Below are 55,915 nucleotides of genomic sequence, written 5' to 3'. Positions count from 1 at the left end.
GAACAGCAGGCGCGCGCCGCTGTCGGCCAGCACGGCACCGACTTCGGCGCCCTTCATGCGCGTATTGAGCGGCACCAGGGCCGCGCCCACGCTGTGCGTGGCCAGCGCCGCAATGATCCATTCGGAGAAGTTTGGCGCCCACACGGCAACACGGTCGCCCGGCTGCACGCCGAGCGCCATCAGCGCCCGGCCTGCCTGCATGCGGCAGGCGTCGAGCGCGGCGTAGCTCAGGCGCAGCCCGTCTTCTTGGATGGCGATGCGCTCGCCGTGGCGCTGCGCCGCGCGCCGCACCAGTTCGGGAATGGTCGCGGCAATGTCCTCGTTTGCAGCGGCGTCGAGGATGGCCGATGCCGCAATGGCGTCGATGGTGTCAGATGGAGTCATGTCAATCCGGGAACTTCAGGTGGATCTCGCTGCTCGCAGGGCGCGCCTGGCAAGCCAGGGTCCAGCCCGCTTCCAGGTCGGCACGGTCGAGCACATGGTTTTCGCCGAGCGTCACGTCGCCCTGCGTCACCTGGCACATGCAGGCGCCGCACAGGCCCGCGCGGCAGGAGTTGGGGACGGCCACTCCGGCGCGCTGGAGGGCGTCGAGCACCGTTTCGTCCGGGGCCACGCCGACCTGGTGGGTCTCGCCGTCGAGCTGCACGTTCAGCGCCGCGCCGCGCATGGCGGGCGCGGAGGTGGCCGCCGCGGCTGGCTCCATGGCAACAGCCTTGGCCACCGACACATCGGGCAAGGAGACAAAGCGCTCCACATGCAGCTTCCCGCGCGGCACGCCAAGCCCCTGCAGCGCGGCCTGGGCAGCGTCCATGAACGGCCCGGGACCGCAGACGAAGCATTCCGCCAGGCTCCACGGCCGCACCAGTTCCTCGATCTGGCGCTGCGTCGGCGCCCCCTGCACGCTGTCCAGCCAGTGGATCACGCGCAGGCGGCCGGGATAACGCCGCGCCAGCTCCCCAAGCGCTTCGCGAAAGATGATGGAACGCTCGTCGCGGTTGGCATAGACCAGCGTCACCGCGCCGCGCCCGTGGCGCAACGCCGCCTTGGCGATCGACAGCACCGGCGTGATGCCGCTACCGCCGGCCAGCAGCAGGAAATCGCCATGCAACGTGGGCGGGGTGAAGACCCCGGCCGGCGGCATCACCTCTACCGTATCGCCCGCGCCCAGGTGGTCGCAGATCCAGTTGGACACGCGCCCGCTCTGCACCCGCTTGATCGTCACGCGCAAGGCGTAGTCGACCTCAGGCGTGCTCGACAGCGAATAGCAGCGCTGCAGCGGCACGCCGTCCACGGGCACGCGCAGGGTCAGGAACTGCCCGGGACGGTAGGCAAAGGTATCGTGCAGGCCGTCCGGCAGCGCGAATACCAGCGAATGCGCCTGGTCCGTTTCCGCGACGACTTCGGCGATCTGCAGCCGGTGGAATTGCACTGGCGCCATGATGTCCTTCTTCAGCTCTGGGTGGCGTCAGGCCACGCCCATGATGGTTTGCGCGTTGTCGATGCGCAGTTCGGCGCCGTTGATAAAGCGCGCTTCGTCGGAAGCCAGGAAAAGCACCAGATTGGCGACGTCGCGCGGATGGCACATGCGCTGCATCGGTTCGGCGCCGCCTACCTCCTCCGGCAGGGCCGTGGCGCCGCCGGGCAGGAAAGCGGCGGTCATCGGCGTGAGGATGCCGTCCGGATGGATCGAGTTGCAGCGCACGCGGTAGCCGTTCTGCTTGCAGTGCCCCGCCACGGCGCGCGTCAGCGCGGCCACCGCGCCCTTGCTGGCGCTGTAGGCGCAGAACGCGCCCATGCCGCCCAGCGCCGCCACCGACGACATATTGACGATGCTGCCGCCGCCCGCCTTCATCGCAGCCACGCCGTACTTGCAGCCGAGGAAGTAGCCGTCGGCGTTGATGCGCATCACGCGCTGCCATTGCTCCAGCGTGGTGTCCTCGACCGAGCCCAGCATCAGGATGGCGGCATTGTTGACCAGCACGTTCGGCGTGCCGAAGTGCTGCTCGGTGCGTGCCATCACCTGCTGCCAGCCGGCTTCGCTGGCGATGTCGTGCGGCACGAACAGCGCAGTCTCGCCGATCTCGCGCGCCAGGGCGTGGCCCCCTTCCTCGTTGAGGTCGGTCAGCACCACGCGCGCGCCTTCGCGCGCCAGCAGCAGTGCGTCTTCCTTGCCGACGCCGCTGGCGGCCCCGGTGACAACGGCGATCTTTCCTTCAGTACGTCGGCTCATGGGAGGTCTCCTGGTTGGTGTGTGCCTGCCGCTGGCCGGCAGGCTGTCGTGTTAGATGGCGGCCTGCGTTGCGCCCCGACCAGATGCAGTCGGCAAGCGACAGGCCGCTTACGTAGTGGTTGGAAGCAATGCCCACGGCGGTCCGGCCCACGGCGTAGAGGCCTGGAATGGGCGCGCCGCCGGCGGCGGCCAGCACCCGGCCGCTGGACTCTTCCACCGAGAGGCCGCCCAGCGTGATGGCCGGACAGGGGAAGACGCGGCTGTTGGCGGAGATGTCGACGGCGAGCCAGGGCCCCTGTTCCAGCGAAGCGCACATCTGCGCCGACTTGCCGGCCGGGTCCGCGATTTCGCCGCGAGCCGCGGCGTTGTAGGCATCCAGCGAAGCCCGCAGCGCAGCGCCAGGCATGCCCAGCTTGTCGGCAAGGGCTTCGAGGCTGCCCGCGCGCCGTGCACCGCCAAGCATCAGCAGCGCCGCGGGCAAGGCCTGGAATGCCCATAGCCGGCCGCCCAGGCATTCGCGCAAGGCGGCGCGCGCCAGGTCGCGGTTCAGAATCAGCCATGCCCGCCCGTCGTGCCGTTCGCAGATGGCGTGGCCCAGTGTAGCGCCGTAGGTTTCCTCGTTGCCGACGCGCGCGCCCTGCGCATCGACCACGCAGCCGCGCGCCCAGTCGAACGGCGGATTGATGAAGCGCCATGCCGATACGCGCTCCAGGTGCCGCGTGGCTGCGCCGGCCGACTCGCCGAGCCGGATGCCGCTGCCGTCGCAGCCGGTCGCGCCGAGGCGCCAGTTCTGCAGGTATTTGCCGGCGTGGCGCGCCACCATGGCGCGGTTGAAGATAAAGCCGCCCGTGGCCAGCACCACCGCGCCGGTGCGCACCGCGACCGGGCGCGCATGGCGCAGCTCCAGCTGCAGCACGCGCTGGCGCAGCAGGTCGGCCAGCCCCGGCATGGCGTTGTGCAGGCGCTCGGCCATGCGTGCCAGGCGGGCGTGGCGCTTCTGCTGCCGTCCCGGCGGCACCTGCCACAGCTCGACGCCAACGACCGTGCCGTCTTTGTCGACGATCAGCCGGCGCGCCGCGGTCTGGCGCATCACCGTCACTTCGGGCCGGGCCTGCACGGCACGGCGCAGCACGCCATACAGCGTGCGGCCGGACATGCCGGGGCCTTTCACGCGGTGACCGCGCGGCGCCGGCGCGGCATGCTGCGCATACGCGGCCACCGCTTCGTTGCCGGAGTAGTAGAGGTAATAGGGTTGCGCCGGATAAGAGGTCTTGCGCGGCGGCACGGTGGCGGCAAAGCGCACGCCCACGCTTTCCAGCCAGCCGATCATGTCGCGGCTGCGCTCGCAGAACGCCTGCAGCGTGGCCTCGCTGACGACTTCGCCGGTCTCCTGGCGCAGGTAATCCGCCATCGCCTGCGGGGTATCGGCATAGCCCGCCGCGGACTGGTACGGCGTGCCGCCGCCGGCATAGACCACCCCGCCGCTCTTCGCGCTGGCGCCACCGCCTTCAAAGCGTTCGGCAACGATCACCCGCGCGCCTCCCTGCGCCGCTTCCAGCGCGGCGCAGGCGCCGGCTGCGCCGAGGCCCACCACCACGGCATCGCAGGCTGCCTGCCACGGATGCGCGTCCGGATCATCGAGCCGCAGCGGTGCGTAGACCGGCGTCGCGGAGTCGGGCATGGCATGCATGCTTGCGCTCCCCGGCTTATGCCGAACACAGCGCGCGCAGCGGCGCTGACGTGGTATAGGCGCCGTCGACATAGACCAGCGGCGACACCTCTCCCGCCAGCCTCACCTCGCGCAAGCGCCCGATAAAGACCGCGTGCGTGCCGTAGTCGAAGCGGCCATCCTGCCGACACACCAGGTTGGCCTGGGCGTTGCGCAGGCACGGCACGCCGAGCAGCTCGTCCTCCCACTCGCCGCTGGTGAAGCGCTCTTCGCCCTTGAGGCGGCCGCTGCAATCCACCGCGATGTCGCGGTGGTCGGCGGCCAGCAGGTTGATGCAGAAGTCTGTACCGGCATCGAGCGGCGGATAGATCGACGAACTGCGGTTGATGCAGATCAGCAGCGAGGGCGGGTCGGCGGACAGCGAATCGACTGCCGTCACCGACATCGAATAGCGGCGCTCGCCATGGCGGCAGCTGATCACCGCCACCGAGCGCGCCATGCGGCGCATCGCCTTCAGCATGTCATCGCGCAGCGCGGTGCTGGTTTCGGGATTGGCGCTCATAGGGCCTCCTGTACGGTTTGAGCGTTGTGCGCGGCAGCGGGCTGACGCGCGTGCTGCGAGAGCACGTCGGCAGCGATAAAGCCGAAGGTCATGGCCGGGCCGAGGGTCGAGCCCGCGCCGGGATAGCTGGTGCCCATCACCGCGGCACTGGTGTTGCCGATGGCGAACAACCCGGCGATAGCGGTGCCGTCTTCGCGCAGCACCCGCGCGCTGGCATCGGTCACCAGCCCGCCCTTGGTGCCGATGTCGCCGGCGTCGAGCCGCACGGCGTAGAACGGTGCCTTGCCGATCGGCGCCAGGCAGGGGTTGGGCCGTACCGCCGGGTCGCTGTAGTAGGTATCGAACAGGTTGTCGCCCTTGCCGAACTCCTCGTCCACCCCGGTGGCCGCATAGCGGTTCATGCGGCCAACGCTGTCGGCGAGCCCGTCGGCGTCGACGCCGATCTGCTGGGCCAGCTCTGCCAGCGTGTCGGCGCGCACCAGGATGCCGGACAGGCTGGCCGGAATGCTGCGGTCCGGCATGACCGAGCCCGGCAGGATCGGCCCGCACGGGTATTTGTGGCGGAAGGTGGCGTCGAACACCATCCACGCCGGCACGCTGCAGCCGGTCTTTTCATGGTCGCGGTACATGGCCGGCACGAACTCGGAATACGGGGCGGCTTCGTTGACGAAGCGCCGGCCCTGCCCGTTCACCACCAGGCAGCCCGGCATGGCGCGCTCGATAAAGAGCGCACGCTGCTTTTCCTCGCCCTGCACATGCACGGTAGGCGCGCCCCAGACGTGCGACATCAGCGCCACGCCGGCGCCAGCAGCTTGCCCAGCCCGGATGGCGTCGCCGGTGTTGTTGGGCGGCGTGGCGCTCCAGGCGGCCTGCGTCGGTTGCGGCAGGTACTGCTCGCGCATGGCCTGGTTGCGTTCGAAGCCGCCGGCGGCCAGGATCACCCCGCGCAAGGCACGGATCTCCACCGCCCGCCCGTATTGCACGGCGCGCACACCGCGCACCGCGCCGTCTTCCACGATCAGGTCCTGCAGCGCGGTATCGAGCCACAGCGGGATCGCGCGATCCATCATCGCGCGGCGCAGGCCACCGGCCAGGCTGTTGCCGAGCGTGAGCCGGCGGTCGCGCCGGGTCTTGCGGCGCCAGCCAAGGTCCAGCCAGTAGCGGGCGAACTGGCGCACCGCCAGGCCCAGCCAGCCGGGCGAGCGGCACAGCAGCGCATGCGCCTCGCCCGAGGTCACGGCCACACGCCCGCCCACCAGCGTTCCCGGCGACGGTGGCCGCAGCCGGTCGAATTCCTCGCGCAGCCGCGCGCCGTCGAACGGCATCGGGTCGAGCGCACGGTAGCCGGGCATCGCGCCCGGCACCTTCTGGAAGTAGTCCGCGTAGCGCGGCAGCGTGTAATACCGCACGCCAGCCTGCTGCTCCAGGTACTGCAGCATGCGCGGTGCCTGTTCAAGGTAGGCGCGGATGCGCTGCGGATCGCCGTGCTCGCCGGTGCACGCAAGCACGTACTCCAGCGCCCTGGCGTAGTCGTCCTGCCCGCCTGCCGGCGCGATATGGTGGTTGAGCGGGACCCAGATGCCGCCGCCGGACACCGCCGAGGTGCCGCCGTACTGGCTGCTCTTCTCCAGCACCACCACCGACAGGCCGCGATCGGCGGCACGGCACGCGGCCAGCATGCCGCCGGCGCCCGAGCCGACCACCACCACGTCATACTCCTTCGCCTGCATGCGCGCTGTACTCTGGGTCATGATGGGTTCCCTTGCCGGTGCGCGGCTTCAGATAAAGAAGTCGGTATTGGCGCGCCCCATCATCACGCCGCCCAGGTTCTGGCCGAAGCGGTCCAGGTTGTTGGCGTAGTGGGCGCGTGCGGCGTGCAGGTCGAGGAAACGGCGCACCATCGGGTTGGTGCGGTAGATGCCGTTGCCGCCGGCGTAGCGCAGCAGGCTGTTGGCCAGCTGCGCGCAGCGCTCGGCCACCTGCGAGGACTGGTAGCGGAAATGCAGCCGGCGCGGCGTCTGCACCTGGCCGCCTTCACGCGCCACGGCGAGCAGCTCGTCGAAGTTGCGTTCAAGGATGGTCCGCATCTCGTCGATCGCCACCTGCGCATTGGCGCAAACCATCTGCGCGCCGCCGTCCTCGGCGGTCTTGCCGCCGCCGTTGCTGCTGACCCGTCCGTCGGCGTAGGCGACGAAATCGTCGAGGGTGCCTTCCAGCGCGCCGATGCACGCGGTGCACACGGCACGCACGAAGATCTGCGCGAACGGCAGGCGGTACAGCGGTACGTCATTCACGGCCAGGCCCGGGCTGGTGCCCATGGCGCCATCGACGGCGCGGTGGGTGCGGTAGTCGGGCACGAACACGTCATCGACCACGATATCGTGGCTGCCGGTCGCGCGCAGGCCCAGCACATCCCAGTTGCGCACGATCTTGTAGTCGGAGCGCGGCAGCAGGAAGGTGCGGTAGTCATAGGCGCCGCCCGGCTCGGCCGGCGGCACCAGCCCGCCCAGGAAGATCCAGTCGCACAGTTCGCTGCCGCTGGAGAACTTCCAGTGGCCGGAGAAGCGATAGCCGCCTTCGACCGGCGTGACCTTGCCCACGGGCATATAGGTCGAGGCGATCAGCGTGGTGGGGTCGTTGCCCCAGACCTCCTGCTGCGCGCGTTCGTCGAACAGAGCGAGCTGCCAGTTGTGCACGCCGACCACGCCGTAGACCCAGGCGGTGGACATGCAGCCTTTGGCCAGTGCCATCTGGATGCGGAAGAAGGTCTGGGGGTCGAGTTCATAGCCGCCGAAGCGGCGCGGCTGCAGCACCTTGAAAAAGCCGGCGGCCTGCATCTCGGCGATGGTTTCCGCGGGGATGCGCGCTTCGGCTTCGGCCTGGGTGGCGCGTTCTGCCAGCGAGGGGATCATCTGCGCGGCGCGCGCGATCAGGCGGGCTGCCAGGTCCTTGGGATTGTTGTCGTGAGGCACCGCGGTCTCCTTGTGGCTTTGTTTTGTGGCTGGCGTTGATGGTTGCACTGGTTGGGCGGGGCGCCATCGTCTGATGGGACTAGCTTTTTTTGATGCCACGGCGCGCCGCGAATCCCGACTGGGTTCTCCCTCTCCCGCTTGCGGGAGAGGGTTGGGGTGAGGGCGGGCGTGTCTGACGAAGTCAGGCCTGCGGTATGCCAGCGCCTGCCCTCACCCCCGGCCCCTCTCCCGCAAGCGGGAGAGGGGAGCAAACCGTCGGGTAGCGAACCCTCAGGCAGCGAGCTCTCAGGCCAACGCCCGCAGCTTCCTTCCCTGCTTGCGGAAATGCGGGATCACGTGCTCGCCGATATTGCGGATGGTCTCGAGCTGCGCCCACTGCGGCACCGTGCCCATCTGGCAGATGAACAGGATCTCGTCGGCGCCGGCATCGATCAGCCGTTGCACGTAGCCGATGCAGTCCTCCACCGTGCCGTAAGCGTGGTTGGGGTTGAGCATCATCATCGACGGATCGCTGAAATCCACCGAGACCTTCTCGGAGGCGAACTTCGTATTGATAACGGCCTTGCCCTGCGCATCCGTGGCCGTGACATGCTCATCGTCCCAGGCCGCCGGGTCAGGACGCTCACCGCCCGCATACCAGTACGACAGCGACTCCATGAAATAGCGCTGGCCCTTGATACCGATCTTGCGCGCCGCCAAGCCGTCCTCCAGCACGATGGTCGGACACAGCGCCGCCAGGTGCTGGTGCGGGCGGAAGCCGACCTGGTCTTCAGGCTTGCGGCTCTCCCATGCCGCGCGATAGATCGCATTCTTCTTGGCCACATCCTCGGGACCGCCGAAGCCGAGCACCAGCGCCCCCATGCCGCGCGCGCCGGCACGTTGCAGCGTGTCGGCATTGGTGCAGGCCAGGTACATCAGCGGGTGCGGGTCCTGGCGCGGCTTGGGGTGGATCGGGCGGCGCGGGATCTTGATGAACTCGCCGTCGTGCTCGATCTCGTCCTGCGTCATGATCTTCGGGATCAGGTACATCGACTCGTCGATCATCGGGTGCAGGGTGTTCAGGTCGTAGCCGAAGGTGCCGGCCTCCTGCTGGGTACCGCCCTTGCCCACGCCAAAGTGCACGCGGCCGCCGGAGAGGATGTCGAGCGTGGCGATGCGCTCGGCCACCTTGACCGGATGGTTCATCGCCGGCGGCAGGCACACCACGCCGTGGCCGATGCCGATGCGCTGGGTGCGCCCGGCGACGAAGGCCAGGAATGTTTCCGGCGCGCTCATGTGCGCGTAGTTGGTCAGCGCGGTGTGCTCGACCGCCCAGACCACGTCAAAGCCCATGTCCTCGGCCAGCACCACCTGTTCCATGATTTCATCGAACACCTTGTGGTCGCCGGCGCGCGAGGCATCGACGGTCTGTGCTTCATAGATCAGCGAAAAACGCATTGCAGTCCCCTTCCCTGGCATTGATGGTTCAGGACCGCCACCGTGGCGCCGCCGGTTGCCGCGCCTCGGGCCGGAAGCGGCCTGTGTGATCGCAGTGTGGGCGGCGCAAGGCGTTGCAACATCGTCTGATTGGATTATGAGCAGTGCATGGCGCATCCCTATCATTGGTCGCGGGCATCAACGCCCGCTTTCATCGAGAGGACCAGGACACCATGCAAGCCAGGCTGCTGCTTTACCCCGTCGCGGACATCGACACCGCGCTGCCGTTCTTTACCGAAGGGCTCGGATTACCCGTGAAGTTTCGCGACGGAAACCGCTATTGCGCGCTCGACGCGGGCGCGCTGACGCTGGCGCTGGTGGGCGGCGAAGAAAGGCTGGTGGACCAGCCCGCGCTCGCGTTCAAGGTGGATGAGGGTGACGATATCGCCGCGGCGATCGCGCGGCTGGTGGATGCGGGTGCCAGCGTGGCGCAGCCCGCGGCGCAGGGGCCGCACGAGACCCGTGCGGTACTGCAAACCCCGGAAGGCTTTGCGCTGGTGCTCAGCGCAAAGCCAGGACAACCGGGCTAGCCCAGCGAAATCACGCTGCTCAGCAGCATGCGGACCAGCGTGGCCTGCCGGGTCACGCCGGTCTTGGAGAAGATCGCGCGCAGGTGCGCGCGCGCCGTGTTCTTGCTGATGCCGAGTTCGTCCGCGGCTTCATCGAGCGTGAGCCCGTTGGCCAGCTGCAGCGCCAGCTGGGTCTCCGCCGGCGTGAGGTCGAACAGCTGGCGCACCACATCGTGCGACGCCTGCGAGCGGCGCTCCGGGTCGCGGATGAAGACCACGCAGGCGGGCCGCTTGCGATTGTCCTCGGACCACTCGCTGAGCGGGATCGTGCGGATCAGCACGCCCAGCTTGGCGCTTCCTGACGGGCGCGTGATCGACATCGCTTCCATCAGTGCCGGCGCGGTGCCGTGGTGGCCCATCATCGCCTGGCGCAGCAGGCGCTGGAACTTGCGGTTCTCCTGGCCGTATTCCACGTCCAGCCCGCCCTTGGCCATACGGATGCCGTCCTTGGCGCCCAGGATCTCGTCGGCGGCCGCGTTGGTCTTGATGATGGTGCCGGACTCGTCCAGGATCACCATTCCGACCAGCATGCGATCGATGGCGCTGGCATAGACGGTGCGCTCCGATTCCACCACGTCGAGGCGCGAGTGCAGGTCCACCGCGCGCTTCAGGTGCGGCAGCAGCGCCGTGCACAGCGCCTTGTCCGCGGCCGAGAAGTCGCGGCCGTCGTGCTTGCGGCACACGCGGAAGCGGCATTCCACGCCGTCGTCGGTACGCAGGTCCGCGCCCAGGATGTAGCGGATGCCGATGTCCTTGAGGAACTGCAGGTAGATTTCGCTCTGGCACCAGACGCCGGGCCCCAGGTGCTCGTCGATCGTCACCACGCGGTCCGACGGCAGGCCGATGAAGGGGTCGAGCGCGTAGTAGTAGTTGTTGTAGGAGGTCTCGCCCGGCAGGGTCGAGCCATGCTCGGATGCATTGACCATCAGCCCGGAACGATCCGTGGCCGGTGAACGCAGGATCAGCGTGACATAGTTGGCATTGAGCTGCCGGCGGATCTGTTCCAGCGCCTTGCCCCACGGCACCTGCTCCATCGGTCCCTGGTAGATATTGCCCAGCAACGCGCTGAAGTCCGACAGCGACACCGTCGTCTGCGCGAACAGGTGTGCGGCTGCCTGGTTGTGGCTAACCTCCATCAGCATTTCCTCTGTCTCCATTGTGGCGTGCGCAGCGCGTCGGACGTGCCGGACGGCTGGCCTTCTGCGAGCTCTGCGGCCCTTTTTTGTGCCCTGATGATAGGGACGGCAAAGGGGTCGCGGCTTGCCCCCCGCCTTCATGGTTTGCCCTAGGCCAGGCCGGCGCTGCAAGCGCGCCGGACTAGTCCTGCGGGACAGGCCAATCCTCACGCGCCGGCGGCCCGAACACATACTCCAAACAGACTAAGGACAGGCCCATCCCCGCCCGCTCGAGGGCAAACCCCTAGTCGCCATGTGACGCCGTCCCGCCCTACCCAAACAGACGATGCCACGCCGCGGTGCTGCGGCTACAAGTCAATCATGGGCGGCGATCCCCGCCGCCTCTTTTTCACGGAGAACACGACCATGGCGGCAAACCCGCGGCAGCAGGCCGCAGTGATCACCGGAGCGGGCAGCGGCATCGGCCGCGCGCTGGCAAAGGCCCTGGCGGCGCAAGGCTATGCGCTGGCGCTGGCGGATATCGACGCCACTGCGCTGGAAGCGACGCGTGCCGCGCTTGCCGGACAAGGTGTCACCGTCATCGCAATACCCACCGACGTATCGGACGCGGGGCAGATCGGACACCTGTGCGAGGAGAGCTTCCTGCGCCTGGGCCGTGTCGACCTGCTGGTCAACAACGCCGGCGTGCTCGCCACCGGCCGCTGCTGGGAGCTGGCGCCGGAGGTATTCGAGCGCGTGCTGCGCGTCAACCTGTGGAGCGTGCTGCACGCGCTGCGCTGCTTCGTGCCGCGCATGGCCGCGCAGGGCGCGGGCCATATCGTCAACGTCGCCTCGATGGCCGGCCTGGCGGTGGGGCCGTGGCTGGCGCCCTACACGCTGTCCAAGCAGGGCGTGGTGGCGCTGAGCGAAGGGCTGGCGCTGGAACTGCAGGCGGTGGGCCTGCCGATCAGGGTGTCGGTGGCCTGCCCCGGGCCGGTGGCGACCGGCATCGCGTCGGACCTGGATGGCGCCGGACCGCAGGAGGTGAACCAGATGAACGGCGCGCTGCGCAGCGGCATTGCCGCCGGCATGACGCCGGATGAGGTCGCGCGCGTGATCCTGGATGGCGTGTCGGCTGGCCAGTTCTGGATCTTGCCGCACGAGCAGGCCGTGCAAGCCGCGCTGGCGCGCGCGCAAGGCATTGCCGCCGGCAGCCAGCCGGCCTTCGCACTCTGAGCTTGATTCCTCAAAGGCAATCCAGGAGACACCATGCCGCTTGACCCCCAGGCCCGCGCCGTGCTTGACGCCATGGCCGCCATGCCCAGCCCCGATTTCTCCACGCTGCGCGCCGCCGACTACCGTGCCGCGCTGGCGGCCATGCCTCCATTCGCGCCCGGCGACCCCATCGCCGCGCAGCAAGACCTGGCCATCGACGGCGCGGCCGGCCCGCTGCCGGCGCGTCTGTACCGGCCCGACGACGGCACTTCACTGCCGCTCGTGGTTTACTTCCACGGCGGCGGCTTTGTCGTCTGCGGCCTCGATTCGCACGACAATATCTGCCGCGGCCTCGCGCGCCGCAGCGGCGCGCTGGTGCTGTCGGTCGATTACCGACTGGCGCCGGAGGCATGCTTCCCGGCCGCGGCAGACGACGCGGTCGCGGCCGTGCGCTGGGCCGCTGCGCATGCGGCGCAACTGGGTGCCGACCCGGCACGGATTGCCGTGGCCGGCGACAGCGCCGGCGGCAACCTCGCCGCCGTGGCCTGTCAGCAGTTGCGCGGCAGCGGCATTGCGCTGCAGCACCAGTTGCTGCTCTACCCCTACCTGGACTGCACCGACGCCGCGACCGGCAGCGCCAGCTATCGCGACTGCGCGGCTGGCTACTTCCTGAGCGCCGCGGAACTGGACTGGTATCGCGCCCAGTACCTGGCCAACCCCGCGCATGCCACCGATGTACGCGCCAGCCCGCTGTACCAGCGCGACCTGCACGGCCTGCCGCCGGCCACCATCATCACCGCGGAGTTCGACCCGCTGCGCGACCAGGGCGAAGCCTATGGCGAGGCCCTGCAGCGCGCGGGCGGAAACGTTACCGTGCGCCGCTGGCCCGGCCAGTTCCATGGTTTTATCAGCATGCAAGGGGTGATCGATGCCGCCAGCCATGCGCTGGATGCAGCCGCGGCGTCGTTGCGCCAGGCCTGGGGTGGCAACACCGGCGGCAGCGGCCGGCAGGAGGCAGCATGAGCGCCGCTACCGCCCTGCCGCCGATGGCCGACGTGCTCGCGGCGCTGGCCGCGGGCCAGTGTGTGGTAGTGATCGAAGACGAGACGGACGAGGCCACGGGCTGCGTACTGGTTGCCGCCGAGCGCGCCACCGAGGCCGACGTCAACTTCATGGCCGCCGAGGCGCGCGGCCTGGTCTGCATGGCGATCACCGAGGCGCGCCGCCATCGGCTGCAGCTGCCGCCGATGGCAGCCAACCAGCGCCAGCGCGAGCGCTACACCGTGTCGATCGAGGCGGCCACGGGCGTCAGCACCGGCATTTCCGCCGCGGACCGCGCGCTGACGCTGCGCGTGGCGGCGGCAGCGCGAGCGCAGCCGGCAGACCTGGTCCAGCCCGGCCACATCTTCCCGCTAGTGGCGCAGGCCGACGGCGTGCTGCGCCGCGCCGGCTTTGCCGAGGCCTGCTCCGACCTGCCGCGGCTTGCCGGACGCGTCGCAGCCGGCGCCTACGCGATGCTGCTCGATGACGATGGCGAACTGCTGCGCGGCCCCGCCCTGCTCGCTTTTGCACAGCGCCACGGGCTACCGGCGGTTTCGGTCAGCGCGCTGATCCACCACCGGCTGCTGACCGAAGGCGCGCTGCGCCGCACCCACTCGACCGAACTCGACACGCGCTTCGGGCGCTTCACCGTGCACGCCTACCACGACGCGCCGGTCGATGCGCTGCATCTGGCGCTGGTCATGGGCAAGCCCGATCCGCACAAACCCGTGCTGACGCGCGTGCAAGCCGTGGAGATGCAGCGCGACGTGCTGGCGTTCGGCACGCCGGACCAGCCCGCCTGGAACCTGGAACGCTCGCTCGCCCGCATCGGCGCCGAAGGCTGCGGCGTGCTGGTGCTGCTGGATGAGCGCGAATCGCCGCAGCAGCGGCTGGAACGGCTGGCGGCGCCGGCCTCCGCTGCGCCGGCGCCGGCCTTTGCGCAACGCGCGCTGGGGGTGGGGGCGCAGATCCTGCGCGATGTCTGCGCGCACAAGCTGCGCCTGCTCAGCCATCCGGTGCCGTATCGCGCCGTCACCGGATTCGACCTGGAGGTTATTGAGTTTGTCGCGCCGGGCTGACCCGCCCGCCGAAGCAGTCGGCAAAGCTGCGGGTGAAGCGATCGACCTCGGCATCGGGCAGGTGGTTGATGCCACCGGCCAGGTGCCGGCCACCGCCGGTCTCGAAGCCGCGGCAGAAGTCGGCCGCGCCGGTGGCGCTGTGCGCTGGCACCCGCACGCTGACGGCAAAGCCGCCGCCGGACTTTGGCGACAGCAGCCCGATGGCGTCGCCGGGGTGTCCGCGCACCAGCTCGTTGGCCAGCACGCCGATCGCGCGCCGCGCCCACGGCGCGTCGGGCAGCACCAGCAGCGCGGCGCCTGGCACTTCGTGGGCGGGAGACAGCTGGCGCGCCTGCGCCATGTCGTCCTCGTAGCCATCGCACAGCATCGCGAAGGCCTTGCATTGCGCCGCGAAATCCAGCGGGTCGGCGAACGGCAGCATATGCCGCGCCAGCTCGGCGGGATCGAAATGCAGGTCCGCCACGCACTCGCCATAGGCGTTGTAGTTCAGGCAGGTGCCCAGCCGTTCCAGCATCGCGGTCTCGCGCGTGTCCAGCCCCACCTGTGCCGCCATCGCGCGGGCGACGCCGGCCAGGTTGTCGCCGAAGGCAGCGGTGATCGCCCAGCGCCGGTGGCGCCCGTCCAGGTGCCGGTCGACCAGGATGCTGGTGCAGACCTCGGCGCCCTCGTCGATATTCGCGCGCAGGCCGGCATGCACGGGCAGCTCGCCGGCATGGTGGTGGTCGAAGTATTCAACCAGCGCACCGGCGGCGAGAAGCCGCAACAGGCCATCGCGGTTCTGCTCGAGCGAGATGTCCAGCGCGGTCACGGTATCGCCGGCGCCGGCGTCGATACGCTCGAGCAGCCGAATATCGCGCTTGACGCCGGTGACCAGCGTCGCGTCGCCGGACTGCGCGAGGCGCAGCTGCTGCAGCGCGCACAGGCCGTCGGCGTCGCCGTTGAAGGCAAAGTAGCGGGTCATGGCAGTAGCTCAGGATCAGGGCATGAAGTCGCCGCCGTTGGCGTCCAGCGAGGCCCCGGTGATCGCCCGGGCGTAGTCCGACACCAGGAACAGCGCCGCGCGCGCGCAGTCATCGTCGGTCGGCATGCGGCCCAGCGCGATCTGGGAAGCCACCGGAGCGATGATAGCGTCCTCGCTGACCCCCTGCCCGGCTGCGGCGTGGCGCACATAGCCCTGGACCGGCGCGCCCCACATCCAGCCCATGAAGATGCTGTTGGCACGGATGCCATGCGGCCCCAGCTCGCGCGCCAGGTACTTGACCGCCACCGCCAGCGCGCCCTTGGACGCGGCGTAGCCCGATTCGCCGGGCATCGGCTTGCGCGTGGCCTGGGTGTTGATCATGACGATGGCGCCGCCGCCCTGCGGCTTCATCAGCGCCGCCACTTCCTGCGTCAGCGTCATGGTGCCGAAGACGTTGGTGTCGAACACCTGGCGCCAGACATCCAGGTCGGCGGCTTCCACCGGCTCGGGGAAATTGCCGTGCTGGAAGGCGCTGTTGACCAGCGCGTCGATACAGCCGAAGCGGCGCATGGTTTCGCTGGCCAGGTGCCGGCACTGGGCGCGGTCAGTGATGTCGGTCACTACCTTGAGCACTTCGCAGTCGGCGCCCAGTTCGTCGATGCGGGCCTGGGCTTCGTCCAGTTTGGCCGCGGTGCGCGCGGCGATGGCAACGCCGCGTGCGCCTTCGCGCGCGGCCTCCACCGCGAGCTTGATCCCCAGGCCGGGGCCGATGCCGGATACGATGACGATCTTGTCTTTCAGCAGCATGATGTTGTCTCCTCGATGTTCCAGGTTCTAGTTCCGGTTCAGGATGTGCCGCTCACGATAGCCGGCAAAGTCGCGTTCGAGCTGCGCCTGGCTCAGGCCGAACTGCTCCAGCGTATAGGCGTGCGCCGCGCGCTGGCTGCGCGGGTTGCTCTCCATCCATGCCCACATGCCGGCGCGCGCGGCCTCGGTCAGCGGCATGCCGGCAAAGCGGTAGACCGCCTGCGCCACGCCGAAGGGGTCTCTCACCGTGTCCTCGAAACGCACGTCGAGGAAGCGATCGGCCGGCACGGTGTCGCGCACTGCCATGGCGTGTTTGGTGGCGCGCCGCATCTGCTCGCTCCATTGCCGGCCCACGGTGGCGGCATCCGGCGCATCGGCATACATCTTCCACAAGGTATGCGCCATGCTCGCCATCGACGGAATCGTCTGCGCCGGATCGCGATGGGTCAGCACGACCTGCGCGCCCGGGAAGACCCGGAACAGGATCTCCAGCGTGTGCAGATGCTGCGGCGTCTTCAGCACCCACCGCCGCGCCGGCGCCTCGCCGCGCTGGCGCTTCTGCCACTGCAGGAACTGCAGCATGGTCTTCAGGTAGGCATAGACCTCGGTGCGGTCCTGGCACGCCAGCCAGTCGGTGTAGCCGGGCACGTTGGCATAGGAATCCATCGCGCACAGGAAGGAATGCTCCATCAGCATGAATTCCTCGTCGGCCGCCATCGCATCGAGCGGATGGATGGCGAGGATGTCCGGGATGAACCGGATCATCTGCGCGACTTCCTCGCGCGCCAGCGCGATGCGCCTGCCGGCGTCGCGCACGTCCTCGCCGGGCAACGGCGCCGGGTAGCGGGTTTCCCACCATGCCGCCGAATGAAAGCGCGCGTCCGTGGCCAGCATGCGCTGCAGCAGCGTGGTGCCGGTGCGCGGCAGGCCGACGATCACCAGCGGGTCGTCCACGCGCTCTTGCAGGATCTCCGGATGGCGCCGGCAGTAGTCCTGGATCACCAGCCGGTTCACCAGTTGCGCCTGCAGCTTGACTTGCAATAGTTGCGCGCCCTGCGGCGACAGGCCGGCTTCGCGTGCGAGCGAATCGGACAACACGTCCAGCGCCTCGCGGTAGTTGCCTGGACCAAAGTCAGTCAGCCCGCCGGCCTGCTCGCTGGCTTGCGCGAGCAGGCGCTCCACGGCGAGTACTGCGGTGTCGTCGGATGCAATCGTGTTCATGTGTTCTCCCTGAGCGATTCAAGCTTGACCACGCGCGTGCGCGGATGCACCGGCTGCGCCGCCCCGACCCAGCGCCAGCACATGGTGCCGTTGCCGTGGCCGGCGGTTTCCAGCCAGTTGGGCAGGCCCGGATCGCGCGCGCTGAGGATGACGGTGACGCCACCGCGGGCATCGAGCCGGGCGCTGTGCTTGTTCAGGCAGATGTCGTGGTAGCGGTAGTCGAGCGACTCCATCCAGTAGTTGTTGATCTGGAAGTTCCAGAACTCGCACGCCGGCACCTGGTCGACCTCGACCACCAGCGCCTCGTCGTCCGCCAGCTGCCAGCAGGAGTGGTAGTAGAAGATGTTGGGATCGCCGCCAGCCGCCTGGCAGGCGGCCTGGTCCGCGGGCGGCAGTGCGTTGACATGGCCGCCGTAGCCCTGGGCCCAGTCGGCGAAGATGCGTGCGGTACTTTCGACAAATCCCGCGGCGCGCAGCAGGCCGCCATGCAGGCTCTCAGCGGCAAGCGCGGGCGGCTTCTTGCTGCCGTCGAGGCGCTCGATGTGCAGTTCGGCGGGCGTCTCAGCCTTGCGATCGAGGAACGTCTGCCGCACCACCAGCGCATTGGTGGCCGATTCCATGCGCACCCAGTTGCCGTCGTGCTGGCGTGCGCTGAGGATGATCTCGAAGCTGCCGTCCGGGTCCACAACCAGCTTATTGCTGTCGATAAAGCCAGTCTGGACCATGCGCCCGTCTGTTTCGTAACCGCCCTTCTGCGTGCCGAAGCTCAGATACGCCACCGTCCCGCGCCGGCCGCGGATGCGGTATGCAGCATTGCCGTCCAGGCGCGCGTAGCGATACAGGTTGTCCGGATTGTCCGCGCCGATCTTGGCGGTTTCGTGCGACGGAGAAAAGAAGCCGGGAAACGCCGGATCGGCAAATTCCAAGTGCATCTCCAGCGCGATGCGCAGCAAGCGGCTCAGGTAGCGGAAGCCCTCGGCGCGCGTGAGCGCGTCCGACGGTGCCTCCGGGCGCAGGATCTGCTGCCCGCTGCGCTTGAGCACTTCGCAAAACTCGGCCCAGGTCTGGCCGCTCAGCAATTGTTCTTCGGCGGAGGTCGCCATCTGCCTGCTCCCGTGGTTCGTCGGCGAAGCAACGATACCTAGTGCAGGGCAAGCGCCTCCTCGTCCGAGCGGACTAGGAAATGCAGGCAGCGGCCCGCCATTTCTTAGTCCGCCCGGACGAAGTGGCGCAAGGCCCCGGCTCGCTACCTTGTGTCCATGCCAGGCCCCTGCGAGATCCCCTGAACGGGGCCGGCAAAACCAAGAGGAGATCCCGATGTTGACCCACCTGGAGCAACTGGAGGCGGAGAGCATCCACATCATGCGGGAGGTGGTGGCGGAATGCGAAAACCCCGTCATGCTCTATTCCATCGGCAAGGACAGCTCCGTGATGCTGCACCTTGCGATGAAGGCCTTCTACCCCGCACCGCCGCCGTTCCCGCTGCTGCACGTCGATACCACGTGGAAGTTCCGCGAGATGATCGCGTTCCGCGACCAGACCATCGACCGGCTCGGCCTGGACCTGCGCGTGCATATCAATCCCGAAGGGCTGGAACGCAAGATCAGCCCGCACGAGCACGGCTCGGCCGTCCACACCGACGTGTGGAAGACCCAGGGCCTGAAGCAGGCGCTGGACCACTATGGCTTTGACGCCGCCTTCGGCGGCGCGCGCCGCGACGAGGAGAAGTCGCGCGCCAAGGAGCGCGTGTTCTCCGTCCGCACCGCGCAGCACCGCTGGGACCCGAAGATGCAACGCCCCGAACTCTGGCGCCAGTACAACACCCGCAAGCGCAAGGGCGAAAGCCTGCGCGTGTTCCCGCTGTCCAACTGGACCGAACTGGACATCTGGCAATACATCTACCTCAACGACATCCCCATCGTGCCGCTCTACTACGCCAGGGAACGCCCCGTGGTAGAGCGCGACGGCACGCTGATCATGGTCGACGACGAACGCCTGCCACTGCGCCCGGGCGAAACGCCGCGGATGCGCAACGTGCGCTTCCGCACGCTGGGCTGCTATCCGCTCACTGGCGCGATCGAGAGCGAGGCCGACACGCTCGGCGGCATCATCCAGGAAATGCTGCTGGCGACCACGTCAGAGCGCCAGGGACGGCTGATCGACAGCGACTCGGCCGGTTCGATGGAGAAGAAGAAGCAGGAGGGATACTTCTGATGGAAACCCTGATCGACACCGCGCCAGCCATGGCGCAAGGCGCGCAGCACGACATCGCGCAGTACCTGTGTGCCCAGCAAGGCAAGAGCCTGCTGCGCTTCATCACCTGCGGCAGCGTCGACGACGGCAAGAGCACGCTGATCGGCCGGCTGCTGTATGAGTCGAAGATGCTGTTCGAGGACCAGCTCGCCCAGCTCGAGGCCGACTCGAAGAAGATGGGCACGCAGGGCGACAATCTCGACTTCGCGCTGCTGGTGGATGGCCTGGCCGCCGAGCGCGAACAGGGCATCACCATCGACGTCGCGTACCGCTTCTTCGCCACCGACAAGCGCAAGTTCATCGTGGCCGACACGCCGGGGCATGAGCAGTACACCCGCAACATGGTCACCGGCGCGTCCACCGCCGACCTGGCCATCCTGCTCGTGGATGCGCGCCGCGGCGTGCAGACGCAGACGCGCCGGCACAGCTACCTGGTGGCGACGCTAGGGATCCGGCGCGTGGTGCTGGCGGTCAACAAGCTGGACATGGTGGACTACTCGCGCGAGGTCCATACACGCATCGAAAACGAGTATCGCGACTTTTCCCGGCAGATCGGCCTGACCGATATCGTCTGCATCCCGATGTCGGCGCTGCGCGGTGACAACATCACCGAGCCCAGCGCGAATACGCCGTGGTACCAGGGCCCGACGCTGATGCAACACCTGGAGACCGTGCCGATCGACAGTGCGCCCGTTAAGGACGAAGCGTTCCGGCTGCCGGTGCAGTGGGTCAACCGGCCCAACCTGGACTTCCGCGGCTTTGCCGGCACCGTCAGCGCGGGCGAGATCCGACGCGGCGACCGTGTGCGCGCGCTGCCCTCCGGCCGGGAAAGCCGCGTGGCCGGCATCGTCGGCGCCAATGGCGAATGCGCGCACGCCGTGCGCGGACAGGCGGTGACGCTGACGCTGGCGGACGAGATCGACATCAGCCGCGGCGACGTGCTGGCGTGCACGGAAGACCCGCCCGCGGTGGCCGACCAGTTCGAGGCCACGCTGGTGTGGATGAACGAGGACGCCATGCTGCCCGGGCGCCCTTACCTGCTCAAACTCGGCACGCGCACCGTGGGCGTGACCGTGGCGCAGCCCAAATACAAGGTCAACGTCAACACGCTCGAACACCTGGCGGCGCGCACGCTGGAGCTGAACGAGATCGGCGTGTGCAACCTGCACCTGGACCAGCCGGTGGCCTTCGACCCCTACGCGCGCAACCGCGAGCTGGGCGGCTTTATCCTCATCGACCGCCTCAGCAACAACACGGTCGGCGCCGGCATGCTGCACTTTGCGCTGCGCCGGGCGCAGAACGTGCACTGGCAGGCCATCGACGTCGACCGCCGCGCCCACGCCGCACTCAAGCACCAGTCGCCGCGCATCGTCTGGTTCACCGGGTTGTCCGGCGCGGGCAAATCCACCATCGCCAACCTGGTGGAGAAGCGCCTGCATGCGCTGGGTCACCATACCTACCTGCTCGACGGCGACAACGTGCGCCATGGGCTGAACAAGGACCTGGGCTTTGCCGAGGCCGACCGCGTCGAGAACATCCGGCGCGTGGCGGAAGTGGCAAGGCTGATGCTCGATGCGGGGCTGATCGTGCTGGTGTCATTTATCTCGCCTTTCCGCTCGGAGCGCGACATGGCCCGGGCGCTGGTCGGCGACGGGGAGTTCGTTGAAGTCTTCATCGATACGCCGCTGGCGGTGGCTGAGCAGCGCGACCCCAAGGGGCTGTATCGCAAGGCGCGGCGCGGCGAGCTGAAGAACTTTACCGGCATCGATTCGCCGTACGAGCCGCCCGAGCGGCCCGAGCTGCGCATCGACACTACGGCCGATACCGCGGAGCAGGCGGCGGAGCGGATCGTGGCGTGGCTGCGGGAAAGAGCCTAGGCCGAACGGACGATGAGGTTGCGGGGCGGGTCGGTACGATGGGAGCAAACCGCCGGTATGCGAAAGCATTGGTGCTTGCCACCGCCCCACGCATACGCTCCCCTCTCCCGCAAGCGGGAGAGGGGAGCAAACCGGTGGTACGCCGGCTTTGTCAGCAACCTGAGGCGAATCTTCCGTATTTCCTATCGCCCGAACCTGCCGCCATCATGCCGCCAGACCCCATGCCGGCCGCCGAACTCAGCGCCCTGCTCGCCAAGCTCTACCAGGGCCCGACCGAAGCCGTGCCCTGGTCCGCCTTCCTGGAAAGCGCGCGCCAGCGCCTTGACGCCGTCTTCGTCACGCTGGTGCTGCGCCACCCGGCCACCGACCGCCCGGGCCTGATCGTCAACGCTTCTACCTACGGCCCGCACCTGCCGGGCGAGCCGTCATACAGCGAGCAGTACTACGCGCTGTGCCCCTTCCTCGACCTGCATCCCGACCGCCTCTTCAGCGCTGACGAACTGTTCGGCGAGGCCGGCTGGCTCGCGCACCCGTTCTATACCCAGTACCTGGCACCGCTAGGCCTGCGCTATATCCTCGCGGCCAACCTGGTCACGCCGGACGGCGTCGAATGCGCGCTGTTCATCAGCCGCGGTCACGCGGGACAGGACTTCGGCGAGGCCGAGAAGGCGCTGCTGCACGGCCTGCTGCCGCACCTGAAGCGCGCAGTGGACCTGCATGCCGCGCTCGACGTGCTGCAATCCGAACGCGCGCTGTATGCGGAAGCCGTGGACCGGCTGCTGGTCGGCACCATCATCCTTGACGAGCACGGCAAGGCGATCCGGACCAACGCCGTCGCCGGCCGCCTGCTGCAGGCGCGCGACGGCCTTTACCTCGCGGACAACACGCTGCACGCTCATTGCCCGATGGAGAACCGCAGGTTCCGCAAGATCCTTGACGACGCCGCCCAGGCCCACGCGCTGGCATCGTCGCGCAGCGAAGTCACCACGCTGAGCCGCCCTGCGTCACCGACGCCGCTGAGCGTGCTAGTGCGGCCGATCCCGCTCAGCTACCGCACCGAGGACAAGGCGCGCCGACCCGCGGTGGTCGTGTTCATCCGCGACCCGGCCGGTTCGCCGCGCAACCCGCACGCCAGCCTGCGCAAGCTGTTCCACCTGACGCCGACCGAGATCGAACTGGCCCTGCTGATGGTCGACGGCCTGACGTTGGACGAAGCGGCGGTGCGGCTGGGGGTGAAGAAGAACACGGCGCGCGCGCACCTGCGCGGCATCTTTGCCAAGACCGGCGCGACGCGCCAGGCGGTGCTGGTGAAGATGTTGCTGTCCAGCGTGGTGGGAATGGGTTGAAAAAAAATGCCGGCCATCGCCACCGGCCGGCACCAAGCTCACAGCAGCTGGAGACTCGCGGAGCACGGTATCAATGTGCCGCGGCGATGCCTCGGCAGCTTCGTCCACCCGGACTCGTCCGTTCGGAGTATGCGCAAGCACGCGGCGCGGCTCTAGTGTTCTGGTTCCCAATGACCGATTTGAAGGAGGAGACAATGGCCAAGGCCGCAAACCTGGTGACCTCGATCGCAGTGGAGATCGATGCGCCCGCAGCACTGGTGTGGGAAGTCCTGACCGACTTTGCCCGCTACGCGGAGTGGAATACGTTTTGCCCGGGGCTGGAGACCACCGGCCGGCTCGGTGACATGGTGCACATGCAGGTGCGCATCCCCGGCACAGACCAGGTCATCCCGGTCAACGAATACCTGGTGGCCTGTGAGCCGGAACGCCTGCTGTCATGGGAGCAGCGCCCGACCGACGCCAACAAGGATGCCGCGCGGCGCGACCAGTACGTCGAACCCATCGGCCCCGGCCGCACGCGCTACTTCACCACTGACCTGTTCCTCGGGCTCAACGCCGATACCATCATGCGCGAGCACGGTGCCTGGGTGAAGCAGGGCTTCGACCAGGTGGCAAGGGATGTCAAGGCACGCGCGGAAGCGCTGCAGGCGCAGCGGCAGGCCGGCCAGCGCTGACTGCAGGCGCTGACTGTAGGCACACAGCCGGCTCAACCCGCATCCATGCCGGCCTGTACCGCAGGCCGGCCGGTCATTGCGGAGGGCGCTGGCTGAGCACCAGCAATGCCGCGGCGCCGCGGCTGCGTACGCAAGCGTCGTCACAACCATCGGCCGCCGCACCGGCGGCACGCATGCCGCCCTCACCGCCATGCGCCGCGGTAACACCGCCACCCACGGCAAGCACCCAGGCCGCTCCCACCGCGGCACCCGCCGCGGCCAGGCCGCCCGCCCAACGAAATCCGAGCCGCTTCATCGCTGTCTCCTCCGCACCCTGTCCGGGTTGTCAGGGCTTTGACAGCATCGTAGGCGGCGCCTGCCGCTTGCTCTTCGTCCGAGCAGACTAAGGGATATCCCGGAGCAGCGCTGCGTGGCCGGTGGAATCCACCCGGCGAACCGTCGCTGGCAGCGCATGTGCATCGGGTTGCATACCGGGGCCCACGTACAAGCGCGCCAGCGACGCCGCGCATCCGGGCAAACCGGATGGCGCAAGCTGCAACGCGCGGGCGCTCAGCAAGCCCCACAAGTGCGCGACCAGCAGGCCGGCCAGGCCGGGTTCGGGCAGCAGCGCCGCGAAGGTGTCGTGCAGTATCTCAACGGCCCGCAGCACGCGCGCGCGCAACGGGCACAGTTCACAGGCGGCGCCGCACTTGTGCTGCAGCAGGAAGCCCACCAGGCTGACATGGCGCGCGATGTCGTCGCCATGGAGCAAGGCAGCCAGCAACCGCTCCAGCGCGCCCGGCCCGGCGTTGGCGCGGGCCTGCGAGAGCGGCGCGAGCCGTGCGGCGAAGTCGGCTTCGGCGCACGACAGCAGCGCGCCCAGCAGCGCAGTGCGGGAGCGGAAATGGGCATAGACTGCCCCGCGCGTCATGCCGATGGCACGGGCCACATCGTCCAGCGTGACGCAATGCAGGCCGCGCTGCCGGATCAGTTTCTGCGCGCTGGCCAGGATGCGCGCACGCGTATCGGCGGCATCGTCGCGGGTACGCCGGACCATGGGCGCAGCGGGCCTACAGGAAATGCACGTCGTCCGGCCCCCAGTGGGCGCGCATGCTCTCGATGCGCCCGTCCGAGCCGAACGTCATGATGTCCGTCACGTCGATGCGGGCGGGCCGCCCTTCAAGGCGCGCATGCACCGCGAAGGTCAGTGCGGCGGCGTTGCCGTGCGAACCGCGCGGCGGCGTCACCACCTCCAGGCGCGCGCCGAGCGAAGTGGCTTGCTGGTAGAAGGCGAGGATGGCCGGCTTGCCGGCGCGTGGCTGCGCGCCGACCGGGTCCTCCACGGTGGCATCGTCGGCGTAGAGCGCGGCAACGCCGTGCGCGTCGCCAGCAGTGAAGCGCTCGACATAAGCGAGCAGCGTGGCCTTCATCGCGGCGCTGTCTGGCATTGGTTTCTCCTTGTGTCCGTCAGCGTGCGGTGTAGCCACCGTCGATCACCAGCTCGGCGCCGGTCACATAGCGCCCCGCATCGGACACCAGGTAGAGGATGCCCGCCGCGATATCGCGCGGCTGGCCTACCTTGCCCATCGGAGTCTGCCCGCCGAGGTAGTCGAACAGCGCCTCGCCCTGGCCCGACGCCTGGGCCACGTGCTCGAGCATCGGCGTGCGGATATAGCCGGGATGGATGGAATTGGCGCGGATGCCCCTGGCTGCGTAGACCATGGCGTCGGTCTTGGCCATCATCCGCACCGCCGCCTTCGACGCATGGTAGGGCGGCACATCCGGCCCCGCCGCGATGCCGTACATCGACGACACGTTGACGATGGCACCGCCACCGGCGCGCTCCATATGCGCGATGGCGTGCTTGGTGCACAGGAAGGTGCCGGTGACATTCACCGCCATCACCTGCTGCCATTGCTCCAGCGTCACCTGGTGGGTCGGCTCGTTGGGACCTTCGATGCCGGCGTTGTTCACCAGGATGCCGAGGCTGCCGAAGCGCGCCGCGATCCCGGCGAAGACGCGTGCCACGTCGGCTTCGCTGGTGACATCGAGCTTCCAGAACGTGGCCTCGCCACCTTCGGCACAGATGGCTTCGGCGGTGGCCTTGCCGTCGCCTTCCAGCACGTCGAGGACGGCGACCTTCGCGCCCGCCGCTGCCAGCATACGGGCGGTTTCGGCACCGATGCCGCGCGCGGCGCCGGTAATGGCGGCTACTTTGCCGCGCAGGCCGAACAGGTCATACGGGTATTCCATGAGGTCTCCTATCGTCTTGTTCGATAGGTGCGGGCGCCAATCATGCCGGGCCGCCCGGCACCGTATCGGCCAGGAAGCCCAGGCACTCGCGGTTGAAATAGGCCGCGTGCTCCACCATCACCCAGTGGCCGCAACGATTGATCATGACGAAGCGCGCATCGGCGCAGCCGCTGAGGAACTTCATCGCGCCGGAAGCGGGATTGAACTGGTCTTCAGTGCCCCAGAAGCCAAGCACCGGGCAGCGGATCTCGCCCAGCCGCGCGCACAGGTTGGGCACTTTCATGGTGGCCAGCACCTCGCGTGGCTGTTCGCGACACACCGCCATGCGCTCATCGACCAGCGCGTCGGTGACCAGGCTGGCGTCGTGCACCAGCAACTGCAGCAGCTGCCGCATGGTGTCCGGATTCATATGCCCGCCGGTGAACAGCGAAACCATGCGCTGGATCCCTTCCATCTGGAAATAGGTCTCGCGCTCTTCCACGCCACCGGGCGCCATCATCACCAGGCGGCTGACATGCTCGGGGTAATCAAGCGCGTATTGCAGCGCGATGGCGCCGCCGAGCGAATTGCCGACCAGCACGCAGCGCGGCAGCTCCAGCGCCAACAGCTGCTCGCGCAGCGCGGCGACAAAGAAGTCCAGCGTGTATTCGACGTCATCCGGCTTGGACGACAGCCCGTAGCCGGGCAAGTCCACCACCACGGTACGGAAGCCCGCCGCGGTGAATGCCGGCACGTTGTGGCGGAAGTTGCTGTGCCCGCTCGCTCCCGGCCCGCTGCCATGGATAAAGACCACCGGTTCGCCGCTGCCCGCGTCCAGGCAGTGCAGCCGCAGCCCCGCGGAAGTGGTGATGAAGCGCCCGGCCGGCAGGTTCGGATGCAGGGATGAAGGCGTTGGCTGTGACATAGCGGACATGAGGGCGTCTCCCGTGTTGTTGGCAGGCATATTGCGCAGCGCCGGCAGCGGGGGCATCGTTCATTCGGACTACGAGCGGTCCGGCCACTTCTCCTACGATGGGCGCTCCAAGTATCAGGGGGACCCATGACAGGATTCGACTACACCGGCCAGGCCGTGCTGGTGACCGGCGGTATGCGCGGAATCGGCCGCGCCATCAGCGAGGCTTTCCTGCGCGCCGGCGCGCAGGTCTTTATCTGCGGACGCACCGCACCCGCGCACGACGGAGACCTGCCGTGCACGGACGGGCGCACCGCCCGCTTCATCGCGGCGGACATCCGCGACATCGAACAGGTCGACGCCATGCTGGCCCAGATCGCGCAGGCCACCCCCACCCTCGACGTCGCGGTCCACAACGCCGGCGGCTCGCCGTTCGCGCTGGTCGCGCAAGCGTCGCCAAGGCTGCTCGAATCGGTGATCCGGCTCAACCTGGTGGCGCCGCTGCAGCTCGCGCAGCGCGTCAACGCGCGCATGCAGCCGCAGCCCGGCGGCGGCACGCAACTGTTCGTCGGCAGTGTCAGCGCGCTGCGGCCCTCGCCCGGCACGGCGGCCTATGGTGCCGCCAAGGCCGGCATTCTCAACGCGGTGCGCACGCTCGCCGTGGAATGGGCGCCCAAGGTACGCGTGGCCGCGGTCAGTCCGGGCATGGTGCAGACCGATACCTCCCAGCAGCAGCACTACGGCGATCCCGAAGCACTGCGCGCGATGGCCGCCACGGTGCCGCTGGGCCGGCTTGCACAGCCGGACGACATCGCCAACGCCTGCCTGTTCCTGGCATCGCCGCAGGCGTCGTACGTGTCGGGCGCCAATCTCGTGATCGATGGCGGCGGCGAGCGCCCGGCGTTCCTCGACGCGGCGTCGCTCAACCGCGGATGAATTGCGTTTCGTAGGGAAACCGCTTAGTCCGTTCTGCCGATTTGTGCCGGCCCCCCCCTCTCTACGCTTGCGGCCAGGCGAGCGCCATACGAAGTGCCAGGCCATGAACCACCACCGACACCAAGGGGAGACCACCATGCACCAACCACCACTCGGCCCACTGAAGCGCCGCGGCCGGCTGCGGCCGATCGCTGCCGCGGCGGCGCTGACAACGCTGCTCGCGTCGGCCGCGCGCGCGGGCGACACCATTGATCTTGGCCACGGCACCACGCTAGACTATAGTGTCACCGCGTCCTATGGCGCGGCGGTGCGTACCAGCCACCAGAGCAACACGCTGCTGAGCCCGGCCAATATCAACGGCGACGATGGCGACCGCAACTTCCGGCGCGGCGACATGATCGCCAACCGCGTCTCGCTGCTCGGCGAAGCGCACCTGCGGCACGACGCGTTCGGCGCACTGGTGCGCGGCAATGTGTTCTACGACTGGGCCTACAGCGGCACCAACTCGAACAATGCGCCGCTTACGGTCAACCACAGCGGCCCGTTCAACCAGTTCACCGATTCCGCGCGCGACTATCACGAGCACCGGGCGCAGCTGCTCGATGCCTATGTCTACGGCGCGGTCCCGCTCGGCAGCACGCGGCTCAGCTTCAAGCTCGGCAACCAGGTGGTGGCATGGGGCGAGAGCCTGTTCTTCGCCAATATCGCCGGCACGCAAGGCCCTGCCGATGCCACCAAGGCGTTCGTTCCTGGCGCGGAGGTCAAGGACATCCTGCTGCCGGTGCCGCAGGCGTCGCTGCAGTTGCAGGTCACGCCGTCGTTCAGCGTGATGGGCTATTACCAGTTCACCCACAAGCCGAACCAGATGTTCGCGCCGGGCAGCTATTTCAGCACCACCGACGTGGTCGGGCCGGGCGCGGAATTCATCATCGGGCCCGGCTTCCGCATCCCGCGCGGCCCGGACATCCGCCCTTCGGACTGGGGCCAGTGGGGCGTGGGCACGCGCTTCCGCGTGTTCGAAGGCACCGAGATCGGGCTCTACCAGCTGCGCTACCACGACAAGAACCCGAACGTCGTGACCTCGCTGTTCCCCTCACTGCAGTACCAGCAGAAGTACTTCGGCGGCATCAACCTGACCGGCGCCAGCTTCTCCACGCAGATGCTCGGCGCCAACGTGGCTGGTGAAGTCAGCTACAAGGACGGCGTGCCGATGCTGGTGAACGTGGCCGGCTCGCCCACCGCCTCGCGCGGCAAGGCGCTGCAAGGGCAGCTCTCCGCGATCTACTCGGTGGGCCCGACCTTCCTCGCCAACTCGCAGTCGCTGCTCGGCGAAGTCGCCTACCTGCACGTGCTGAGCGTGGATCCTGTAATGGGCTTCAGCCAGCTGACCAACACCCGCAATTCGGCGGCGTTCCAGCTCGGCTGGTCGCTGACCTACAACAATGTGTTCGATGGCTGGGACCTGACCGTGCCGCTCACCTATGCGCAGCAGTTCAGCGGCAAGTCGGCCGTGGCCGGCGCCTTCGGCACGCTGATGGGCTATGGCGACAAACGCGCCAGCGTGGGACTGACCTTCAAGTACCTGAACAACCTGGAGCTCAACCTGACCTATGCCGCGTTCCTCGGCGGGGCCCGCGTGGCCAACCGTCCGCTGGCCGACCGCGACTACGTGGCGTTCAACGCCAAGTATTCGTTCTGAGGCCCGACCTGCCCCGCAATGCCACGGCGCGTTATACCGCCGCGGCAGCGCAATTCGATCCAACTGCCATGAACGCCGACAAGATCAACACGCTCAGCAACGAACTGCACCATGCACTCGTCACGCGCTCGCCGGTGCCGCCACTCAGCGGCCGCGGCCTGGCGCTCGACGTGAACGATGCCTATCGCATCCAGCAAGGCTTTATTGCCCACCGCCTGGCCGCCGGCGACCGCATCACCGGCAAGAAGATCGGCGTGACCAGCGAGGCCGTGCAGCAGATGCTGGACGTGCACCAACCGGACTTCGGCATCCTGCTGCGGAGCATGCAATACGCCGCTGGACAGCCCATCCCCGCGGATACGCTGATCCAGCCGCGCGCCGAAGGCGAGATCGCCTTTTTCCTGCGGCGCGATTTGCGCGGCCCAGCCGTGACGCGCGACGATGTGCTGGACGCCACCGAAGCGGTGGCGGCCTGCTTCGAGATCGTGGATTCGCGCATCCGGGACTGGCGCATCCGCATCGAGGACACCGTCGCCGACAACGCCTCTTGCGGCGTCTATGTGCTCGGCGGGGAGCGCGTGAGTCCACATGCGCTCGACCTGGGCGCATGTGCGATGACGCTTGAAAAGAACGGCGAGTGCGTGGCCACGGGCCTCGGCAGCGCAGCGCTGGGGCACCCCGCCGACGCGGTGGCGTGGCTGGCGAACACGCTGGGCAGCTTCGGCATCCCCCTGTTGGCCGGAGAGACCATCCTGTCGGGCTCGCTGGCGGCGCTGATTCCCGTGCAGGCCGGCGACCGGCTGTCCATGCACATCACCGGCATCGGCGGCTGTACCGCCGTGTTCTGCTGACTTACTGATTTCTTCCACTTGCGACGCGAGACACCATGAACAAGATCCGATGTGCCCTGATCGGGCCCGGCAATATCGGCACCGACCTGCTCTACAAGCTGCGCCGCAGCGAGATCCTGGAACCGGTCTGGATGGTCGGCGTCGAGCCGTCCTCCGAGGGCCTTGCGCGTGCGCGCGAGCTTGGGCTGAAGACCACCAGCGACGGCATCGACGGCCTGCTGCCGCACCTGGAGGCCGACGATATCCGCATCGCCTTCGACGCCACCTCGGCCTACGTACACGCTGAACACTCGGCCCGGCTCACCGCGCGCGGCGTGCGCGTGATCGACCTTACACCGGCGGCGATCGGGCCGTTCTGCGTGCCGCCGGTCAACCTCGAGGCCCACATCGGCAGCAACGAAATGAACGTCAATATGGTGACGTGCGGCGGGCAGGCAACCATCCCCATGGTGTATGCCGTGTCGCGGGTGCAGCCAGTGGCCTATGGCGAGATCGTGGCGACGGTGTCGTCGCGCTCGGTCGGGCCCGGCACGCGCCGCAATATCGACGAATTCACGCGGACCACCGCGGGCGCGATCGAGGCCGTGGGCGGCGCGCGCCAGGGCAAGGCCATCATCGTGATCAACCCGGCCGAGCCGCCGCTGATCATGCGCGACACCATCCACTGCCTGACCGACGACGAGCCTGACGTCGCCGCGATTACCGCTTCGGTGCACGACATGATTGCCGAAGTCCGCAAGTACGTTCCCGGCTACACGCTGAAGAACGGCCCGGTGTTCGACGGCAAGCGCGTCTCGATCTTCCTGGAGGTGGAGGGGCTTGGCGACTACCTGCCGAAGTACGCCGGCAACCTCGACATCATGACGGCCTCGGCCGCCCGTACCGCCGAGTGCATCGCCGTCGCCATGCGCGCCGCCAGCGCCCCCGCAACCGCCACCACCGCCTGAGGAGCCAGCCATGGTCCAACGTATCACCCTGCACGACATGACCCTGCGCGACGGCATGCACCCGAAGCGCCACCAGATCTCGCTGGAGCAGATGAAAAGCATCGCACGCGGGCTGGACGCCGCCGGGGTGCCGCTGATCGAAGTCACCCACGGCGACGGGCTCGGCGGCGCCTCGGTCAACTACGGCTTTCCCGCGCACAGCGACGAGGAATACCTGCGTGCGGTGCTCGGCGAACTGAAGCAGGCGCGCATCTCCGCGCTGCTGCTGCCCGGCATCGGCACCGTAGACCACCTGCGCATGGCGCACGAGATCGGCGTGCATACCATCCGCGTCGCCACCCATTGCACCGAGGCCGATGTCTCGGAGCAGCATATCGGCATGGCGCGCAAGCTCGGCATGGACACCGTGGGCTTCCTGATGATGGCGCACATGGCACCCGTGCAGACGCTGGTGCAGCAGGCGCTGCTGATGGAAAGCTATGGGGCCAACTGCCTGTACATCACCGACTCGGCCGGCCACATGCTGCCGCACGATGTCACCGAGAAGCTGACCGCGGTGCGGCAGGCGCTGCGCCCCGAGACCGAGCTGGGCTTCCATGGCCATCATAACCTCGCCATGGGCGTGGCCAATTCGCTCGCCGCGATTGCCTGCGGCGCCAGCCGCATCGACGCGGCCGCCGCCGGACTGGGCGCCGGGGCCGGCAACACGCCGATGGAAGTGCTGGTGGCCGTGTGCGAGCGCATGGGCATCGAGACCGGCATCGACGTGTTCCGCATCGCCGACGTGGCCGAGGACCTGGTGGTGCCGATCATGGACCACCCGATCCGCATCGACCGTGACGCGCTCACGCTTGGCTATGCCGGCGTGTATTCGTCCTTCCTGCTGTTCGCCAAGCGCGCCGAGGCCAAGTACCGCATCCCCGCGCGCGAGATCCTGGTGGAGCTCGGCCGGCAACGGCTCGTGGGCGGGCAGGAGGACATGATCGAGGATACGGCGATAACGCTGGCGCGCGAGCGGGGTCTGCTGGTGGCGTAGATGGCGATGGCCTGAAAGCGGCTCGCCGGTGGACGCCACGGCCATGACCCTGGGGATCGGCGGGCCGGAAAGCAGCATCACGCCGGCATGTGTACGCGGGCCTCGCCCGCCTTCAGGCAACGGAAATGGCGGGTGAAGCCGGTCCATATCGACCAAGATTTCTGGTCGATATGGACACGATCGCCTGGCATCAGAGATTCCTGGCCCTCATCGTCTCTCCTCCATTTTCGATGGTGTCATCTACCTGGCCCGTGGTTCAACGACTCGCAGCACCAGTTTGGTTGCTGCCTTGCCCGTGCCGCCGGGCTTGAGAAGGTCCATGCCATTCGGCAGGCTGCCGCATCCGACTGCGTCCAGTGCCAGATCGGCGCCACCTCGCGCCCATGCCTGCATGGCGGCAGCGATGTCGCCGCCCCGGTAGTCGATCGTCAGACGGCATCTCACCTCCGCCCCCGCCCCTGGCGTGGGCAACAGGGTATCGAACACTTCGCCCGTTCGATGTCTCTATGTATCTAAGGCAATGCTGATTAAGTCCTCCGCTTCATGAGGAAGAGCGTTATGTGAGGGATCGAGAACGCAAAGAGAAGAACATGAAGCAGATGACGTTGGCAGCGGGTGCAGATCAAGGGGCTGGATTCGAGCAATACCGTAAGCCGACGCGACGTGAGGCATTTCTGGCGACGATGGAGACGATCTTGCCGTGGGCGGCGTTGTGCGCGGTGATCGAGCCGTACTATCCGAAGGCCGGCAACGGCCGGCCGCCCATTGGCCTGGACCGGAAGCTCCGCATCCACTTTTTGCAGCACTGGTTCAACCTGGCGGATCTGGTCTGCGAAGAGGCGCTGTATGACAGCGCCAGCCTGCGCCGCTTCGTCGGGATTGACCTGGGTCGTGAACCTGTGCCGGATGCCACCACGCTGCTGAAGTTTCGCCGCCTGTTGGAAAAGCACCAGCTTGCGGAGCGGCTATTCGCTGAGGTAGGCCGGATCCTGCAAGCCAGCGGCGTGAAACTGAAAACCGGCACCATTGTGGATGCCACGATCATCGGTGCCCCCAGTTCGACGAAGAACGAAAAGAAGGCGCGCGACCCCGAGATGCATCAGACCCGGAAAGGACAGCAGTGGTTCTTTGGGATGAAGCTGCACATCGGCGTGGACAGCCAGAGTGGGTTGGCCCATTCGGCAGTCGTGACGCCGGCCAATGTCCACGACAAGCATGCGCTACCCCAGTTACTGCATGGGCAGGAACAGCGCGTCTATGGTGATAGTGCCTACGCCAGTCAGCAGGAGCTGATCGCATCGAAAGCTCCCCACGCCAAGGACTTCACCAATCAGCGTACCCGCAAGAACGGCCAGATTGCCAGATTGACGAGGTGCAACGCGGGAAGAACCGAAACAAATCGAAGATCCGTGCCCGGCTCGAACATGTCTTTGCCGTGGTCAAGCGCCTGTGGGGTTTCACCAAAGTCCGCTACCGCGGCCTGAAAAAGAATGCCGGCCGGGCCTTCACGGCCCTGGCGCTGGCCAATCTTTACCTGAGCCGAGGACATCTGGTGGGAGCAGTCCGCCCATAAAGGGCGAGTGCGGGGCGAGCGCCTCGCCAACACACCCCGTTGGGGGGCGCAGCAAGCCAAAATCTCGTCATCAGAGCCATTTTTCAAAGCGAATAGGCTCCGCGTCGAACCGCCCCACAAAAAATCAGCAGCTTATTCAGCGTAGCCCTAAGTCGCTGAATTGACTTTGCATGTTGGTTGGAGCCGCCAGCCCGCCACAAAGAAACTCGATCAGAATCTCCACGTGGCCCCACAGAACCTGTTCTCGCGGAGGGTTCCCCGGAGGTATCGGCAATTGGGGACGAGCGGATATTTCGGCGAGACTCTGGAGCATCGCATGGGAACAGAAGATCAGGCGCAGCCAGAGCACTCGCATAGGAATTTCGGGCAGGATGCGCTGGAGCATTGCAAGCAAGGCGGAGGAGTTCTCTCCAAACGACTGTTCAAATATCTCGGCGATCTTCGGGTTGCGGTCCGTATGGAGGCGCGCCAAGAATTGAACATAGCGCGCCCCCGCACTGCCCTCTTCAATAATCTTCCTGGCAAGCGGGATGACAAGTATTTCCACAACCGCGCGGAGCGTGACCTGTGGCTGCGCCTGAAGTGAAGCGTACATTGCACGGCGTTGCGCCATCAACGGCATCATATGGCGTTCCAGCAGCGCGTCCACTACCTTATCCAGACCGCCGAAGTGATAGTGGAGAATACCGGCGCTAACGCCGGCCGCTGCGTTGATGCTGCGCACGGATACGCCGTCCACGCCATACTTGGCCATCAGTTCTTCAGCTGCCAGCAGAATGCGTTCCCGGGCCTCGCCTTTTACAGTGGGTAATGTCATCGATTACAGGTAGTACAGGTGCCGCCTCCCCCTCTGAGGCAATTGGCCAATGACGCCAATAACCCCATATTCCGTGCGGTCGTTGAGACAGTGCGACAGGGCATTGGGTAGCAATGCGGCTCAATGCATGTCGCGCCCGGCTATGCGTTCAGCCCTACTGCCGACTCACATACGCTGCGATGAGATGTTGCCACCATCAACAACGATCTCCGCCGCAGTAATGTAACTCGCCTCGTCCGACAAAAGGAAGCGCGCAACACGGCCAATCTCCTCCGGCTGACCCAGTCGGCTGAGGAGAATGCGGCGCTCGAAGGTTCCTGCTGGCAAGCTGTCCACTGCGGGCTGAAGCATCGGCGTCAAGATTTGGCCCGGGGAAATCGCGTTGATACGGATATTATCGCGCCCCAGGCCGTCCGCCAGCGACCGGATCAGTGACAACATGCCGCCTTTCGCTGCGCTGTAGATGGGGTTGATGTGATTGCCCAAGGTAGCATTGATTGACGCGATGCCGACCACCGCAGAGCCCGGATTGGCGCGGAGATCCGGCAACAATGCCTGCACCAGCAGTGCGAAAGAGCGGAGGTGAACATTGAGACCCGCATCCCATTTTTCCGGAGTGATGCCCTCGAGCGACCCGGTATCGACCGTTCCCGCAGCATGGAGCAAGCCACCAATTCTGGGCAATACCGCGCGGGTCGCGCTCAGCGCAACCCGCAGCGCGCTGGGGTCGCACAGGTCGACGCCAACTCCAACCGCCGCAACGTCAAATTCCTTGGCAATCTCCGATGCTCGGTTTTGCGCCTTTTCTGCCTGAATGTCCCACAGCGCAACGTCGCGACCTACGGCGGCTAATGCGCGTGCCGAGGCAAGCCCAAGCCCGGACGCTCCACCGGTGACGATCACAGCTGTATTGGGTGACGCGAGTAACGATTTCATTGGGGTCTCCTGTCAAGATGGTTTGAGTGATCGAATGAATCTGACAACGAAGACTCGTCTGCTAAAGGCGCCGAGCAGCGTGCAATCGACAACCGTAGCCGGCGAAACTTTGTCTTGACGAGGGTCCATGGCGCTTGCTAAATTCCATTCGAACATTCGATTCAATCGAATGCACAGGAATTCTGGCACACGCCCACGCGAAAGCGCAATAGGCATCGAAGAGAACGAAAACGACAGGAGACGCGGGAGACCATCATGAACAGACTACGCAAGCGTTTGGCCACGGCGTTGTGCCTGGCCCTAAGTTGCGCCGCGACCGGTTTCGGCTGGGCTGCCAGCAACGAGGTGCAGCCTGGCGATACACCGCCAGTAGTGCCGCTACTGCACGCGCCGGCCGGTGCGCCAAATGTGGTAGTGGTCTTGCTTGACGACGTAGGCTTCGGTGCGGCCGCCACCTTCGGCGGACCGGTCAAGACGCCCGCGATGGATGGCCTGGCCACAGAGGGCTTGAGGTATAACCGATTTCATACCACGGCAGTGTGTTCGCCGACACGCGCCTCGCTACTCACAGGTCGCAATCCACACGCAGCAGGTGTCGGCGCAGTGCTGAACGCGCCGAGCAGTTATCCGGGTTACCGGGGAGTGCTGCAAAGGGACTCCGCTACAATTGCCGAACTGTTGCGCCAACAGGGCTATAGCACTGCGGCCTTTGGCAAGTGGCATCTGACACCAGATTGGGAAGCGTCACAGATCGGTCCCTTTGACCGTTGGCCGACCGGCCAAGGCTTTGAAAAATTCTATGGCTTTATCGGCGCCGAAACCGATCAGTTCAATCCTTCGCTATACGATGGCACCACGCCGGTACTAAAGACTGCCTCGAAGGACTACACCCTAAACGAAGATCTGTCGACACGTGCCATCAACTGGATGCATGCGCAGCACTCAATCGCACCTGACAAGCCGTTCTTCGTGTACTTCGCCCCAGGCGGCGCCCATGCTCCGCTCCAGGCACCTAAGGCATGGATCGAGAAATACCGTGGCAGGTTTGACAAGGGCTGGGACGATATGCGGCTAGAGATTCTGGCCCGACAAAAGTCCCTTGGCATCGTACCTCAGGATACAAAGCTGACACCGCGGCCGGATGAACTCCCCGCCTGGGAAAGCCTTAGTACGGACCAGAAGCGGGTTGCCGCACGGTTAATGGAAGTCTACGCAGGGTACCTCGCGCATACCGACGCGCAAATTGGCCGCCTGGTGCAATCATTGAAGGAGAGCAGCCAATTTGGCAACACGCTGTTTATATACGTGATGGGTGACAACGGTGCGAGCCTTGAAGGCGGCATCCATGGCGCGGATAACTACATGGGTCATTTGCAAGGCATGCCTGAGAAACCGGCTGCCGATTTGGTGAAGCGCCTCGACAGCCTGGGCGGCCCGAACAGCTATGTGCAGTATCCAGCCGGTTGGGCTTGGGCCATGAGTTCTCCCCTACCATGGGCCAAGACGGTTGCTTCGCACCTAGGCGGAATTCGTAACGGTATGGTGGTGTCGTGGCCTGCACGAATCCTGGATCACGGCGGCCTGCGCAGGCAGTTCTCCCATGTAAACGATCTGGCGCCAACCATCCTTGAGGCGGCGGGACTGAAAGCCCCGGCAGATGTCAATGGCGTAAAGCAACGTCCAATGGATGGCACAAGCCTAATCTATAGCTTCGCCGATAAGGATGCGCCGGAGAAGCACACCACGCAGTACTTCGAAGTGTTCGGCAACCGTTCGATCTACCACGATGGTTGGTTGGCCTCGGCCCGGCACAAGGACCGAGACCCGTGGGCGACCACATGCCAGCGCAAACGACTCGCCGACGACACCTGGGCCCTCTTCAACCTGAATGAGGACTTCAGCCAGTCCACCGATTTGGCGGCCAGATTGCCGGAGAAACTCAAGGAGATGCAGGCGTTGTTTCTGGCGGAGGCAACAAAGAATCAAGTATTACCGTTGCAGGATACGGCCTGTTCCCGCACGCCTCTCCCCAACTTGACGGGTAAGCGCACAGAGTTCAGCTACTTCTCGGGAGCGGTGGCCATCCCCGAAGCTGAAGCGCCAGCGATCAAGAACCGCTCGTACAGCATCGTGGCTACAGTGGATATTCCCAAGGGCGGCGCCCATGGTGTCATTGCCACCATGGGTGGCACTAGCGCAGGTTGGTCCCTTTACCTTAACGATGAGGGCAAGCCGGTCTACGTGCAGAAAGTGTTCGATGTGGCGCGCATGGAGATTACGGGTAGCAAGCCGCTGCAACCGGGGAAGAATGTGCTGCAGTTTGACTTCGCTTACGAGGGAACCGGTTATGCCAAGGGAGGCACCGGCACGCTTCAAGTGAACGGCAAGGCGGTAGGAAGTGGCCATCTGCCGGTCACCACGCCAGGCTTCTTCTCCGCTGATGAGACCTTTGACGTTGGCATGGATACCGGCTCACCGGCCGGACGTTACCCCGCGGGTTATCCGTTTAACGGCGCCATCGAACGAGTGGGTATCCGTCTGCGTTGAGCATCCCCGCCACCCCGGTCTCGCCGCCCCCCTCATGGGTAAGGCGAGGCCCGCCGGCAATCCGTGGACGCATGTGAAGACGCTTGTCCATCTTATCCGGGATACGGCGGGGACGAGCCGTGCAACAACGCACAAACCATTGTTGAGGCAGCGTCTTATGCCGCATGAGCGTCTGCATTGCCCTTGCGGGAGGCTGCGACAAAACTTAGGAAATACCATGAAACGCCGAGCGCTTATCTCTGGATTACTGGCAACTGGAGTTGCCGGGGCGGCTGGACTGCTGAGCGTAAAATACTTCAGGGGTTTTTCTTCTGCAGGCCAGTTCAAGGGGCCCGTGATAGGCGATGGAGTGACGGGTCCCAGAGGTATGGTCTGGGTCCCAGGAGGGGCGTTCTTGATGGGCAGTTCATCCAAGAGGGCACTTCCCAGCGAAGGACCGGCGCACCGCGTTCAAGTCAGCGGGTTCTGGATGGACCGTTTCGATGTGACAAACGCTGATTTCAGACGCTTCACTGAAGCCACTCGATACGTCACAACAGCTGAGCAAAAACCAAGATGGGAAGACATAAGCCTCCAACTGCCGCCCGGCACACCAGAGCCAGATCCCGAGGCGCTTGTCCCCGGTAGCCTGTTATTTGTCGGCACGAGCGAACCTGTTGAACTGGGCGATTGGTCACGCTGGTGGAGATATGTGCCTGGAGCAAATTGGCGGCATCCGCTCGGACCCCAAAGCAATCTGGCCGATAAGGAGAATCATCCTGTGGTTCAGGTGTCGTACGTTGACGCTCTGAACTACGCCCGTTGGGCTGGAAAGCGCCTGCCGACTGAAGCGCAGTGGGAGTTCGCTGCGCGAGGCGGCCTCGAACAAGCGGATTACGCTTGGGGAGACGAATTCACTCCCAACGGCAAAAAGATGGCCAATACGTGGGACGACCGGGCGCGCCAATTTCCGGTTGTCAGCCGCAATGAAAAGATCCAGGTGGGAACATTGCCGGTTGGCAATTTCGCGCCGAACGGCTATGGCATTTACGATATGGCCGGCAATGTCTGGCAATGGACGGCTGACTGGTATCGCTCCGACGCGTTTGCCATCGAGGCCCGCAACGGACAGGTGTCCGATCCCCAAGGACCCGTCGACTCATATGACCCTGACGATGCAGGGGCACCCGTCGACGCCCCCAAGCGAGTCATACGGGGCGGCTCTTTTTTGTGCAGCGAGACTTATTGCACCAGCTACCGGGTCAGCGCAAGAAGAGGGTCAGACCCGTTTAGCGCCATGTCGCATCTGGGCTTTCGCACGATCATGACCCAACAGGACTGGCTTGCCTGGAAATCAAGGATCCGCGATGCTACTTGATTGATGAAATCCGCACGGAGGCGCCGACTCAATTTCACACTGTGGGCTTGAGACCTATGGGATGGCGGGTCTCAACAAGCTCCTGAAGTACGTCCTGGCGGCGCCAGGCCGGCTGAGCTTCGACGCCGCGAAATGGGAAAGAGAAACGTCTTACATGGCCAAGTCTCGCAGTGGGTCACGTCATCATGATACTGACACGCCTACACGAAATCCGTTGCCGTGAAGTGTAGTAATGATGGGACTTCCGCACTTTGTGTGAGGAGGGCGCACTGGCGTGGAGGATGTTGTAGCGTGGAACGGCCGTCGTCTCCACCGCCCACCACCACCATTCTTCTGCTTGTTGACGAACGTGGGCGAGCCCGCCAGCCTCGTGCCGGCCGCACGAGCTCACCCGCCTGCGATGGCGATCGGACTAGCGTGTCCAGCAGGACAAGGCAGGCCGGTCGTTCAGTTTGGCTTCAATACCCGCAGCCGTAGAAGCTCGATGTTCGCGCGGCCATACATCTGGCGCTTGAGGAACTTGAGCCGGTTGACGTGACCCTCGGTCTGGCCATTGCTCCATGGCAGCCTGAAAGCCGCCCGCACAGCTGGTAAGTCGGCGCGCAGGCTTTGCGCGAACCTACGCATTTCCGCAGCGTCGCAGCGCGACAGACGCTTCAACCATCGATCGAACTGCCACGGACTTCGCCGGTGCATGAGCCCGAGAAACTCCCGCGCGAGGCTGCGAACCTCGCCCACCACGGGTTCGATCTTGTACAGCGCCTGCACGAAGCGCTCGTGGTCCGCGCTCCTGGGCTCCTCGACGGCGAGCTTCCTCCATCCGACAAGCCATCCGAACACGCGCCGGACCGACGGGCACGGCATCGTGCGCACGGGTGCCTGGACAAGCGGTACCTTGCCCTGCGGAAAGAGGGGGCGGACCACGCAATTCTGCACGGCGGCGCGACTGCCCGTATAGCCTCGCTGCTTGAGTTCTTGCCAGATCAGTCTCGGACAGCGACAGCCCTGGGCGATTCGTTCCTCGATATAGCTGCGATAGGGATCCAAAGGCGTCGGACCCCGCGCCTTGGGTGCGCGCTCGGGGAAGGCCCCCGCGGTGATGAACTTGCGCACGGTTCGATGGTCGCTTGAGAGCTCGCGCCCGATTCCTTTCATCGTGCCGCCCTGGGCGCGTAGCGCCATCACCCGCTCGTACAGCGCCAGCCGCGTGGCGCGTCGCTGATCACTCAGGCGCTGCCATGACCGCAGTGAGGTGCCGCTCGGCAACCCCTGCCGGCCCAGGGTCACGCCACCGACCTCGACTTGCTGCGCGGCTTGGCGCAGTTGCGGCCCGAGTCGGTACAGCAACCTCTCGACGTTGTCGCGCAGGTTGCACAGCAGATGCCATCGATCGGAGACTTGCTTGGCTGCCGGCAGCGCGATGTCGACGGCCTCGGAGTAGGCCCCGGCCCGGTCCCTGGCGACGATCTCGATCGATGGGTGCGCACGCATCCACGCGGCCACCGCAGTTGTTTCCCTGCCGGCGAACACTTCGATCGGCTCACGTCGCTCCAGGTCGACGATGATCGTTCCGTACTGGTGACCGCGCGCGATCGCCCAGTCATCGATGCCGACGACCCGCGGTCGTGGTTTGCGCTTGCGCCCAGGAGCTCTTCGCAATTCCCGCAGCACGGTGTCGGCACTGGTGCGCAAGCCCAAGGCGTTAGCAAGCCGAGCTGCCGCCTCACCACCGAGGGCGTGGCCCAGCGCGTGCAACGCCCGAGCCTGCGATCGCGTTCGACGTTGATGCCGACCGGCCAAGGCGTGGATGTTCTCGGCAAACGTACGACGGGGGCAGCCGGCGTTCGCGCACTTGAAGCGACGCACCTCAACGGCGAGAACGACCCGCTGCTCGAGCATCGGTCGTTCTTCCAGACTGCGCACATAGCTGCCGTGGAGTCGGTACTCCAACGACGGCAGGCAGGACAAGGTGCCGTGCGAACCGTACTGCGGGCTTCGACAGTGATGGTCTCCCCTCGCGCGTCGCTGGAGACGACGCGCTTACCCACACGGGCGAGAATTTGATCGATCCCACCGAGAACTTGGCTCATGGTAACGATCAACGCGGGGCCAGATCGGCCCGAGATCAAGACTACACTTCACGCCAGCGGCAGTACTTCCTTCAGCATAGCCGTGGCCTCCCGGTACGGCAGATGGCTTGCCCACTTCGCCTGGAGGTATTTCAGCTCCGGCGTGGCACGGTCAGACAGAGCTTTAGAACGTGAACGTCTGATCTGTGCGCATGATCCTCTCCTTGAACAGGACTCGACACGCTGATTTTATGTATCAGTTCGTCGACGCCCCCTGCCACATAGGATCTTGTGGCGCAATGCCGCACCGCAGCACCGACAATGGATCTGGTCCGAGAGCCACTCATCCACTTGCTTCGAAACCAGCTCGACCTGCACCTTGGCCAACAGCGACCGCCCCTCCGCGAGAGTCAGACCCAGGTTCGCAAGACTACCGTCAGGGCGCTCAATCACGGCCAAAACTCCGTCAACGTCATGGCCGGTGTCGCTGCCCTCGTCGGCCAACCTGGCTTCGATGATCAACCGCATGGTTTGCTCCCACCGTTGCGATACCGATCAGCGTAGTCCACACGGAGTTGGCGCGGCGCCCAGATGCTCGAGCGACCCTCGCTGGAAGCCTCCCCAACCTTTGCACGCTCTCAAGTAAGCGGACGATCGGGTAAGTCAGTGGATGCTTGGGCAGCCATCGGAAGTCGGATTTCGTACAACATCGTGTGCCACGAAACTTGGAGAAATGAGCGTGTACACGGTTGTGAAATTTGACTCCGACGGGCTTCGCCTAGCCGGAGCCCTGCATTTACCCCCCGATCTTGCCGGAGGCGAGCGACGTCCCGCTATCGCGGTGCTGCATGGGTTCGGCAGCAACAAGGACGACGGTATGGTGCAGTTGGCAACGCGCCTGTTTTCGGCGCTGGGCTATGTGGTCCTGCGCTTCGACATGCGGGGCTGCGGTAACAGCGAAGGCGAGCGCGGCAAGGTACTGTGCGAGGACCAGGTGAGCGACACCCGCAACGCGGTCAGCTACTTGCAGAGCCTGCCCGAAGTAGAGCCCGCGAAGATTGCTGTGATGGGTCACAGCTTCGGTGCGGCCGTGGCGGTCTATGCGGCTGGCGTTGACCCTCGCATCGTGGCCTGCATCTCATCGGCGGGATGGGGCGATGGGGAAGTAAAGCTGCGTCAGCAGCATGCCGGTTCGGCCGCCTGGCAGCGCTTCGAGGCAATGGTGGAAGAAGGCCGTGCCCGGTTGGCCACGGGCCAGTCGATGCAGGTCTCGCGCTTTGACATCGTGCCCATTCCCCCCGAGATGCGCAGCAATCTGCCTGCGGGAAGCTTCATGGAGTTCCCGTTCGAGGTGGTCGAAAGCATGCTGCGCTTTCGGCCGAACGCAGTGGTCGGCAACATTGCCCCGCGTCCGCTCCTGCTGCTGCATCCGGCGGACGACTCGGTCACCCCTACGGACCAGTCGATCGGGCTGTTCCGCAACGCCAGGATGCCGGCCGAACTGCATCTGTTCTCGGAGATCGATCATTTCATCTTCTCCGATGACAACCGGGCCGTCCTGGACCTGGTCACGGACTGGCTGCACAAGTTCTTCCCGGCCCGCCAGGCGCCTTTGGGGGCCGCATGACTGCGCGCCCCTCGACCATGATCAGCGCAGCCGGGCTGCAAGCCTTCGCGCAGGCACTACTTGCATCGGCCGGGCTGCACGAACCTGGCGCCTCACTGGTGGCGGAGAGCCTGGTGTGGGCTGACCTGCGCGGTTCGCCCGGACATGGGGTTTCGCGCATCCCGCAGTACACGGCGTGGCTAGCTTCGGGCGACATGAATGGCCGGGCACAACCGCGCCCGGGGCTCAGCCTGCCAGCCCTGACCGTGATCGAGGGCGATCGCTGCGCCGGTGCGCTGGGCATGCGCATTGCCGCCGGGCAAGCTATCGCCGGGGCGCGCCAGGCCGGGGCGAGCCTGGTGCTCTTGCGGGAGACAACGCATACCGGCGCGCTCGGCTTTCACACCGCTCATGTGGCTAGTGCGGGAATGTTTGTCATGGCGATGGCCGCTTCGGCACCGCTGATGGCCTACCATGGCGCCTCGGTGGCGGGCGTTTCAACTGCTCCACTGTCGATGGCCTGCCCGGGGCTTGGCGAGCCGATCGTGTTCGACATGGCTTCGGGAGCCGTTGCCTTCGGCAGGCTGATGCAGGCTCGGGCCACCGGCCGGCCGCTCGAGCCGGGCTGGGCCATCGATGCCATGGGTAATCCCACCACGGACGCGCGCCAGGCGACAACGCCGCTGCCACTGGGCGGCCCGAAAGGCTCGGGCCTCGCGCTGATGGCCGAGATCGCCTGCAGCCTGCTGACCAACCATCCGATCCTGGCACCCGCGCTGCTGGCCCCCGCTGCCGGTCATCGCCACACGCAGAACGCGTGGATGCTCGTGATCGATATCGCCCAGGTGCTGGACCCTTCCCTGTTTCAAGCGCAGTTGACCGAGCTCGCGGGGGCCATCCACAACCTGCCGGCCTCGGCCGAAGGTCCTCCGCGGCTGCCGGGAGAACGCGGCTACGCCGAAACCCGGGAGCGCGGCGCGAACGGGATTGCCTTGGCGCCTGTGACTGCTGACGCGCTGGAGGCACTTGCCAGCCAGGCTGGCATCCGCCCCCCCTGGGCGTAGCGTGGCCGGAAAGTCACCTTCAAGCGCGCCGAGGACTCGTCAGTACCCTTGCCCGTTCCCTTCCCGTGTGGACCTTGTTTCACGTTCGGCCGAATCGACGGGACTGCACTGTCTTTCCCTTGACGGCTGCCACGCACATGACATAATCCTGACCGACTGCAAACGTTTGCAATTTTGTGGGGTTATCGAACGGTTTGCCGAAGCGTGTGGAACTGACGGGTCCTCTGTCTCCTGTACGACTTCTTCGGCATTGATTGGTCGGGCACCGGTTGACTGAGAGTGAAATCGCACTCCGCCACCTGCAGCGCATCGGCACGATTCCCCCTTGGCTTGCTTGAGGAGACACCTTGCATGGCAAAGGACCGCCAGATACGCATCGTCCACGGCAACTTCGGCCGGGCCACCCTCCATCGGATATCGGGGCCGCTCGTCGCGCATGCCCATGCGGAGTTCCATCTGATCTTCAAGATCGGCGGCACAGATGCGACATTCAAAATCGACGGCCAACCGGCGACACTGACCGACGGCTGCGCGCTTCTGATCAATCCCTGGTCAACACATTCGAAGAGCGCGAAGGAGGGCTCGCCTTCGCTGCTGCTCGCCTTGCTGCTGGAGCCGGAGTGGCTCGGGCGCACGCTCGGCGTCGACAATCCTGCCAGCGGCCTGCGCTTCAGTAAAACGCTGGTGCGCATGGATACGGATACCGTCGCATCACTGACGGCGCTGGGTACCTGCCTGGCTCGGGATTTGGCTGACGATTCGGCAATTGGCTCGGCAGATTGCGAGGCCGCCGTCGCGAAACTGGCGCGCAGGGTGTCGGCCTGCCATCTTCAGCGGCGGTCGATGACCGAAGTGCTGGCAAACACCAGGCCGCTGGACTACCGGATCAAGCGCGCGACCGAGTACATACGCAGCCACGCAGGGGAAAACCCCAACGTTGAAACGGTCGCCAGCGCGGTGGGCATGTCCCGCAGCCGGCTCTTCCACCAGTTCAAGGCCTGCATGGGCATTTCGCCGCAGCAATACCTCGACTGGATCCGAATCGGCATCGCCACACGCCTGCTGGCGGAACGGCATGCCAGCATCGGGGACGTGGCACACCAACTCGGATTCAGCGCGCAAGGACACTTCACGCGCTTTTTTGTCCAGCACCTGGGGCTTAGCCCGTCGGAGTTCCGCCGCACCGGCATGCCGGGCGGTGCGCACGGCGACTGAGGCGCCCCACGCCGCCCGGCGCCTGCTGCCGGTCAGCCGCGCAGCGAGCGTGACAGCTTGTCCTGGATGACCGCGTCGAATACCGCCTTGGGCAGCATGCCGTGCACTGTCTTGGCCGGGATCGACGTGTAGTTGCTGGCCGTCTGGTTGGAGTACTGCGTGATGCGGAAGTCCGACGTAATGCTGGCGAGCGAGTACACGTCCTGCGGATCCATGCCGGTCGCCGCGCTCACCCAGTTGAGCATCTGCCGCAGGCAGGCGACGAGCGCTTCGTCGAGATTCTTGCCGAAGCCGAGAATAATCCAGTGGCTGGGCGTCTCCGCCATCGGCAGGGCCAAAGGCCGCTGCTTGTGCAGGAAATACTGGATCTGCATGTCCTCCATCGCCGTTTCGATGGCGGTCTGATTGACCACGCCGTCGCCTTGGGCGGCATGCGAGTCGCCGGTCCAGATCATCGCGCCCGGCCGGTGGACCGGTAGGAACAGTGACGTACCCTCAACCAGCTCGCGCAACACGAGATTGCCGCCATACGGACCGCTGAGGATGCCGCTGACCAGTTCGTCGCCGGCGGGCTGCACCGCCATCACACCCTGGAATGGCGCCAGCTTGATGCGGATGCCCGGCGCGAACTCGGTGTACTGCCGGCTCTCGTCAAACTTGAAATAGCGCAGGTACGGCTTCGCAAAGTCGTTCGGCAGTGCACCAACGCCTTTTGGTGCCGAGTTCCATCCCCAGCCGATCGGGCGCAGCTTGACCATCCGGCACTCCACCACGTCGCCGGGCATCGACCCGCGCAGTTCCACTGGCCCGACGTTCGAGTACGGCCCTTGCGGAAATCGCTTGCGCACGGGTTCGCGATCCTCATAGCTCATGCCGTATGAGGCGCCGTTGGCCCAGTTGACCCAGGTATTGGGATACATCACGAGATCGCCCGACTCGATGCTGGCGACCGGCGTCGCCTTGGGGTCAAGAATGCCGACGCGCACGGTCTCGGTGGCGGACTCGATCCGGTGGATCTTGCCCGGTTTGATTACGGGGAGCGAAGCGGCGTCCGATGCAGCAAGCGGCGCGTTCCGCCCCGCTGTCACCTGCGCCGCCGCCTTCAGCGACGCGGCTCCCAGGCCGAGGGCGCCGGCAGCCTTCAGCCAATGTCTCCTGTCGATCATCATCGTTTTGGTTCCTTTCGATTGGGCCGTCCACGGCACCACCCCGCTGGACGGCGAGATGCAGCACATCAGTTCAGTGCAGTTGGGCCACATACTGCGCAACTGCGACGATCTCCTCGTCTGTCATCAACGGCACCAGAAGGCTCATCAACTTGCCGGGACCGCCACGCGTGCCGGATTTCCACGCGTGGAGCTGCCTGACCACGTATTCCGGCTGCTGGCCGGCAATGCGCGGAAAGTCGGGCGCGATGCCTTCCCCTCTCGGCCGATGGCATGAAACACAGGCCGGCAACCGATTGGACGGATTGCCCTTCCAGTAGATGGCCTTGCCCGCCTCGACCAGGTGCGGCAGGGCGGCCTGTCCGCGCGCGGGTGGCTGGCGACTAAAGTAGCGCGCCACCTCGCGCATCTCCGTTTCGCTCATGCTCTGCACCACGGCGGCCATCGTGGCGTCCTGGCGCAGTGCTGGCTCGCCGGCACCGGCCTTGAACTGCCGCAGTTGCTTGAACAGGTAGTCTTCGTTCTGGCCCGCCAGGCTGGGATATTCCTTCTGCGTGCTCTGGCCAGTGTTGCCGTGGCATGCCGCGCAGACCTGCTCCACCATCAGCCGCGCGGGCCGCGATTCGCCTGCCTCCGGTGCCGGCTGCGCCAGCGAAGGCACGGCCAGCGCGCACAACGCGAGCATGCAGACAGACAGCCGGCGGCGCTCCATGGGATGTTTCACGTCGGAATTCTCGCAACAAGGCATTGCCCGATCTAGTTCAGGTAGCCACCGGTCTTGGCGACAATCTGGTGCGCGCGCTGCGTTTCGCCGGTCAGACGGGTGCTCAGGCCGGTCACGCCGGTCTGGCTGAAGGCGGTGTCAACACTCAGGCCGGCCAGCTTGGCGCGGATCCCGGCATCGTTCATGATGGCGCGGATCTCGCCGCGCAGCCGCTCGACCACGGGCGCCGGCGTGCCCTTGGGGGCAAACACGCCATACCAGACGGTAATGTCGTAGCCGGGAATGCTCTCGGCCACAGTGGACACGTTGGGCAGAGCCTTGAGCCGGCTCGCGGTGCCGACGGCCAGCAGCTTCAGCTTGCCGGAGTTCACATGGGGCATGTACTCCAGCAGCGGTCCCGTCGCCAGGTCGATGTGGCCGGCGATCATGTCGTTGATCGTCGGGCCGCTGCCCTTGTAGGGAATATTGGTGATGTCGACACCGGCCATCGTCTTGATCATTTCGAGCGGATAGCTGGTCGGGCCGCCGTAGTTGACCTTGCCGGGGTTCGCCTTGGCATAGGCGATCAGTTCGGGGACGGACTTGTATGGCGTGGACGGGTTCGTAACCAGCACCAGCGGCGACTCGCCCAGAGGCGCCACAGGTACCAGGTCGCGCGTCACGTCGTAGGGCAGCTTGCGGTAGAAGGCGGCGTTAACGGCGTGGATGCTATTCAGGATGCCGATCGTGTGGCCGTCCGGCGCCGCGCGCACGAGCGCCTCCGCGCCGATGTTCCCGCTGGCGCCCGGCCGGTTCTCCACCACGACTGGTTGTCCCAGCGCGTTCGCCAGGCGCTGCGCCACGGACCTGGCCAGCACGTCGTTGATGCCTGCCGGCGGAAACGGCACGATGAAGACGATAGGCTTCGAAGGCTTCCAGTTGGGCTGTATATTCGTGTCCACTGCCGCTGCGTTGGCGGCGACGGGTCGCAGGCCTACGACAGCCACGGCGAGTATGGCGCTGATGGCCGCAGTGATGGCGGCAAGCGTGGCCACCCGCCGAGGGGCGGTCAGGAATGACGGAGGCTTCCGGCTTTGCATTGACTCTTGTCTCCTTGTGAATCGCGATGCGTGGGCGACAGGGTCAGCCCAGGCTCATACTCTACTGATTCGGACACAAGGCGCTTCCCCATTTGGGGAGCCGTTTACCAAAACGTCCTCCGTTCTGCGGTATATCGGTACGCTGGCCGACGATCGCAGACGCCGCACGGCGCCTACTTACCGGATTGTCCAAGAACTTGACAGGCACTCCGCTCGCGCCGCAGCTCCTCATACAATATGGAGCGCCACATCGACGACCGGAGGAAACGCAATGCATTACAACCAAAACGGCGCCGTGGTCACCATCGGCAACGGCCCGAACCATGTCATCGCCTTGCACGGCTGGTTCGGCCATGCACGCGGATGGGGGCCCTTTGCAGACGTGCTCGACGGCGACCGCTTCACCTACGCCTTCATCGACTATCGAGGCTATGGTGCCCGGCGAGGGATCCACGGCAGATTCGACATGGGGGAGATCGCCGCCGACGTGCTGGCGCTTGGTGACGAACTGGGATGGCAGCGCTTCTCGCTGATCGGGCACTCCATGGGAGGCAAGGCCATGCAGGCCGTCGCCATGCTGGCCCCTGCACGCGTCACGGCCATGGTCGGCGTCACGCCAGTGCCGCCCACGCCTGTGCCGTTCGACAAGCCGGCACGCGCTCTGTTCGAACGTGCCGCCGGCGAGCTCGCGGCAAGAATTGCGGTCCTCGACAATTCGACGGGCAAACGCCTGAGCCGGCATTGGGTGGAAAAGATGGTCCGGGCCTCGACGCAGCATGCCGATGCCGACGCGTTTGCCGCCTACTTCCGGGCATGGGCCGACACAGACTTCGCTGCTGAAGTTGCCGGCACCATTGTTCCCACGCTGCTGCTGGTCGGTGAGCACGACCCGTCGCTGACTGCTGACGTCATGGAGCAGACGTACGGTAAAGCATTCCTCGATCTGGCCATCGACGTGATCCGCAACGCAGGACACTATCCGATGGACGAGACGCCGGTGGACCTCGCCACGCGGATCGAGCGCTTCCTGTCGGACATCCAGAGCCGTAGTGAGCCCTGACGCCCTGGCGTGCCCCTACCGCGCGCCTGCCGGTGTCATACGCCGGCAGGCACGACCATGACGCCAGCATGAACGATGCGCCCAGGCGCATGCACCACTCAGGGCGCCTCGGTCGCACCGATCGCGGCCACGCCGCAGCGCCCGATTTCCTCGTCCACGTCCGATGGCCCCCCGCTGACGCCGACGGCCCCGACCAGCCGGCCGCCGACGTAGATGCCCAGGGAACCCTGCGACGGAAAGACCGGGCCGCCATAAACCAGCGAACTCATCTGGCCGAAGACGATGGGATTGGCCTGATAGCGCTTCACGAGCTCGGCGCCGGAGGCGCCTCCCGTCGCCGCCGAGGCGATGGCCTTGCCGCGCGCGACGTCAAAGGTCGCAAACGGGGCGCCATCCATTCTCACGCCGCTGAGAAAGTGGCCGGAGACGTCGACCACGACGATGCTGACGGCAAGTTTTCGGTCCTCGGCAAACCGTTTGGCGGCATCAGTAAGCCGGACCGCGGCGTCCACGCCCAGGGTCTGCAGCTGTGTTACGCCTGCCGCAGATGCGATCGACGCGCAGAACAGATGCAGCCCGAAGGCCACGGCGAGGGTATAGCGCTTCATGGATTCTCCTATGCTTGACGGGATCGCGGCGCGCCGGCACCTGGCCGGCAACGGCGACCGGCTGGTGCGCACGTACGTGCGCACATCAGAAGAGATGGCGCATGCCCATCATGACCCCGCGCGGGTCGGACACGCTGCTTGCCGTGACCTCATTGGGGATGTTCGAGAATGTGTAGTTGGCCTTGTTCGTGTTCCAGATCTTACTGGCGTTGGCATAGAGCGTTGTACGCTTGGACATCGAGTACTGGTAGCCGATCGAAGCCTGCTGGCCACGGTTCGGCGTGCCGACCGATTGCTGCATGCCGTATGCCAGCAGTACCAGTCCGGCGCCTCCCACGGGAATAGTCGTACCGACATGGAAACCGCGGTCCTTCAGAGTCGCCTGCCCTGGCACCCATCGCGTGGCCTGGCGTACGTTGGCGAACAACTTCACCCAGGGGAATTCGTAGGTGGCGCCGATCGCGCGCTCGTCGCGGTCGGCATCCGTTACCGCGCCGATGCTGTAGGTGCGTTCGTAGGCAAGGCCCAGCCACAGCGGACCGCGAGCATAAGTTAGCCCGCCGGCCGCCAGCCGGTCGGCGTCGCGTGGCGCGCTGGTCCGCTCGGCGCCGAATGAATAGATCACGCTGCCCTGCAGCCCGGCAAGTTCGGGACTTTCGTACCGGATGGAATTGTCTGCGCGCGCGGTCAGGCTGCTGCCTGCGGGTCCGCCGTTCTGCAGGCGACCAAGCGGGCCATACGGCGAGAAGCCGAAGGCCGACGCCTGCCCCTCGATGTAGTAGATCGGCGTGTTCTGCCGCCCAAGCGTCAGCGCACCCCAGTCCTTGCTGCTCAGGCCGACCCAGGCCTGACGCCCAAACAGGCGTCCTCCCTGCTGGGCGGTGCCGCTGTCCAGTGCAAGTCCGGTCTCCAGTGTAAATACCGTGGACAGCCCCGGCGCCAGTTCCTCCTTGCCCCGCAAGCCCCAGCGCGATTGATACAGCCCGCCGTCCTCGACCCGCGCCACATGATTTGCCCCGGACTTGACATACTCGGTGTAGAGATCGGCTACGCCAAAAATGGTCACCCCCGATTGTGCCGCCGCTATGCCCGGCACCGCTGCCACCGCCACTACCAAGAGTGCTCCCATTCTTTTCATGCGTTTCTCCTCGCTGTTCCGTCCTGTTTGACGATATGGTTCTTGCACGGTCTTGCACCGGCGCAGCAAGGGTATGGGCTCGCGGTGGGAAAGCGCTAACCCAATCGTCCCGCCAATTGGAAAGGTGTCCGAAATGCGGGACCGGGGCGGGTCAGGAGAGCAGGTTCACGAGCAGGGTGCGGGGGACAGGCCTGGAAGTTCGCGGGAAGCGCTGCCGGATTCGACAAGGCGATGGAGAGGCGCAGCGGGAAGATTGTGGGAACGCAGAAGGCTGGCCGGGCTGAACCCGGCCTCGCATGAAATCGCCCTCTCACAGCGGGCGCAAACCGTCCTGGCAAGTGTCGCGGCCGGCTGGCAGCTGGGACGCCGCGCCGGAAACGCGCTACAGGTTTCGACTGAACTCGTAGTTATAGGGATCGCTGTTGAAACGATGCGTATTGTCGGCACCCATCTGCGGGCCGGCGCAACCGAACATGCTCAGCGTTAATCCGCAGAGTATTGCGGTAGCCAGGAATCGGATCATGATGCACCTCGCGTCGAAATCGTCCGCCAGGGTACGGCGGAAGCGTAAGTTGAGTCTATACCACCCACGAGGTTGCCTTTCTGAATCGAACGGGGCCCGACATGGTGCGTTTCCCACAGGAAGGCCTTGCCCGGGGGAGCGATGCTGCTAGCGCTGTTCCCATCGAATCTAGCTGTACAAGTGATGTCGATGACGCCCCATCTGAAATTGGGGAGCATTCCCGGGGGCTCGGCGCTCAAGTCTGTAGGTCAAGAGGGGGCTGGCGGCCCCAGGATAGTTTTTCTGCACTGCTGGATGGCTTCGGTGACCCTAAGAAAACATAGATCCCAATGTATGTGACGGAGAGGCGCCAACGGCGTGCAGAGCAGGACGAGTCGCCGGGACTCTCTCACAAAGCGATCTGCCGGCGTGTCAGCGTTGGGCTTGGGGGGCTTGTCCAGCGCGCGGCACGAGCTTCATTCATGATTGCCTGCACGGTCTTTGGCATGGATGGGTGGCGCGGCGTGTGGGAAGCGTTGGGTTCACGAGCATTCGCAAAAAAGGCAGACATCGAACAACCCTTAACAATATGGGCCTTCCACAAACAGAAACTCAATGACCGCAACCGTCCCGCATTCAGCCGCTCACCTGAATCACAACACACCCCAACCAGGTCGGTCGACCAGTTCGGGACTCGGTGGCCCGCCGAGCGCCATTTCGCTCACTTCGACGTAGGCGATGGCCAAAACAAATCGGAAGTCTCAGCAATTGGCTAACGAGGCGATCCGGCTCTAAGTTGCTGTTACCCGTAGATGCCCAAACTACGTGGCAATCGTTCAATGCCGAGGTGTCGATCTCAATCGACGGCGCACACCCAACGCCCCAGTCTCGCGTACGGCGATGACGATGACCGAGTGTCCTACGTCAATGCGTCCGGCCCATCGATTCTCTGCACATCTCGCAATACCCACGCGACCAAGCCAGAACCCTCCAGGCTCAACAATTCTTACGCCTTCGTGGCCGTATCAGTCGTTGCAACCCGCGGTTTGTCGACGCCGGTCTCATGCATCGCTCTTCCCCCGAAGCCTCTGAAAGCACTTCCGGCCGTTTCGTTCGCCACTATAGTACACATTTTATCGTTATAAATCATATAGTTAATTGATATTTAAGGTAGTTAATACGTGCGGCTTTGACAGTAAAATGTCCGACTCCTAGGATTGACCTCGTGATCTCGTTCTGCATCCAGCGTTGAACGTAACCAGTAGCTCGACGCAACCGTCGCGCGCTTTGCACTCGCCGATGCGAGCTGCCGGACCAGGCCACATATATCCCTTTCGAAGTCATCTCACGGAGCCATCTCATGCTTGAGTGGAAACAGGAAATTCAGGACATCAGTTCTCGCCTCAAAGAACTGTCCGCGCGCACGCCGGACACCATTCGCGGTTTTGGGCTGATCGCTGGTGCGGGCGCCAAAACCGAGCAACTCGGCGCGAAGACGCGTGAACTCATCGCGCTGGCCGTCGCAGTCACCACGCGCTGCGATGGTTGCATCGCCTTCCATGCAGCCGAGGCCGTCAAGCTCGGCGTGTCCGACGAAGAGATCGCAGAAGCGCTCGGCGTCGCCATCAACCTGAACGCCGGCGCCGCCATTACGTACAGCACACACGTGCTGGATGCCATCGACGCGCTGAAGCAAGCCTAACCGTTACACCCTGACAGGATCCCATCATGACCAATCCCAAGCTTGAAGTGCTGACTCCGCAAAACAGCCAGTTGATTTTCATTGACCACCAGCCGCAGATGGCATTCGGCGTCCAGTCCATGGACCGGCAGGTGCTGAAGAACAACGTCGTTGGCCTCGCCAAGGCAGCGAAGATCTTCAACATCCCGACCACCATCACGACCGTGGAAACGCAAAGCTTCTCGGGATTCACCTACCCGGAACTGCTCGACGTTTTCCCCGGCCAGCCCCTGCTCGAGCGCACTTCAATGAATTCGTGGGACGACCAGAAGGTTCGTGACGCGCTGGCAGCGAACGGTCGCAAGAAGATCGTGGTCTCGGGCTTGTGGACGGAGGTTTGCAATAACACCTTCGCACTCAGCGCCATGGCCGATGCCGGGTACGAAATCTATATGGTGGCCGACGCCTCGGGCGGCATTACGAAGGAAGGACATGACTTCGGCATGCAGCGCATGATCCAGGCCGGCGTCGTACCCGTGACGTGGCAACAGGTGGTGCTCGAATGGCAGCGCGACTGGGCGCGTCGCGATACGTATGACGCCCTCATGAGTGTGGTCAGGGAACACTCCGGCGCATACGGGATGGGCGTCGACTACGCTTACACCATGGTGCACAAAGCCCCACAGCGAGCGGTCGGCTCTCATGAGATCGTGCCTCCGGCTCCGGCAAAGTAATCGGCGGCCCTCCGTCTCATTTGGTGGCCCGCGTCCGGCCCCATACGGCGTAATGGTGTGGCCGGACCGTCGTGCCCAGAAGCTGCAAGAGAGATGTGCCGATGAAGATCTATCTGTTCTCATTAGGTGCCGGCGTTCTGGTCGGCGTCATCTACTACCTGATCGGCGTACGGTCGCCGGCTCCACCGCTTGTTGCACTGGTCGGCCTGCTCGGCATTCTTGCCGGAGAGCAGTTCATACCGATCAGTCAGCAATATTTCCGTGGCGCCATCCACTCAAGCGTGAAGCGCGCATCAGACGACGCAACCGCAGCGTTCGGCACATTGCAGCACGGCGTCTCCGGCACTACGGCTGTGCGCAAGACTGCAAAGAACGAGGAAACCCGCTCATGATTACCTCCGCCAAAACCCCCGACCTGATCCTGCACAACGGCCGGATTACCACGCTTGACAAGGCGAAGCCAGTCGCAACTGCCGTTGCCATCCACGACGGACGATTTGCAGCCGTTGGCGGCGACGCCGAAATCCTGTCTCTGGCAGGACCGGCAACGAACGTGATCGACCTTAAGGGACGGTCCGCCTTGCCAGGACTGATCGACAACCATACGCACGTCGTGCGCGGTGGCCTGAATCCTCTACGCCACGCTGGCCAAGGGCCCAAAACTGCTGTATCCGCAACGGAATCTCCTTGACCGTGATACCGCGCTCCGCATGTGGACAGAGAAGGTGGCGTGGTTCTCGAACGAGGAAGGCGCCAAGGGTCAAGTCATGGCCGGTCAATTGGTTGACCTGATCGTTCCGGACCGCGACTTCTTCACCTGTCCTGAAGACGAGATTGTGAACACGACGTCGGACCTGACGATCGTCGGCGGCCGCGTTGTCTACGGGGCAGGCGATTTCCAGTATCTTGACCGCAATGCGCCACCGCCGGCGATGCCTACTGGTCTCCCGTCCGCAAATTCGGTGGCTTCGGCGCCTGGAAGGACTCGGACGGCAAGCGCGAACGCGCATTGCAGCGGGTGGCCGCGGCGTCCTGCGCGTGTGCAAAAACCTGTGCGGTCCATGGGCACGACCATGCCCGCGCCTGGGCGAGCAATGCGCCGACATCCGACCTGCGCTCGTTCTGGGGTGCGCTGGGCTGTGCCTGCTGGGCGGTGTGACATGGAATATCGTACGCAAGTCACATCGCAGGAATCCATGCAACGGTCCGGTGACGGACGACGTATTACGGAAGGTGAATGATGAGACGTGATGACACCCTGCTCGCGTGTATAGCTGGCTACGTCGACACCCTCAGTGTCGTGGCACTTTTTGGGCTGCTCACCGCCCACGCCATGGGCAAGGACTTCGTGCTGATGAAGCTGATGGCCATTCCCGCCTTCCTGGCCGGCGTGGTTATCACCAGTCGGGTTGCGAGTGGCGAAGCCGTGGCACCGCAAAACGCGGCATGGCGAGTCTACGCAATGCAGGCTGCGCTGATGCTTGCCTTTTGCGCCGCCGGCATTGGCGCTGCTCCCATCGTTCACCCCGACGACACACTGGTCATCGTTTGCGGGATGCTCGGTGCGGCGGCGATGGGAGTACAAAACGCACGCGACCGTTTGATCTCGCTGCAGGGACATGTGCCCAACACCGTCAAGGCGGAACACGTGACGCAGATAGTGCTGGACCTATTCGAACTGCTGTCGCCAGCGAGTTCATCCGACACGAAAACCACTTCGCGCGAACGCCTGGAAAGAACTGCCCCCGCGGTCTCGTCGTTCGCATGCGGAGCTGTGGGCGGCGCAATAGGTTACGCCAGTGTGGGCTTCTGGGCACTACTGCTGCCCTTCCTCGCGCTCTTGTGGCTGACGTTCAATGCTTCAAGACGGCAACAAGGCGTGACCACTCCTCAGACCCTCATGGATGGCGGCAGCCAGCAAAGTCGGACGGCAAGCCCAGCCGGCCGCTAGCTTCGCAACGAGTACTACCTGCGGCGACCAACACTTGGCGCGCACCCAAAAGTGACACAGGAGTGAACGCCATGGCTCGCGCATTGTTCCGCCCCCCCCTACGAAATGAATGCTCTCTCGTGCCTGGTCATGGACTGTGTTGTTCTGACGCTTGCATTCGCTGGAAATGCGTATGCGGAGCAAGCCGAAGAAGCGAGCATAGAGAGTGTGCCTGCTTGTTCCGCCAGGCGCCCTGAGGTACTTTTCAATCGCTGGCAGGAAGATTGTCGGTGCTTGCGGATCCATGCGTGCCACGAGAGCCGCTCGACGGCTTGAAGTACATCCCGCTTGGCGGGGATCCCAAATCCTATCTGTCGCTGGGCGCGAACTTGCGGGAGCGCATGGAGGTCAACAATGCGCCGCTCTTCGGACTCGGTACGGCACGCAAC

Annotated in this window: 53 protein-coding genes and 2 pseudogenes (2 of these 55 only partly in view); 27 read left to right on the top strand and 28 right to left on the bottom strand. The window is 65.6% G+C overall.

Annotated features, from left to right (window positions below):
- The 8 genes from K307_RS23250 to K307_RS23215 all read right to left on the bottom strand — a co-directional run.
- Nucleotides 1-384, bottom strand: partial view of a FadD3 family acyl-CoA ligase gene (locus K307_RS23250; protein WP_042883118.1) — the 5' portion only. The gene continues 1,248 nt to the left of window position 1, outside the view; only the first 384 of its 1,632 coding nucleotides appear in the window; the start codon lies at nucleotides 382-384; its stop codon lies off the left edge, out of view.
- Nucleotide 385: 1 nt separating this feature from the next.
- A complete protein-coding gene (locus K307_RS23245) occupies nucleotides 386-1,438 on the bottom strand; it encodes a ferredoxin--NADP reductase (protein WP_042883116.1) in 1,053 nt (350 codons plus the stop codon).
- Between the two features lie 27 nt (nucleotides 1,439-1,465).
- On the bottom strand, nucleotides 1,466-2,230 hold the full coding sequence (locus tag K307_RS23240) for an SDR family oxidoreductase (RefSeq protein WP_042883114.1): 765 nt from the start codon (nucleotides 2,228-2,230) through the stop codon (nucleotides 1,466-1,468).
- Nucleotides 2,214-3,920: an FAD-binding protein gene (locus tag K307_RS23235; protein ID WP_042883111.1), complete on the bottom strand. Its 1,707-nt coding sequence runs from the start codon at nucleotides 3,918-3,920 to the stop codon at nucleotides 2,214-2,216. Before K307_RS23235 ends, K307_RS23240 begins: the two co-directional genes overlap by 17 nt.
- A 16-nt stretch (nucleotides 3,921-3,936) precedes the next feature.
- Nucleotides 3,937-4,461, bottom strand: a complete 525-nt coding sequence (locus K307_RS23230; RefSeq protein ID WP_042883109.1) for a flavin reductase family protein — start codon at nucleotides 4,459-4,461, stop codon at nucleotides 3,937-3,939.
- On the bottom strand, nucleotides 4,458-6,212 hold the full coding sequence (locus K307_RS23225) for an FAD-dependent oxidoreductase (protein WP_042883107.1): 1,755 nt from the start codon (nucleotides 6,210-6,212) through the stop codon (nucleotides 4,458-4,460). The genes K307_RS23230 and K307_RS23225 overlap by 4 nt, the downstream gene beginning before the upstream one ends.
- 27 nt (nucleotides 6,213-6,239) lie before the next feature.
- On the bottom strand, nucleotides 6,240-7,433 hold the full coding sequence (locus K307_RS23220; RefSeq protein ID WP_042883105.1) for a flavin-dependent monooxygenase: 1,194 nt from the start codon (nucleotides 7,431-7,433) through the stop codon (nucleotides 6,240-6,242).
- Between the two features lie 285 nt (nucleotides 7,434-7,718).
- Nucleotides 7,719-8,870, bottom strand: a complete 1,152-nt coding sequence (locus K307_RS23215) for an LLM class flavin-dependent oxidoreductase (RefSeq protein ID WP_042883103.1) — start codon at nucleotides 8,868-8,870, stop codon at nucleotides 7,719-7,721.
- A gap of 212 nt (nucleotides 8,871-9,082) precedes the next feature.
- Here K307_RS23215 and K307_RS23210 point away from each other — a divergent pair, with 212 nt between their 5' ends.
- Nucleotides 9,083-9,439, top strand: a complete 357-nt coding sequence (locus tag K307_RS23210; protein WP_042883384.1) for a VOC family protein — start codon at nucleotides 9,083-9,085, stop codon at nucleotides 9,437-9,439.
- On the opposite strand, the gene K307_RS23205 is transcribed toward K307_RS23210, so the two are convergent.
- The gene (locus K307_RS23205; protein WP_042883101.1) at nucleotides 9,436-10,620 is read right to left on the bottom strand and encodes a helix-turn-helix transcriptional regulator; all 1,185 of its coding nucleotides are present in this window, start codon (nucleotides 10,618-10,620) and stop codon (nucleotides 9,436-9,438) included. The two genes, K307_RS23210 and K307_RS23205, sit on opposite strands and share 4 nt — an antisense overlap.
- A gap of 399 nt (nucleotides 10,621-11,019) precedes the next feature.
- Between K307_RS23205 and K307_RS23200 the strand changes: the two genes are divergently transcribed.
- Genes K307_RS23200 through K307_RS23190 form a run of 3 tightly spaced genes read left to right on the top strand, consistent with a single transcriptional unit; the run spans nucleotide 11,020 to nucleotide 13,928 of the window.
- Nucleotides 11,020-11,829: an SDR family NAD(P)-dependent oxidoreductase gene (locus tag K307_RS23200; RefSeq protein ID WP_042883382.1), complete on the top strand. Its 810-nt coding sequence runs from the start codon at nucleotides 11,020-11,022 to the stop codon at nucleotides 11,827-11,829.
- A gap of 33 nt (nucleotides 11,830-11,862) precedes the next feature.
- Complete coding sequence (locus tag K307_RS23195; RefSeq protein WP_042883099.1) at nucleotides 11,863-12,831, top strand: alpha/beta hydrolase; 969 nt, start codon at nucleotides 11,863-11,865, stop codon at nucleotides 12,829-12,831.
- Nucleotides 12,828-13,928: a 3,4-dihydroxy-2-butanone-4-phosphate synthase gene (locus tag K307_RS23190; protein WP_042883098.1), complete on the top strand. Its 1,101-nt coding sequence runs from the start codon at nucleotides 12,828-12,830 to the stop codon at nucleotides 13,926-13,928. Before K307_RS23195 ends, K307_RS23190 begins: the two co-directional genes overlap by 4 nt.
- Here the strand turns inward: K307_RS23190 and K307_RS23185 are convergent.
- From K307_RS23185 to K307_RS23170, 4 genes are read right to left on the bottom strand one after another with little or no spacing between them, the layout of a single operon-like run.
- Complete coding sequence (locus K307_RS23185; RefSeq protein ID WP_042883096.1) at nucleotides 13,903-14,889, bottom strand: hypothetical protein; 987 nt, start codon at nucleotides 14,887-14,889, stop codon at nucleotides 13,903-13,905. The genes K307_RS23190 and K307_RS23185 overlap by 26 nt on opposite strands.
- A gap of 15 nt (nucleotides 14,890-14,904) precedes the next feature.
- Nucleotides 14,905-15,696, bottom strand: a complete 792-nt coding sequence (locus K307_RS23180) for an SDR family oxidoreductase (protein ID WP_042883094.1) — start codon at nucleotides 15,694-15,696, stop codon at nucleotides 14,905-14,907.
- A 27-nt stretch (nucleotides 15,697-15,723) separates the two neighbouring features.
- The gene (locus K307_RS23175; protein WP_042883092.1) at nucleotides 15,724-16,917 is read right to left on the bottom strand and encodes a sulfotransferase family protein; all 1,194 of its coding nucleotides are present in this window, start codon (nucleotides 16,915-16,917) and stop codon (nucleotides 15,724-15,726) included.
- Nucleotides 16,914-18,020, bottom strand: coding sequence for a DUF1214 domain-containing protein (locus K307_RS23170; protein WP_042883090.1), 1,107 nt, complete (start codon nucleotides 18,018-18,020; stop codon nucleotides 16,914-16,916). The genes K307_RS23175 and K307_RS23170 overlap by 4 nt, the downstream gene beginning before the upstream one ends.
- A gap of 148 nt (nucleotides 18,021-18,168) precedes the next feature.
- On the opposite strand from K307_RS23170, the gene cysD reads away from it, so the two are divergent.
- The 4 genes from cysD to K307_RS23150 all read left to right on the top strand — a co-directional run bounded on the left by cysD (nucleotide 18,169) and on the right by K307_RS23150 (nucleotide 23,067).
- Nucleotides 18,169-19,131 carry a sulfate adenylyltransferase subunit CysD gene (gene cysD / locus K307_RS23165; protein WP_080745182.1) on the top strand — a complete coding sequence of 321 codons (963 nt, stop codon included), beginning with the start codon at nucleotides 18,169-18,171 and terminating at the stop codon, nucleotides 19,129-19,131.
- Nucleotides 19,131-21,047, top strand: a complete 1,917-nt coding sequence (gene cysN, locus K307_RS23160; RefSeq protein ID WP_042883086.1) for a sulfate adenylyltransferase subunit CysN — start codon at nucleotides 19,131-19,133, stop codon at nucleotides 21,045-21,047. Before cysD ends, cysN begins: the two co-directional genes overlap by 1 nt.
- Before the next feature lie 206 nt (nucleotides 21,048-21,253).
- Entirely contained in the window at nucleotides 21,254-22,393 is a 1,140-nt protein-coding gene (locus K307_RS23155) for a helix-turn-helix transcriptional regulator (protein WP_042883084.1), read from the top strand.
- 194 nt (nucleotides 22,394-22,587) lie between these two features.
- Nucleotides 22,588-23,067: an SRPBCC domain-containing protein gene (locus K307_RS23150; protein WP_042883082.1), complete on the top strand. Its 480-nt coding sequence runs from the start codon at nucleotides 22,588-22,590 to the stop codon at nucleotides 23,065-23,067.
- A gap of 73 nt (nucleotides 23,068-23,140) precedes the next feature.
- Here the strand turns inward: K307_RS23150 and K307_RS23145 are convergent, their stop codons facing one another.
- The 5 genes from K307_RS23145 to K307_RS23125 all read right to left on the bottom strand — a co-directional run bounded on the left by K307_RS23145 (nucleotide 23,141) and on the right by K307_RS23125 (nucleotide 26,212).
- Nucleotides 23,141-23,362, bottom strand: coding sequence for a hypothetical protein (locus tag K307_RS23145; protein WP_042883080.1), 222 nt, complete (start codon nucleotides 23,360-23,362; stop codon nucleotides 23,141-23,143).
- Between the two features lie 87 nt (nucleotides 23,363-23,449).
- Complete coding sequence (locus tag K307_RS23140; protein WP_042883078.1) at nucleotides 23,450-24,103, bottom strand: TetR/AcrR family transcriptional regulator; 654 nt, start codon at nucleotides 24,101-24,103, stop codon at nucleotides 23,450-23,452.
- A gap of 13 nt (nucleotides 24,104-24,116) precedes the next feature.
- Nucleotides 24,117-24,494, bottom strand: coding sequence for a nuclear transport factor 2 family protein (locus K307_RS23135; protein WP_042883076.1), 378 nt, complete (start codon nucleotides 24,492-24,494; stop codon nucleotides 24,117-24,119).
- A gap of 19 nt (nucleotides 24,495-24,513) precedes the next feature.
- Nucleotides 24,514-25,299, bottom strand: coding sequence for an SDR family NAD(P)-dependent oxidoreductase (locus tag K307_RS23130; RefSeq protein ID WP_042883075.1), 786 nt, complete (start codon nucleotides 25,297-25,299; stop codon nucleotides 24,514-24,516).
- Nucleotides 25,300-25,339: 40 nt separating this feature from the next.
- Complete coding sequence (locus K307_RS23125) at nucleotides 25,340-26,212, bottom strand: alpha/beta fold hydrolase (protein ID WP_042883381.1); 873 nt, start codon at nucleotides 26,210-26,212, stop codon at nucleotides 25,340-25,342.
- A gap of 126 nt (nucleotides 26,213-26,338) precedes the next feature.
- Here K307_RS23125 and K307_RS23120 point away from each other — a divergent pair, with 126 nt between their 5' ends.
- The 5 genes from K307_RS23120 (at nucleotide 26,339) to dmpG (ending at nucleotide 31,660) form a co-directional block, all read left to right on the top strand.
- Nucleotides 26,339-27,127: an SDR family oxidoreductase gene (locus K307_RS23120; RefSeq protein WP_042883073.1), complete on the top strand. Its 789-nt coding sequence runs from the start codon at nucleotides 26,339-26,341 to the stop codon at nucleotides 27,125-27,127.
- Nucleotides 27,128-27,263: 136 nt separating this feature from the next.
- The gene (locus K307_RS23115) at nucleotides 27,264-28,826 is read left to right on the top strand and encodes a DUF1302 domain-containing protein (RefSeq protein ID WP_042883071.1); all 1,563 of its coding nucleotides are present in this window, start codon (nucleotides 27,264-27,266) and stop codon (nucleotides 28,824-28,826) included.
- Nucleotides 28,827-28,894: 68 nt separating this feature from the next.
- Nucleotides 28,895-29,677: a 2-oxopent-4-enoate hydratase gene (gene dmpE, locus K307_RS23110; RefSeq protein ID WP_042883068.1), complete on the top strand. Its 783-nt coding sequence runs from the start codon at nucleotides 28,895-28,897 to the stop codon at nucleotides 29,675-29,677.
- 35 nt (nucleotides 29,678-29,712) lie between these two features.
- Entirely contained in the window at nucleotides 29,713-30,624 is a 912-nt protein-coding gene (locus K307_RS23105) for an acetaldehyde dehydrogenase (acetylating) (protein ID WP_042883066.1), read from the top strand.
- A 10-nt stretch (nucleotides 30,625-30,634) separates the two neighbouring features.
- On the top strand, nucleotides 30,635-31,660 hold the full coding sequence (dmpG, locus tag K307_RS23100; protein ID WP_042883065.1) for a 4-hydroxy-2-oxovalerate aldolase: 1,026 nt from the start codon (nucleotides 30,635-30,637) through the stop codon (nucleotides 31,658-31,660).
- Nucleotides 31,661-31,900: 240 nt separating this feature from the next.
- Here dmpG and K307_RS51145 read toward each other — a convergent pair whose 3' ends face one another.
- Nucleotides 31,901-32,146 carry a hypothetical protein gene (locus K307_RS51145; RefSeq protein ID WP_080745181.1) on the bottom strand — a complete coding sequence of 82 codons (246 nt, stop codon included), beginning with the start codon at nucleotides 32,144-32,146 and terminating at the stop codon, nucleotides 31,901-31,903.
- Between the two features lie 104 nt (nucleotides 32,147-32,250).
- On the opposite strand from K307_RS51145, the gene K307_RS23095 reads away from it, so the two are divergent.
- Nucleotides 32,251-33,233, top strand: a protein-coding gene (locus K307_RS23095; protein ID WP_230626028.1) for an IS5 family transposase whose coding sequence is annotated in 2 segments (ribosomal slippage) — nucleotides 32,251-33,028 and nucleotides 33,028-33,233 — 984 coding nt in all. Because the reading frame shifts where the segments join, the coding sequence is not laid out codon by codon here.
- Nucleotides 33,234-33,369: 136 nt separating this feature from the next.
- Here the strand turns inward: K307_RS23095 and K307_RS23090 are convergent.
- Together K307_RS23090 and K307_RS23080 are read right to left on the bottom strand one after the other, a co-directional pair.
- Nucleotides 33,370-34,050, bottom strand: coding sequence for a TetR/AcrR family transcriptional regulator (locus K307_RS23090; RefSeq protein ID WP_080745180.1), 681 nt, complete (start codon nucleotides 34,048-34,050; stop codon nucleotides 33,370-33,372).
- A gap of 165 nt (nucleotides 34,051-34,215) precedes the next feature.
- The gene (locus K307_RS23080) at nucleotides 34,216-34,986 is read right to left on the bottom strand and encodes an SDR family NAD(P)-dependent oxidoreductase (RefSeq protein ID WP_042883060.1); all 771 of its coding nucleotides are present in this window, start codon (nucleotides 34,984-34,986) and stop codon (nucleotides 34,216-34,218) included.
- A gap of 255 nt (nucleotides 34,987-35,241) precedes the next feature.
- Here K307_RS23080 and K307_RS23075 point away from each other — a divergent pair, with 255 nt between their 5' ends.
- Together K307_RS23075 and K307_RS23070 are read left to right on the top strand one after the other, a co-directional pair.
- A complete protein-coding gene (locus K307_RS23075; RefSeq protein ID WP_042883058.1) occupies nucleotides 35,242-37,533 on the top strand; it encodes an arylsulfatase in 2,292 nt (763 codons plus the stop codon).
- 217 nt (nucleotides 37,534-37,750) lie between these two features.
- The gene (locus tag K307_RS23070) at nucleotides 37,751-38,890 is read left to right on the top strand and encodes a formylglycine-generating enzyme family protein (RefSeq protein ID WP_042883056.1); all 1,140 of its coding nucleotides are present in this window, start codon (nucleotides 37,751-37,753) and stop codon (nucleotides 38,888-38,890) included.
- 447 nt (nucleotides 38,891-39,337) lie between these two features.
- On the opposite strand, the gene K307_RS23065 is transcribed toward K307_RS23070, so the two are convergent.
- Nucleotides 39,338-40,858, bottom strand: a complete 1,521-nt coding sequence (locus K307_RS23065; protein ID WP_230626025.1) for an ISL3 family transposase — start codon at nucleotides 40,856-40,858, stop codon at nucleotides 39,338-39,340.
- Between the two features lie 350 nt (nucleotides 40,859-41,208).
- Nucleotides 41,209-41,487 carry a hypothetical protein gene (locus K307_RS23060; protein WP_042883052.1) on the bottom strand — a complete coding sequence of 93 codons (279 nt, stop codon included), beginning with the start codon at nucleotides 41,485-41,487 and terminating at the stop codon, nucleotides 41,209-41,211.
- Nucleotides 41,488-41,692: 205 nt separating this feature from the next.
- On the opposite strand from K307_RS23060, the gene K307_RS23055 reads away from it, so the two are divergent.
- From K307_RS23055 to K307_RS23045, 3 genes are all read left to right on the top strand, one after another.
- Entirely contained in the window at nucleotides 41,693-42,586 is an 894-nt protein-coding gene (locus K307_RS23055) for an alpha/beta hydrolase (RefSeq protein ID WP_042883050.1), read from the top strand.
- On the top strand, nucleotides 42,583-43,629 hold the full coding sequence (locus K307_RS23050) for an Ldh family oxidoreductase (protein ID WP_042883049.1): 1,047 nt from the start codon (nucleotides 42,583-42,585) through the stop codon (nucleotides 43,627-43,629). Before K307_RS23055 ends, K307_RS23050 begins: the two co-directional genes overlap by 4 nt.
- A 351-nt stretch (nucleotides 43,630-43,980) precedes the next feature.
- Entirely contained in the window at nucleotides 43,981-44,844 is an 864-nt protein-coding gene (locus K307_RS23045; RefSeq protein ID WP_042883048.1) for an AraC family transcriptional regulator, read from the top strand.
- Between the two features lie 32 nt (nucleotides 44,845-44,876).
- On the opposite strand, the gene K307_RS23040 is transcribed toward K307_RS23045, so the two are convergent.
- The 3 genes from K307_RS23040 to K307_RS23030 form a co-directional block, all read right to left on the bottom strand.
- Complete coding sequence (locus K307_RS23040) at nucleotides 44,877-46,013, bottom strand: acetamidase/formamidase family protein (RefSeq protein ID WP_042883379.1); 1,137 nt, start codon at nucleotides 46,011-46,013, stop codon at nucleotides 44,877-44,879.
- Nucleotides 46,014-46,083: 70 nt separating this feature from the next.
- On the bottom strand, nucleotides 46,084-46,734 hold the full coding sequence (locus K307_RS23035) for a c-type cytochrome (RefSeq protein WP_042883047.1): 651 nt from the start codon (nucleotides 46,732-46,734) through the stop codon (nucleotides 46,084-46,086).
- A 32-nt stretch (nucleotides 46,735-46,766) separates the two neighbouring features.
- Entirely contained in the window at nucleotides 46,767-47,813 is a 1,047-nt protein-coding gene (locus tag K307_RS23030) for a Bug family tripartite tricarboxylate transporter substrate binding protein (RefSeq protein ID WP_051975127.1), read from the bottom strand.
- Nucleotides 47,814-48,084: 271 nt separating this feature from the next.
- Here K307_RS23030 and K307_RS23025 point away from each other — a divergent pair, with 271 nt between their 5' ends.
- Nucleotides 48,085-48,873 (top strand): alpha/beta fold hydrolase, encoded by a 789-nt coding sequence (locus K307_RS23025; protein WP_042883045.1) that lies wholly within the window; start codon nucleotides 48,085-48,087, stop codon nucleotides 48,871-48,873.
- Nucleotides 48,874-48,971: 98 nt separating this feature from the next.
- Here the strand turns inward: K307_RS23025 and K307_RS23020 are convergent, their stop codons facing one another.
- Entirely contained in the window at nucleotides 48,972-49,481 is a 510-nt protein-coding gene (locus K307_RS23020) for a GlcG/HbpS family heme-binding protein (protein ID WP_042883044.1), read from the bottom strand.
- Nucleotides 49,482-49,566: 85 nt separating this feature from the next.
- The gene (locus K307_RS23015; protein WP_042883042.1) at nucleotides 49,567-50,619 is read right to left on the bottom strand and encodes a porin; all 1,053 of its coding nucleotides are present in this window, start codon (nucleotides 50,617-50,619) and stop codon (nucleotides 49,567-49,569) included.
- Between the two features lie 1,862 nt (nucleotides 50,620-52,481).
- Here K307_RS23015 and K307_RS23010 point away from each other — a divergent pair.
- The 7 genes and pseudogenes from K307_RS23010 to K307_RS44860 all read left to right on the top strand — a co-directional run.
- Entirely contained in the window at nucleotides 52,482-52,823 is a 342-nt protein-coding gene (locus K307_RS23010) for a carboxymuconolactone decarboxylase family protein (RefSeq protein ID WP_042883041.1), read from the top strand.
- A gap of 26 nt (nucleotides 52,824-52,849) precedes the next feature.
- A complete protein-coding gene (locus K307_RS23005; protein WP_042883040.1) occupies nucleotides 52,850-53,536 on the top strand; it encodes a hydrolase in 687 nt (228 codons plus the stop codon).
- Nucleotides 53,537-53,637: 101 nt separating this feature from the next.
- Nucleotides 53,638-53,928, top strand: a complete 291-nt coding sequence (locus tag K307_RS23000) for a DUF1427 family protein (protein ID WP_042883038.1) — start codon at nucleotides 53,638-53,640, stop codon at nucleotides 53,926-53,928.
- Nucleotides 53,925-54,227 carry an amidohydrolase family protein gene (locus tag K307_RS22995; protein ID WP_042883036.1) on the top strand — a complete coding sequence of 101 codons (303 nt, stop codon included), beginning with the start codon at nucleotides 53,925-53,927 and terminating at the stop codon, nucleotides 54,225-54,227. The genes K307_RS23000 and K307_RS22995 overlap by 4 nt, the downstream gene beginning before the upstream one ends.
- Nucleotides 54,202-54,695: pseudogene (locus K307_RS46460) on the top strand (amidohydrolase family protein); the annotation flags it as partial. The gene K307_RS22995 and the pseudogene K307_RS46460, both read left to right, overlap by 26 nt.
- A gap of 78 nt (nucleotides 54,696-54,773) precedes the next feature.
- Nucleotides 54,774-55,487: a YoaK family protein gene (locus K307_RS22990; RefSeq protein WP_230626021.1), complete on the top strand. Its 714-nt coding sequence runs from the start codon at nucleotides 54,774-54,776 to the stop codon at nucleotides 55,485-55,487.
- Nucleotides 55,488-55,616: 129 nt separating this feature from the next.
- Nucleotides 55,617-55,915, top strand: a pseudogene (locus tag K307_RS44860) (alginate export family protein) (its annotated part continues 781 nt past the right edge of the window); the annotation flags it as partial.

Source organism: Cupriavidus necator A5-1 (genome assembly GCF_000744095.1).
Lineage (GTDB): Bacteria > Pseudomonadota > Gammaproteobacteria > Burkholderiales > Burkholderiaceae > Cupriavidus > Cupriavidus necator_A.
The sequence above is the reverse complement of the archived record's forward strand: the minus strand, read 5'-3'. Positions and strand labels throughout refer to the sequence as shown.

What these genes read in the sequence shown, in the direction of transcription:
- K307_RS23020 (WP_042883044.1), bottom strand. Translation starts at nt 49,481, where the DNA reads ATGAAGCGCTATACCCTCGCCGTGGCCTTCGGGCTGCATCTGTTCTGC.
- K307_RS22995 (WP_042883036.1), top strand. Translation starts at nt 53,925, where the DNA reads ATGATTACCTCCGCCAAAACCCCCGACCTGATCCTGCACAACGGCCGG.
- K307_RS23195 (WP_042883099.1), top strand. Translation starts at nt 11,863, where the DNA reads ATGCCGCTTGACCCCCAGGCCCGCGCCGTGCTTGACGCCATGGCCGCC.
- cysN (WP_042883086.1), top strand. Translation starts at nt 19,131, where the DNA reads ATGGAAACCCTGATCGACACCGCGCCAGCCATGGCGCAAGGCGCGCAG.
- K307_RS23180 (WP_042883094.1), bottom strand. Translation starts at nt 15,696, where the DNA reads ATGCTGCTGAAAGACAAGATCGTCATCGTATCCGGCATCGGCCCCGGC.
- K307_RS23060 (WP_042883052.1), bottom strand. Translation starts at nt 41,487, where the DNA reads ATGCGGTTGATCATCGAAGCCAGGTTGGCCGACGAGGGCAGCGACACC.
- K307_RS23055 (WP_042883050.1), top strand. Translation starts at nt 41,693, where the DNA reads ATGAGCGTGTACACGGTTGTGAAATTTGACTCCGACGGGCTTCGCCTA.
- K307_RS23115 (WP_042883071.1), top strand. Translation starts at nt 27,264, where the DNA reads ATGCACCAACCACCACTCGGCCCACTGAAGCGCCGCGGCCGGCTGCGG.
- K307_RS23140 (WP_042883078.1), bottom strand. Translation starts at nt 24,103, where the DNA reads ATGGTCCGGCGTACCCGCGACGATGCCGCCGATACGCGTGCGCGCATC.
- K307_RS23030 (WP_051975127.1), bottom strand. Translation starts at nt 47,813, where the DNA reads ATGCAAAGCCGGAAGCCTCCGTCATTCCTGACCGCCCCTCGGCGGGTG.
- K307_RS23190 (WP_042883098.1), top strand. Translation starts at nt 12,828, where the DNA reads ATGAGCGCCGCTACCGCCCTGCCGCCGATGGCCGACGTGCTCGCGGCG.
- K307_RS23185 (WP_042883096.1), bottom strand. Translation starts at nt 14,889, where the DNA reads ATGACCCGCTACTTTGCCTTCAACGGCGACGCCGACGGCCTGTGCGCG.
- K307_RS23240 (WP_042883114.1), bottom strand. Translation starts at nt 2,230, where the DNA reads ATGAGCCGACGTACTGAAGGAAAGATCGCCGTTGTCACCGGGGCCGCC.
- K307_RS23000 (WP_042883038.1), top strand. Translation starts at nt 53,638, where the DNA reads ATGAAGATCTATCTGTTCTCATTAGGTGCCGGCGTTCTGGTCGGCGTC.
- K307_RS23170 (WP_042883090.1), bottom strand. Translation starts at nt 18,020, where the DNA reads ATGGCGACCTCCGCCGAAGAACAATTGCTGAGCGGCCAGACCTGGGCC.
- K307_RS22990 (WP_230626021.1), top strand. Translation starts at nt 54,774, where the DNA reads ATGATGAGACGTGATGACACCCTGCTCGCGTGTATAGCTGGCTACGTC.
- K307_RS23215 (WP_042883103.1), bottom strand. Translation starts at nt 8,870, where the DNA reads ATGCGTTTTTCGCTGATCTATGAAGCACAGACCGTCGATGCCTCGCGC.
- K307_RS23120 (WP_042883073.1), top strand. Translation starts at nt 26,339, where the DNA reads ATGACAGGATTCGACTACACCGGCCAGGCCGTGCTGGTGACCGGCGGT.
- K307_RS23150 (WP_042883082.1), top strand. Translation starts at nt 22,588, where the DNA reads ATGGCCAAGGCCGCAAACCTGGTGACCTCGATCGCAGTGGAGATCGAT.
- K307_RS23045 (WP_042883048.1), top strand. Translation starts at nt 43,981, where the DNA reads ATGGCAAAGGACCGCCAGATACGCATCGTCCACGGCAACTTCGGCCGG.
- K307_RS23090 (WP_080745180.1), bottom strand. Translation starts at nt 34,050, where the DNA reads ATGACATTACCCACTGTAAAAGGCGAGGCCCGGGAACGCATTCTGCTG.
- K307_RS23235 (WP_042883111.1), bottom strand. Translation starts at nt 3,920, where the DNA reads ATGCATGCCATGCCCGACTCCGCGACGCCGGTCTACGCACCGCTGCGG.
- K307_RS23075 (WP_042883058.1), top strand. Translation starts at nt 35,242, where the DNA reads ATGAACAGACTACGCAAGCGTTTGGCCACGGCGTTGTGCCTGGCCCTA.
- K307_RS23005 (WP_042883040.1), top strand. Translation starts at nt 52,850, where the DNA reads ATGACCAATCCCAAGCTTGAAGTGCTGACTCCGCAAAACAGCCAGTTG.
- K307_RS23175 (WP_042883092.1), bottom strand. Translation starts at nt 16,917, where the DNA reads ATGAACACGATTGCATCCGACGACACCGCAGTACTCGCCGTGGAGCGC.
- K307_RS23070 (WP_042883056.1), top strand. Translation starts at nt 37,751, where the DNA reads ATGAAACGCCGAGCGCTTATCTCTGGATTACTGGCAACTGGAGTTGCC.
- K307_RS23050 (WP_042883049.1), top strand. Translation starts at nt 42,583, where the DNA reads ATGACTGCGCGCCCCTCGACCATGATCAGCGCAGCCGGGCTGCAAGCC.
- K307_RS23125 (WP_042883381.1), bottom strand. Translation starts at nt 26,212, where the DNA reads ATGTCCGCTATGTCACAGCCAACGCCTTCATCCCTGCATCCGAACCTG.
- K307_RS23135 (WP_042883076.1), bottom strand. Translation starts at nt 24,494, where the DNA reads ATGCCAGACAGCGCCGCGATGAAGGCCACGCTGCTCGCTTATGTCGAG.
- K307_RS23245 (WP_042883116.1), bottom strand. Translation starts at nt 1,438, where the DNA reads ATGGCGCCAGTGCAATTCCACCGGCTGCAGATCGCCGAAGTCGTCGCG.
- K307_RS23040 (WP_042883379.1), bottom strand. Translation starts at nt 46,013, where the DNA reads ATGATGATCGACAGGAGACATTGGCTGAAGGCTGCCGGCGCCCTCGGC.
- K307_RS23105 (WP_042883066.1), top strand. Translation starts at nt 29,713, where the DNA reads ATGAACAAGATCCGATGTGCCCTGATCGGGCCCGGCAATATCGGCACC.
- dmpG (WP_042883065.1), top strand. Translation starts at nt 30,635, where the DNA reads ATGGTCCAACGTATCACCCTGCACGACATGACCCTGCGCGACGGCATG.
- K307_RS23130 (WP_042883075.1), bottom strand. Translation starts at nt 25,299, where the DNA reads ATGGAATACCCGTATGACCTGTTCGGCCTGCGCGGCAAAGTAGCCGCC.
- K307_RS23210 (WP_042883384.1), top strand. Translation starts at nt 9,083, where the DNA reads ATGCAAGCCAGGCTGCTGCTTTACCCCGTCGCGGACATCGACACCGCG.
- K307_RS23230 (WP_042883109.1), bottom strand. Translation starts at nt 4,461, where the DNA reads ATGAGCGCCAATCCCGAAACCAGCACCGCGCTGCGCGATGACATGCTG.
- K307_RS23145 (WP_042883080.1), bottom strand. Translation starts at nt 23,362, where the DNA reads ATGAAGCGGCTCGGATTTCGTTGGGCGGGCGGCCTGGCCGCGGCGGGT.
- dmpE (WP_042883068.1), top strand. Translation starts at nt 28,895, where the DNA reads ATGAACGCCGACAAGATCAACACGCTCAGCAACGAACTGCACCATGCA.
- K307_RS23155 (WP_042883084.1), top strand. Translation starts at nt 21,254, where the DNA reads ATGCCGCCAGACCCCATGCCGGCCGCCGAACTCAGCGCCCTGCTCGCC.
- K307_RS23015 (WP_042883042.1), bottom strand. Translation starts at nt 50,619, where the DNA reads ATGAAAAGAATGGGAGCACTCTTGGTAGTGGCGGTGGCAGCGGTGCCG.
- K307_RS23225 (WP_042883107.1), bottom strand. Translation starts at nt 6,212, where the DNA reads ATGACCCAGAGTACAGCGCGCATGCAGGCGAAGGAGTATGACGTGGTG.
- K307_RS23200 (WP_042883382.1), top strand. Translation starts at nt 11,020, where the DNA reads ATGGCGGCAAACCCGCGGCAGCAGGCCGCAGTGATCACCGGAGCGGGC.
- K307_RS23080 (WP_042883060.1), bottom strand. Translation starts at nt 34,986, where the DNA reads ATGAAATCGTTACTCGCGTCACCCAATACAGCTGTGATCGTCACCGGT.
- K307_RS23010 (WP_042883041.1), top strand. Translation starts at nt 52,482, where the DNA reads ATGCTTGAGTGGAAACAGGAAATTCAGGACATCAGTTCTCGCCTCAAA.
- K307_RS23205 (WP_042883101.1), bottom strand. Translation starts at nt 10,620, where the DNA reads ATGCTGATGGAGGTTAGCCACAACCAGGCAGCCGCACACCTGTTCGCG.
- K307_RS23025 (WP_042883045.1), top strand. Translation starts at nt 48,085, where the DNA reads ATGCATTACAACCAAAACGGCGCCGTGGTCACCATCGGCAACGGCCCG.